We start from the raw sequence: 54,220 nt of genomic DNA, 5'->3' as shown, positions 1-54,220 counted from the left end.
TCGGCACCAGACTGTCGAGCGTCACCATCTCAAGAGCCGTCTGGGTGGGGGCAGGTTTCTTCAACATGTCCCAATGAATCACAAACCCCCAGACGGTGCCAGGGGTTTGTCAGCAATCTGAGGGCGGTCATTTCTGACCGGGCTTTTTGCTGTCTGTGATCGCCGATTAGCGCTTGGAAACCGGCACGTAGTCGCGCTCCGGTTCGCCGACATAAAGCTGGCGCGGGCGACCGATACGCTGCTCTGGATCTTCGATCATCTCGTTCCACTGGGCAATCCAGCCGACCGTACGGGCCAGGGCAAACAGCACGGTGAACATAGTCGTGGGGAAGCCCAGGGCCTTCAGCGTGATGCCGGAGTAGAAGTCGATGTTCGGATAGAGCTTCTTCTCGATGAAGTATTCATCGGTTAGGGCGATGCGCTCGAGTTCCATCGCAACTTCGAGCAACGGATCGTCCTTGACGCCGAGTTCGCCGAGAACCTCATGCGTCGTCTTCTGCATGATCTTGGCGCGCGGATCGTAGTTCTTGTAGACGCGGTGACCGAAGCCCATCAGGCGGAACGGATCGTTCTTGTCCTTGGCGCGGGCGATGTATTCCGGAATGCGGTCAACAGTGCCGATCTCAGTCAGCATGTTCAGCGCTGCTTCGTTGGCGCCGCCGTGTGCCGGGCCCCAGAGGCATGCAATGCCGGCTGCGATGCAGGCAAACGGGTTTGCACCCGACGAGCCGGCGAGGCGGACGGTCGAGGTCGACGCGTTCTGCTCGTGGTCGGCGTGCAGGATGAAGATGCGGTCCATGGCGCGGGCCAGAACCGGATTGACCACATATTCCTCGCAAGGAACTGCAAAGCACATGCGCAGGAAGTTCGACGCGTAGTCGAGATCGTTCTTCGGGTAAACGAAGGGCTGGCCGATGTGATACTTGTAGGCCATGGCGGCCAGCGTTGGCATCTTGGCGATCATACGCAGGCTTGCGACCATGCGCTGATGCGGATCGGTGATGTCGGTGGAGTCGTGGTAGAACGCCGACAGCGCGCCGACGCAACCGCACATGACAGCCATCGGATGTGCATCGCGGCGGAAGCCCGTGAAGAACCGGCTCATCTGCTCATGCACCATCGTGTGATGCGTCACGCGATAGTCGAAGTCCTTCTTCTGGGCTGCGGTCGGCAGTTCTCCGTAGAGAAGCAGGTAGCAGACTTCGAGGAAGTCGCCGTGCTCGGCGAGCTGCTCGATCGGATAGCCGCGATGCAGCAGTACGCCGGCGTCACCGTCGATATAGGTGATTTTCGATTCACAGGACGCGGTCGAGGTGAAACCAGGATCGTACGTGAAGGAAGCCGTGTTCTTGTACAGGGCGCCGATATCGATGACGTCAGGACCGATGGTGCCGCTCTTGACGGCGAGATCGACTGATTTGTCACCGATTTTCAGTGTTGCGCTTTGTTCCGTCATTATGATCCTCCAAACTGGCGGTTGGCGCCATAAAAGCGCCATAGGGTTAAGCGTCGTCGATGATTGCTATATGATCGCGCGCCTAATGCCAAGTTACCGTGACGCCATTTTGTGCATCGCAGTATCAACTTTTGGGCACTTCTGCGATGACCCCTGCGCATAGCAGAAGCTGATGATTATCCTTAGCTTTTCCGGCTTCCGATTTTCCTTCAGATTTCAATCGATTATTCTTGCTTGGAAGCCCGTTAGCTTTCATTCTGGTTGTACGGGCGGCTGTTTTTGGGCGCAATGCATGCCGGGGTTGAGGCCATTGGAGGTGAGGGAAGCCACACCCGGCGCGGACGCGTTTGGGCGCGCGCCACAGCCTTCTTTTCTCGTGCCACGAGTTCCTGCGGAACCTCCGCTAACTTTCCAGACGCAATCCTTCGTGCCGTGGCCGACACGGATAAGGACTGCGTCGGATCGTTGTACCGTGTGGCTTCGTCTCGCCGTGGCAACGGAGATAGAGCATGGGCGGTTCTTCCTGGTTTCGTCCGTCTTCGCTGGGGCGGGCGCGATCCTCTGGTTCGTGCTTGGAAGTGCCCCCGGCCGAGCTCCGGATGTCGTTTGCGGCGACGCTTGCCCTCGTCGCCGGTTTACGCGATCTGGTCAAGAAGGCCGCCGCACGAACATCCCTTGCTGCAGGTCGCCGCAGTAACGCCCGTCGTTTTCATCATATGCTTCTTTGGTGGCATCCTGCTGACCGCGATGATCGGCGGCTTCTCGACCGCGCTTTTCGCCGTCGAGCACTTCCACCGGCTCAGCGCTTATGGTCTGCCGGCAAATCTCATGGCCATGCCGGTGGTCTCTTTCGTGGTGATGCCGATGGGCATGCTCGCTATGCTGCTGACACCTTTTGGCCTCGACGTCATTCCATGGAAAATTGCCGGTTTCGGGCTCGACATCGTGATCGCCATTGCCCAGATGGTCTCGACCTGGGCGGCAATATCGATATCGGCAGATTGCCGGGTTGGTATTTTCCTGTGGCGGTAGCAGGGTTCCTCTTACTTGCCCTTCTGCGCACCAAGATCCGCTACCTCGGCGCTGGCATTGCGGCGCTGGCAACAGTGCTTGTTGTGGTTGCGCCGAGCGAGCCGCCGCCCGACATGGTCATTGCCGAAGACGGCAATCTCGTCGCGATTGTGAGAGGACAAGTCCTTGCACCGAACCGGCCGCATCCGCCTGACTTCATTTTCGACCAATGGCGAATGGCGCTCGCCGCGGAGCTAGATCAACCAACGTAATTGTTGGAGGGTGTCAACGCTATCAGGCGGCGGGACAGTCAAGGCAGATCGGAGAGGTTATCTGCCGTGGAATTGCGCAATGCCCGCGATGCGTTACGTCAGGCTGCGACGAGCGCTGAGAACCGATTTGTATGCCTGAAAGGCGCCCGGTGCACAGCCACGCACGATAGCGGCTACGTCGTGACGATCGTCGAAAATCCCGCTTACTTCGGCGCTGCCTGCGATACGGCCGATATCGTCGTGACACCCGCTCGCCTCCGCACGACGGGGTGCCGGTCGGGCGCACTTTTGTTCACCGGCGAAACCTTGCGTCGCTTTGGTGCCGCTGAGGTAAGGATCGACGATCAAGGTAGCCCCGTCGTCACGACGGCCTATACGAGGCCCGACCGCCCTTGGATCCGCCATCGGGCGTATAATTGGCGAAGCGGCACCTTTGACGGCGAGCCGCTTGCCTTCAATGATAGCGGCGAATGAGGCCGACAAGCTTGCCCTGGACCTTGACACGGTCAGGCCCGAAAATGCGCGTCTCGTAAGCCGGGTTTGCCGCCTCAAGTGCGATGGAGGCGCCTTTCCGGCGGAAGCGCTTGAGCGTCGCTTCCTCATCATCGACAAGCGCAACAACGATGTCGCCGGCATTGGCGGTGCTGCCGTTGCGGATGATTACCGTGTCGCCATCAAAGATGCCGGCCTCGATCATCGAGTCGCCCTTGACCTCAAGCGCATAGTGCTCGCCTGGGCCAAGCATGTCCGCGGGAACCGTGATGTCATGGGTATTGTTCTGAATTGCCGAAATCGGTACGCCGGCAGCAATCCGTCCCATGACCGGTACAGAGGCAGGACCGCCGTTGTCAGCCTGCGGCGCTGGCTTCGGCGCCACAACTGGCTGTGGTTTGCCGAGGCTGCCTTCGATAACGCTCGGCGAAAAACCGCGGCGGGGCTGCAGGCTCGGGTTATATGCCTCGGGCAGTTTGATGACTTCCAGAGCGCGGGCTCGATTCGGCAGTCGGCGAATGAAGCCCCGTTCCTCCAGCGCGGTAATCAGGCGGTGGATGCCTGACTTCGACGCGAGGTCCAAGGCATCCTTCATTTCATCAAAAGAAGGGGGGACACCGGACTCCTTCATTCGCTCGTGAATGAAGAGAAGAAGCTCCTGTTGCTTGCGCGTCAGCATCGAAGTTGAACCCCAGAGTCGTGAAACAAAGCCAGAACAGACACTATATGTTCCATATGTGTTCCGCAAGTACCTAAATTTTCGTAAATCTTGCCTGCAACTTGCTGAGTTTTTGCGTCTCATTTGACCGAAAGCGTAGAAGGGGGTTGCATTGTCCTGTTGCCCGGCGCACATCTTCGCAAATTCCGGAGAAGTTGCCATGAGCGAAGCACATCCGCTGGACCACATCGTGCTGCCGGTTCCAAATATCAGGCTCTCGCGCGAGCGTCTCGGAAAGCTGGGATTCACCGTCGCGCCCGACGCCCGGCACCCGTTTGGGACCGAGAATGCCTGCATATTCTTCGCCGACGAAACTTATCTGGAGCCTCTCGGGGTCGCCAATGCCGAACTGCATGAAGCTTCGGCGCAGAAAGGCAATGTCTTCACCGCGCGGGACCGTGCCTTTCGATTCCGATGTGGAGACGATGGGCTGTCTGCCGTGGTCTTTGCGACGGCGGATGCCGATCGCGACCATGCCCGGTTTCTGTCCGAAAAGATCAATGGCGGCGAGATGCTGCAGTTCGAGCGGCCGATGAAGATGCCCGATGGCTCGGAGGTGACGGCTGCATTTAAGCTCGCCTTTGCAGTTGACCTGCGCGCTCCAGATTTCTTTTTCTTCACATGCCAACGTGTCAACCCGCTGCCAGCCGACCGGAAAGCCCTGCAAGTGCATGCAAATGGGGTGGTTGGGATCGCAGAGATCGTGCTTGGGGCACCCGACCCCAAGGCGTTTGGACCATTCCTGCGCGCCGCCGCCCACAGCTTGGGAACGACCAATGAGGCCTTCGGTGTGAGTGTGACAACTCCGAATGCCAGAGTGAGTGTTCTCTCCCCGGATGGACTGGACGCCTACTTCGACATCCCTGCGCCTTCCGACGATCGCGGTCTGCGTGGTGTTGCCATCGTTTTCAAAGTAGGCGATCTCGCCGTGACAGAAGCGCAATTGGCTGCTAACGGGATGACCTATACGCGCAAGAACAATCGAATTCTGGTGAAGGCCGCGCCCGGACAGGGCGCTCTCTTCGCCTTCGAGGAGAAACGATGAGCCAGACAAATTCCGAAGTCGTGGTCGGCGAAGGCGCCGGCCGCGTCACCTTTTCGAATTCCGGCAAGCTGTCGCTGATTGCCGGGCCTTGTCAGATGGAGAGCCGCGAGCATGCCTTCATGGTCGCCGGTGTGCTGAAGGAACTCTGCGACAAGCTTGGTCTCGGCCTCGTCTACAAGTCCTCCTTTGACAAGGCGAACCGGACGTCGCTGTCAGCGCAGCGCGGTATCGGCCTCGAAACGGCGCTTGAAGTGTTCGCCGATCTCAAGAGGGAATACGGCTTTCCTGTCCTGACCGACATTCATACCGAAGAGCAGTGTGCCGAGGTGTCCACCGTCGTCGACATCCTGCAGATCCCAGCTTTCCTCAGCCGTCAGACCGACCTGCTCGTTGCCGCCGCCAAGACCGGCCGCGTCATCAACGTCAAGAAGGGGCAGTTCCTCGCGCCCTGGGACATGAAGAACGTCCTCAACAAGCTGAATTCGAGCGGAAATCCGAACATCTTGCTTTGCGAACGCGGTGCTTCCTTCGGCTACAATACGCTGGTCTCCGACATGCGATCGCTGCCTATCATGGCGGCGATGGGCGCCCCCGTGGTCTTCGACGCCACGCATTCGGTCCAGCAGCCGGGCGGGCAGGGCGGTTCGAGCGGAGGGCAGCGCGAGTTCGTGGAGACGCTCGCGCGTGCGGCGGTCGCCGTCGGCGTCGCTGGCGTATTCGTGGAAACCCACGAAGATCCTGACAATGCGCCTTCGGATGGTCCCAACATGGTCTATCTGCGGGATATGCCGCGGCTTCTCGAAAAGCTGCTGGCCTTCGATGCGATTGCCAAGGCGGGATAAATGGATGGACGTGCACGCCGTCAACCGGCGAGCGCCAACCTCGTCTTTGTGGGATATGCCGATCCTGCCGTCCTCTCCGTGCCTTCGAGAGCGAAGCGGGAGAGCAGGTGATTGAGGTGTAGCGCCTCGTTGCCAAGCTCGCGGCAGGCTGCGCTGGTTTCCTCCGCCATCGCGGCGTTTTGTTGGGTGACGCTGTCCATGGTGTTGACGGCGGCATTGACCTCGACGAGCGCGGTCGTCTGTTCAGAGGAAGAGCGCACGATCGCCTCGATCAGCGTCGTCACCTTCAGCACCTGCTGATCGATACTGTTCAAGGCTTCGCCGGTGCGGTTCACCAAGGCAACGCCGGTTGACACCTGACTGGACGAAGTCTCGACCAACTGCTTGATTTCCTTCGCCAGCTTGGCAGAGCGGCCGGCGAGGTCGCGCACTTCTTGCGCCACGACGGCAAAACCCTTTCCGGCCTCGCCGGCACGAGCGGCCTCAACACCAGCATTGAGCGCGAGCAAGTTGGTCTGGAAGGCGATCTCGTCGATGACGTTGATGATTTCGCCGATCTGCACGGATGATGCTTCGATCTTCTCCATCGCAGCTACGGCCTCGTGCACGACAGTTGCCGAATAGCTGGCGCTTTCCTTCGTCACCGTCATCATCGCGTTTGCTTCATGGGCGCGTTCCGACGAGTTTTTGACCGTAACCGTGATCTGATCTAGCGCCGAGGCTGCCTGCTCCAGCGATGCGGCCTGATGTTCCGTTCGCCGGGCCAGATCATCCGTGCTTGTTGCGATTTCGCTAGTGCCAGTCCTGACCGTAGTGGTTGCCGTCGCGATATCCCTCATTGTGCCGGAAAGCGTGCGGACGCTCGAATTGAACTGCTCGCGTAGCCTCTCGTAGTCTGGCGCGAACGCTTCGTTGAGCTGGACGGTGAGGTCGCCGCGGGAAAGACGGTCCAGGCCGCGGCTGAGGCTCACGATGATGCGTTCGCGGCCGGCATCCTCATCAGCATTGGAGGCGGCCAGCGCCGCATCGCGCTGGGCTTGGGCCTGGCGCTCCGCATCCTGGTGTTCGCGGATTTTGTTCCGTTCTTGCGCCGATTCGCGAAACACGGTGACGGCGCGTGCCATTTCGCCAATTTCATCGACACGGTGGCTGAAGGGGACTTCCTTGGAATAGTCGCCGCCCGCCAGGATCGCCATGTAGTCGCGCATCGCCGAAAGTGGCACGATGGCGCGCCGGCGGAAGGCGTAGAGGCCGCCAAGAAGCAGGCAAAGCGAGACCGCCGCAGATGCAACCGTGATCGCCGAGAGAATGCTTGTCTGTTCGGCCGCGTCTTTTTCAGCCTTTGCCAGGAAGGCGTTCGCCATATCAACGAGCTCGTTGACCGCCGTTTCGTGGATATGAAAATTGGTCGCAAGCTTCTCGAAGGCTGTCGGGATGACCGCAGAGTCGTGGTTAAGGATGGCGGGCGCGAGTTCGTCCTGCATCACCTTCCAGAACGCATCGCCTTTGATGAAGACGTCGTTCAGAAGTTTTTCCTTGAGGTCTGCGCTGAGCGCGGTTGCCTGCCAATACTTGCGGCGATCCTCATAGGCGGGCTTCAGGACATTTTGAATGCGGTCGATGTTCTTTCCGGCGACCTCCGGGCGCTGCACCGCCTCGAGTGCAAGCATGTAGGATTCAACGACATAGAGGGGCGGCGGCAGAATATCGGCAACGAGATCCTTGCCGTAGACGATTTGCCGGTACATCTCGCCGTTCACGCGTAGCTTATTGAAGGCGTAGTTTTGTATGCCGATCGAAGCAATGAGCCCGGCGGCGACGACCACCGCGAAGATTGCAAGGCTTCGTGCAATATTGAGTTTCATCCTATGCCCCGTAAATAGTAAATAGTGAACGACGTCGTTTCTGAAACCATTGGAAATTTTCGAGCAGCAGCTATGGATCGTGACAGGCGGCTTGGCCACATAAGGAAGCGCATCATGCAATAACGCCTGCCGAAGAAGGTGTTATTTCCTTTCGGCCGTTAACTATAAATATGATTGGTTACTGGTCGATAAATTTACAACCAGCTTGAAAGTCAAAATTTATATTTCCAAAACTTCAGGTTTTGAAAGTTGATAAGCGTTGTCTCTAACCAACGGCCGGGCGTGGCTTCAAAGGCCTGACATATTCACCCGTTAGGGCCGTGGCATGCCATCTGTCGTCAGTGTGGCATTGTAATTTGTGTGCCTTCGATTAAACAGGCTTCCAACGTTATCACCCACCGAGCAGGAAGAACCGATGACTGCAATTACCGACATTATCGCCCGCGAGATTCTCGACAGCCGTGGCAATCCGACCGTCGAAGTCGATGTCTATCTCGAAGACGGCAGCATGGGCCGTGCGGCGGTGCCGTCGGGCGCTTCCACCGGTGCTCACGAAGCTGTTGAAGTTCGCGATGGTGGCAATCGCTATCTCGGCAAGGGTGTTGAAAAGGCTGTCGAAGCCGCCAACACCGAAATCTTTGACGCGATCGGCGGCATTGATGCCGAAAACCAGATCCAGATCGACAACATCATGATCGAACTGGACGGCACGCCGAACAAGTCGCGCCTCGGCGCCAACGCCATCCTCGGCGTATCGCTCGCGGTTGCCAAGGCTGCTGCCCAGGCTGCCGGCCTGCCGCTCTACCGTTATGTCGGTGGCGCCAGCGCCCACCTGCTGCCGGTCCCGATGATGAACATCATCAACGGTGGCGCGCATGCCGACAACCCGATCGACTTCCAGGAGTTCATGATCCTGCCGGTCGGTGCCGATTCCATCCGCGAAGCCGTTCGTATGGGCTCGGAAGTATTCCACGTCCTCAAGAAGGAGCTGTCGGCTCAGGGCCACAACACCAACGTCGGCGATGAGGGTGGTTTCGCGCCGGGCCTGAAGAGCGCCCCTGAAGCCCTCGACTTCATCATGAAGTCGATCGAGAAAGCCGGCTACAAGCCGGGCGAAGACATCTACCTCGGCCTCGACTGCGCTGCGACCGAATTCTTCAAGGACGGCAAGTACGTTCTCGAAGGCGAAGGCCGCACGCTGGAATCGGGTGCCATGGCTGAATACCTTGCCCAGCTCGCCGCCCAGTATCCGATCATCTCCATCGAAGACGGTATGGCTGAAGACGATTGGGACGGCTGGAAGGCACTGACGGATCTGGCCGGCAAGAAGGTCCAGCTGGTCGGTGACGATCTATTCGTCACCAACTCGGCCCGTCTGCGTGATGGTATCCGCATGGGCGTTGCCAACTCGATCCTCGTCAAGGTCAACCAGATCGGCTCGCTGACGGAAACGCTCGACGCCGTCAACACTGCGCATAAGGCTGCCTACACCGCAGTCATGTCGCACCGTTCCGGTGAAACCGAAGATTCGACGATTGCCGATCTGGCGGTCGCCACCAACTGCGGTCAGATCAAGACCGGCTCGCTGTCGCGCTCGGATCGCCTGGCCAAGTACAACCAGCTGATCCGCATCGAAGAGGGCCTCGGCCCGCAGGCCCGCTACGCCGGCCGTTCGATCATCCGCGGCTGATCAATCGCGCCTGAATTGAGCGACTTGGACCCGCGTCTACGAAAGGCGCGGGTTTTTTCGTGCCTGATTTTTCATAGTCAACGGACAGTTAATCTCTGCCCGGTAGACTTCAGCGCATCGAGGTAATGCGTTCGAGCGTGCGTTTATGTGGACAAAGCATCACAAGAAGAAAAAGATCGGTCGTTTCGTGGTTCCCGCGATGACGGTCGCGTTTCTCTCCTACTTCGGCTATCATTGCATTCATGGTGATTACGGTCTGCGGGCAACCGAGGGGTTCGAGCGCCAGCGGATAGCGCGCGAAAGGGAGTTGGCGGTTCTGAAAGGCAAGCGCGAGCATCTTGAAAAGCAGGTCGCGCTGCTGAGCGACGGTTCGATGGACAAGGACATGCTGGACGAGAAAGCGCGTCTTCAGCTTAATGTTTCTCGCGCTGACGAGATCGTCATATTCAATCACTATTCGAATTAACCGAAATTCAGTTAATCGAAATAAAGCGTTATTTATCAGTGATTTACTGATGAATACGAGCCATGCATTTATGGCATTGCTGTGGCTAAATTTCTTCCCTATGGTGTGCGCCACCAAAGAACCGACAAACCCATAGGGAGGGTTGAATGGCGCCGCGAAAAACCGCGACCGTTTCCAGCCGTAAAACTAGCGCAAAGCCGGCAAACAAGGCCTCGAATGGTGGTCCTGTCGCTGATTTCACGCGCGACGAGGAGCTCAAGGCCTACCGCGAAATGCTGCTGATCCGCCGCTTCGAAGAGAAGGCCGGGCAGCTCTACGGCATGGGCTTCATTGGCGGTTTCTGTCACCTTTACATCGGTCAGGAAGCTGTCGTCGTCGGCATGCAGATGGCGCAGAAAGAAGGCGATCAGGTTATCACCGCCTATCGCGATCACGGCCATATGCTGGCGACCGGCATGAGCGCGCGTGGCGTCATGGCCGAACTGACCGGCCGCCGTAGCGGTTATTCGCGCGGCAAGGGCGGCTCGATGCACATGTTCTCGAAAGAGAAGCATTTTTACGGCGGTCACGGCATCGTCGGCGCCCAGGTTTCGCTTGGAACGGGTCTCGCTTTCGCCAATCGCTACCGCGGCAACGACAGCGTTTCCGTCGCTTACTTCGGTGACGGTGCTGCGAACCAGGGCCAGGTCTACGAGAGCTTCAACATGGCTGCTCTCTGGAAGCTCCCGATCATCTACATCGTCGAAAACAACCGTTACGCCATGGGCACCTCGACTGCCCGCGCGACCGCGCAGTCGAACTACTCCCTGCGTGGCTCCGGCTTCGGCATCCCCGGCATCCAGGTCGATGGCATGGATGTCCGCGCCGTAAAGGCCGCAGCCGACGAAGCCCTCGAGCATTGCCGCTCCGGCAAGGGTCCGATCATCCTCGAGATGCTGACTTACCGCTATCGCGGTCACTCGATGTCCGACCCGGCGAAGTACCGCACGAAGGAAGAAGTGCAGAAGATGCGCTCCGAGCAGGATCCGATCGAGCAGGTGCGAGCGCGCCTCCTTGAGAAGGGTTGGGCCTCGGAAGACGATCTGAAGGCGATCGACAAGGATGTCCGCGATGTCGTTGCCGACAGCGCCGACTTCGCCCAGTCCGATCCGGAGCCGGATGCATCCGAGCTCTACACTGACATTCTGCTCTAATCGGGGAGGGACGACCCATGCCAATCGATATTCTCATGCCCGCCCTCTCTCCGACGATGGAAGAAGGCACGCTTTCCAAATGGCTCAAGCAGGAAGGCGACACCGTCAAGTCTGGTGACGTGATCGCCGAAATCGAAACCGACAAGGCAACGATGGAAGTCGAAGCCGTCGATGAAGGCGTCATCGGCAAGCTCCTGGTTCCGGCCGGCACAGAAAATGTGAAGGTCAATGCCAAGATCGCGGTCCTGCTTCAGGACGGTGAATCGGCGTCCGACATCTCTGCCGCACCTGCCGCGCAGCCCGCACCTGCCGCTGCCGCTCCGCAGGCGGAAGAAAAGCCTGCTGCCGCTGCTGCTCCGGTTCCGGCGGAGCCGAAGGCTGCCGTGCCGAACGATCGGGAAATTCCGGCAGGTACGGAAATGGTCTCCATGACTGTTCGCGAAGCGCTTCGCGATGCCATGGCCGAAGAAATGCGCGCCGACGACAGCGTCTTCGTCATGGGCGAAGAAGTTGCCGAATACCAGGGCGCCTACAAGGTCACCCAGGGTCTTCTGCAGGAATTCGGCGCCCGCCGCGTCATCGACACCCCGATCACCGAGCACGGCTTTGCCGGCGTCGGCGTCGGTGCTGCCATGTCCGGTCTGAAGCCGATCGTCGAGTTCATGACCTTCAACTTCGCCATGCAGGCGATCGACCAGATCATCAACTCCGCCGCTAAGACGCTCTACATGTCCGGTGGCCAGATGGGTGCTCCGATCGTCTTCCGCGGCCCGAACGGTGCAGCTGCCCGCGTCGGTGCCCAGCACAGCCAGGACTACTCGGCATGGTACAGCCAGATCCCGGGCCTCAAGGTCGTCATGCCCTACACTGCATCCGACGCAAAGGGTCTGCTCAAGGCTGCCATCCGCGATCCGAACCCTGTTGTCTTCCTCGAGAACGAAATCCTCTACGGTCAGCATTTCGATGTGCCGAAGCTCGATAATTTCGTTCTCCCGATCGGCAAGGCTCGCATCCATCGTCCGGGCAGGGACGTCACGATCGTCTCCTTCGGCATCGGCATGACCTATGCCACCAAGGCCGTCGCCGAACTCGAAAAGATCGGCATCGATGCCGAGCTGATCGATCTGCGCACGCTGCGCCCGATGGACCTTCCGACCGTGATTGAATCGGTCAAGAAGACCGGCCGTCTGGTCACCGTCGAGGAAGGCTATCCGCAGAACTCGGTCGGCACCGAAATCGCTACCCGCGTCATGCAGCAGGCCTTTGACTACCTCGATGCGCCGGTTCTCACGATCGCCGGCAAGGACGTTCCGATGCCCTACGCCGCCAATCTCGAGAAGCTCGCACTGCCAAGCGTCGCCGAGGTCGTCGATGCCGTAAAGGCCGTTTGCTACAAGTAACAAGGGGAGGGTATTTCGATGCCTATCAACATCACGATGCCTGCCCTCTCTCCGACGATGGAAGAAGGCAATCTGGCCAAGTGGCTCGTCAAGGAAGGCGACACGGTCAAGTCGGGCGACATCATTGCGGAAATCGAAACCGACAAGGCAACGATGGAAGTCGAAGCCGTCGATGAGGGCACGGTTGCCAAGATCGTCGTTCCTGCCGGCACGGAAGGCGTCAAGGTCAATGCCTTGATCGCCGTGCTTGCTGCCGATGGCGAAGATGTATCCGCTGCTGCAAGCGGTGCAGGCTCTGCCGCACCGGCGCCGAAGGCTGCTGAAGCCCCGAAGACGGAAGCAGCGCCGGCAGCACCGGCTCCGGCTGCTGCCGCACCGGTTCCGGCAGCGGCACCTGCAGCCGCTCCCGCGGGCGGAAATCGCACCTTCTCCTCGCCGCTTGCGCGTCGACTGGCCAAGGAATCCGGTATCGATCTCTCGGCCATATCAGGCTCCGGCCCTCACGGCCGCGTTGTCAAGAGCGATGTCGAGGCGGCCGTGTCAGGTCGTGGTGCAAAGGCTGCTCCGGCTGCTGCTGCTCCGCAGGCTGCCGCACCGGCTCCTGCTGCAGCCCCGAAGGGCGCATCGGACGAGAGCGTTCTCAAGCTGTTCGAACCGGGCTCTTACGAGCTCGTGCCGCATGATGGCATGCGCAAGGTCATCGCCAAGCGCCTCGTCGAGTCCAAGCAGACTGTGCCCCACTTCTACGTCACCGTGGATTGCGAGCTCGATGCACTGATGTCTCTGCGTGCCCAGCTGAACGATGCCGCTCCCCGCAAGGATGGTGCGCCGTCCTACAAGTTGTCGGTCAACGATATGGTCATCAAGGCTATGGCGCTGGCTCTGCGCGATGTTCCGGATGCGAACGTCTCCTGGACCGAAGCCAACATGGTCAAGCACAAGCACGCCGATGTCGGCGTTGCCGTCTCGATCCCTGGCGGCCTGATCACCCCGATCATCCGCAAGGCCGAGGAGAAGACCCTGTCGGCCATCTCCAACGAGATGCGTGATCTCGGCAAGCGCGCCAAGGATCGCAAGCTGAAGCCCGAAGAATACCAAGGCGGAACCAGCTCGGTCTCCAACATGGGCATGATGGGCGTCAAGCAGTTCGCAGCCGTCATCAACCCGCCGCATGCGACGATCCTCGCAGTCGGCGCAGGCGAGCAGCGCCCCGTCGTCAAGAACGGCCAGCTGGCTGTCGCAACCGTGATGACGGTCACGCTGTCGACCGACCATCGCTGCGTCGACGGCGCGCTTGGTGCGGAGCTGCTGCAGGCGTTCAAGGGCTACATCGAAAATCCGATGGGTATGCTCGTCTGAGACCGGAGCGGAGGCGGAAATGACGAAGACCGTTCTTTGCTATGGTGACTCGCTGACTTGGGGCTATGACGCCGACACGATCGGACGTCATGCCTACAAGGATCGTTGGCCAAGTGCGCTTCAGGCGGCACTCGGCAACGAAGTGCGGATCATCGCCGAAGGATTGAATGGGCGAACCACCGCCTTCGACGACCATCTCGCCGACTGCGACCGGAACGGCGCACGCATCCTTCCGACGATTCTGCAGAGCCATGCGCCGCTTGATCTCGTCATTTTGCTGCTTGGCACCAACGACATGAAGCCTGTCGTGGCGGGTTCGGCCTTTGCCGCCTGCCAGGGCATTGCCCGGCTGGTGCGTCTGATCCGCAATCATGCCTGGCCCTTCGAATTCGATGGGCCGGACATTCTGATCGTCGCGCCGCCGAAGGTGCGTGAGACGGCAAACGTGCCATTTGCGGCGTCGTTCGTCGGCGCCATCGAGGAGTCGGCGAAGCTTCCGACCCTTTATCGTGATCTCGCGGACGAACTCGGCTGCGGCTTCTTTGACGGCAATTCGGTGGCGAAGACGACACCGGTCGATGGCATTCACCTCGATGCGGACAATACCCGCGCTCTTGGGCGCGGCATGGAGTCGACTGTGCGGATGATGCTGGGGCTTTGAGCATGGGATCCTTCGCTTCGCTTCGTCCCGCGACGCGGGAGGATGCGACGGAGCTGGCTTTACTCACGGACATCGCTTCCCATGGTTTCGCCTCCTGGCTCTGGCTGGTGGAGCTTGGAAACGGTGGCGGCGATACGCCGATGGAGCGTGGACGGCAGAAGCTGCGTGGCGACCAGGGGCAAGGCAACTGGAGCGACGCCGTGATTGCCGAAGCCCATGGCGAGATCGCGGGAGCCGCGATCGGCTACGGTCTTGGCGAAGGCATACGGAATATCGAGGCGGATCGCCCGGCGCTGAAGCCGGTCATCGATCTGCAGAAAATGGTGGTGGGAAGCTGGTTTGTCGGAACGCTCGGTGTCTACAACCATCTGCGTGGCATCGGGATCGGTCGAAGGCTTCTCATGGATCAGATTGAGCGTGCGGAAAATGCTCCGGTCAGCCTGATTACCGCAGGTTACAACGAGGCGGCTCTGTCGCTTTACAAGAAGAATGGATTTTCGGAGGCGGCGCGAACGAATGCCGTGGCCTTCTTCGAAAACGGCAGGAAACACGAGTGGGTGCTTCTCACCCGCGACGCCCGATAGCAAAGGCAGGGAAACATGGCTGAGAACTACGACGTCATCATCATCGGCTCCGGACCCGGGGGCTATGTCGCCGCTGTGCGCGCCACCCAGCTCGGTCTCAAGACCGCGATCGTCGAACGCGAGCATCTGGGCGGCATTTGCCTGAACTGGGGCTGCATTCCAACCAAGGCTCTGCTCCGCTCGGCCGAAATTCTCGACCATTCCAACCACCTGAAGGACTACGGTCTCGTGCTGGAAGGCAAGGTCAGCGCCGACGTGAAGGCGGTCGTTGCCCGCTCGCGCGCCGTCTCCGCACGCCTCAACGGAGGCGTCGGCTTCCTGATGAAGAAGAACAAGGTCGACGTGATCTGGGGCGAGGCCAAGATCACCAAGCCGGGTGAGATCGTCGTCGGCAAGTCGTCGAAGCCGGTCGTCGAGCCACAGCATCCCGTGCCGAAGGGCGTCAAGGGCGAGGGCACTTACACCGCCAAGCACATCATCGTTGCAACAGGTGCGCGTCCCCGCGCCCTGCCGGGCATCGAGCCGGACGGTAAGCTGATCTGGACCTACTTCGAAGCGCTGAAGCCGGATGTACTGCCGAAGTCGTTGATCGTCATGGGCTCGGGCGCGATCGGCATCGAATTCGCAAGCTTCTATCTGTCGATGGGCGTGGACGTGACGGTGGTCGAAGTCTTGCCTACCATCATGCCGGTCGAGGATGCGGAAGTTACTGCGATCGCCCGCAAGCAGATGGAAAAGCGCGGCATGAAGATCTTCACGAGCGCAAAGGTCGCGAAGGTCGAAAAATCCGCCAACAGCATCACCGCGCATGTCGAGACGTCGGATGGCAAGATACAGCAGATCACGGCGGATCGCATGATTTCGGCTGTCGGCGTGCAGGGCAACATCGAAAACCTCGGCCTTGAGGCTGTCGGCGTCAAGACGGATCGCGGCTGCGTCGTCATCGACGGTTACGGCAAGACCAACGTTCCTGGCATTTACGCGATCGGTGACGTCGCCGGCCCGCCGATGCTCGCTCACAAGGCGGAGCACGAAGGCGTCGTCTGCGTCGAGAAGATCGCCGGCCTGCCGAACGTTCATGCGACCGACAAGGGCAAGGTCCCGGGCTGCACCTACTGCAACCCGCAGGTTGCCTCCGTCGGTCTCACGGAAGCCAAGACCAAGGAATTGGGCCGCGACATCCGTGTCGGTCGCTTCTCCTTTGCCGCCAACGGCAAGGCGATCGCGCTTGGCGAAGATCAGGGTCTCTGCAAGGTCATCTTCGACAGGAAGACCGGCGAGCTGCTCGGCGCCCACATGGTTGGCGCGGAGGTCACCGAGCTCATCCAGGGCTTTGTCGTCGCAATGAACCTAGAGACCACGGAAGAGGAACTGATGCACACGATCTTCCCGCATCCGACGGTTTCCGAAACGATGAAGGAAGCGGTTCTGGATGCTTATGGTCGTGTCCTGAACGCTTGATCGTTTCTTCCCTATTGTCGAAGGTGGAAAAAGCAAAAGTCGATCATCATGTTTATGGTGTGTCGGCGCCATCATCGTGGTTCTGATCGCAAGGGCGATATCGTAAAGAGGCGAGGGCAGGATGGAAGGCGTAGGCTGGATCGCAGCGATCATCATCGGCGGCTTTGCGGGTTGGCTCGCGGGCAAGCTGATGGAGGTTCGCTACGGAGTATTGCTCAATATCGTGCTCGGCATCGTCGGCTCGGTGGTCGCAACCGCGATTCTGGCGCAATTTCATATAGAGGTGGCCGGCGGCAGGCTCGGTTACTTCGTCACGGGTTTTCTTGGTGCCTGCTTGCTGATATTCGTCGCGCGGCTCGTCCGCCGATAGATAGGGCTTTTGCCGCATGGAGCGGCGGAGATTTGAACTGCCATGGTAACCATTCTCGATACGATCAATCCTGATTCCAAGCGTGTGCGGCATCCCGAAAAGGCCCATCGACCTGACCAGGAGGTCCTGCGCAAGCCGGATTGGATCCGCGTCAAGGCGCCAACCTCCAAGGGATACGCAGAGACGCGCTCGATCGTGAAGGAGCACAAGCTCGTCACCGTCTGCGAAGAGGCTGGTTGCCCCAATATCGGCGAGTGCTGGGACAAGAAGCACGCGACCTTCATGATCATGGGCGAGATCTGTACCCGCGCTTGCGCCTTCTGCAACGTTGCGACCGGCAAGCCGAATGCGCTTGACATGGCCGAGCCGGAGAATGTCGCCAAGGCGGTGAAGGAGATGGGGCTCTCCCACGTCGTCATCACTTCGGTCGACCGCGATGATCTCGAAGACGGCGGCGCCGAGCATTTCGAGAAGGTGATCTGGGCGATCCGTGTTGCCTCGCCGACGACGACCATCGAAATCCTGACGCCCGACTTCCTGAAGAAGCCCGGTGCCCTGGAGCGCGTCGTTGCCGCAAAGCCCGACGTCTTCAATCACAACATGGAAACGGTTGCCGGCAACTACCTGACGGTTCGTCCGGGAGCTCGTTACTTCCACTCCATCCGCCTGCTGCAGCGCGTGAAGGAACTGGACCCCACCATGTTCACCAAATCGGGCATCATGGTCGGTCTCGGCGAGGAACGAAACGAAGTGCTGCAGCTGATGGACGACTTGCGGACCGCAGAGGTCGACTTCCTGACCATCGGCCAGTACCTGCAGCCAACCCGCAAGCACCACGCGGTGATGAGCTTTGTTACGCCTGACGAATTCAAGTCCTACGAGACGGTCGCCTATACCAAGGGCTTCCTGATGGTGGCTTCGAGCCCGCTGACGCGTTCGTCGCACCATGCCGGCGACGACTTCGCACGCCTGAAGGCCGCACGCGAGAAAAAGCTGCTGATCGCAGCGGAATAATCAACGATCGCTTGCATTTTTCAAAAGCGGCGGCGATCTTCCCGCGGCTTTTTGTTTGCGGAGGCGACGAGAATGCCGGCTTATATCGACGATATGCGCAAGGTTGCCGCACTGCTGCGCCAGTCCGAGCGCATCATGGTCATCGGCTGCTCCGGCGGCGGCAAGAGCACCTTGTCGCTAAAACTCAGCAGCAAGCTCGATCTTCCTTATTTTTCCATGGATAAAGAGTTCTTCTGGCTGCCGGGCTGGGTCAAGCGCCCGAAAGAGGAAGAGCGCCATCTGATCGGTAACGTCGTCGCCGGCGAACGGTGGCTCATGGACGGAACCGGCCCATCCACGTTCGATATTCGTGTCGCCCGCACGGAACTGGTCGTCTGGGTACGTATGCCGCGCTGGCTTTGTCTGTGGGGAATCTGCAAACGCGCGTTCCTCCATCTCGGAAGGACTCGGCCAGACATGGCGCCCGGATGCCTGGAGCGAGTGCCGGATCGGGAGTTTCTCACTTACATCTGGACGTTCGAGAAGCGGTTCGCGCCCCTGGTGATTGCTGCGCTCGACAAGCATGGCCCGAATGTTCCGGTTTTTCAGCTGAAAAGCCGGCGGGAGGTGAACCACCTTCTTGATCTTCTCGGCGCTCCTACTTAACTGCCGATCATGCCTCAGTTCGAAACGCATCACTCCGTCCCGCATTCCGCCGATCAGATGTTCGATCTCGTCGCCGACGTCGAGCATTATCCTCAGTTTCTTCCGCTCTGCGAGGCGCTGAGCATTCGCAGCCGCAAGGAGCGTGACGGCAAGGTTCTGCTGATCGCCGATATGACCGTCGGTTACAAGGCGATCCGCGAAACCTTCACGACGCAGGTGCTGTTGAACCGGGCCGAGCGCCTCATCGAGGTCAAGTATATTGATGGACCATTCCGCTATCTCGACAACCGCTGGCGTTTCGAGGAGACGGCAACAGGCTCCAACATCCACTTCTTCATCGACTACGAGTTCAAGAGCCGCATCCTGGGGGCGGTCATGGGGTCGATGTTCGATCGCGCCTTCCGCATGTTCTCGGAAGCCTTCGAAACGCGGGCGACGAAGATTTACGGCTGAGCCAATTCCTGGATCATACCAAGCGCGGTCCTGACCGTCGCAAGCCGCACCTCACCGCGACCGATGTCGCCGTAGAGCATCTTCCGATGAATAAGCCCGCCAGAGCGCGACTTGGCCGCGAGGTGGACGAGGCCGACCGGCTTCTCCACCGATCCGCCGCCTGGCCCGGCAACGCCCGTCACAGCGACGGCAATGGCGGCGCGGGAGCGGAAGAGGGCGCCGTGCACCATCTGCCGCGCCGTCTCCTCGGAGACCGCGCCGAAGCGGATCAGCGTTTCCTCCTGCACGCCAAGCATCTCCATTTTGGCGGTATTGGTGTAGGTGACGAAGCCTCTGTCCACGACAGAGGACGATCCTGAGATTTCCGTGAGCGCGCCAGCGACCAGTCCGCCGGTGCAGGATTCCGCGGTCGAAACCATCAGCCCAGCTGCCGTGAAATCGCGAATGATCGCTTCTGCTTGCACGATGATGTCGTTCGGGAAGGTGCTCATCTCATGTGCTCCGATAGACGACGGTTGCCGTGGCGATCGCGGCGATGCCCTCGCGCCGGCCGACAAAGCCGATCTTCTCGTTGGTCGTCGCCTTGACTGAGCAGCGGTCGATCGAGATGCCCAGGAACTCGGACAGATTGGCGCGCATCTCGTCGCGATGCGGCCCGACTTTCGGTGCTTCGGCGATCAGCGACACGTCGGCGTTCATGATGGCGCCGCCACGCTCGCGCACGATCTTTGCCGCATGTTCGATGAAGATGCGCGACGGCGCGCCCTTCCACTGCGGATCAGATGGCGGAAAATGATCGCCGATGTCGCCCGCTCCACAGGTCGCAAGCAGTGCGTCAGTCAACGCGTGGAGCGCTACGTCCGCGTCGGAGTGACCCTTGAGCTTCTGGTCATGCGGTATGAAGACGCCGCAGAGCGTTACGCCGTCGCCCGGCTCGAGCTGATGGACGTCGTAGCCGTTGCCGGTGCGCACATCGGGGAGCGCCTGTACTGAAAGTCTGCTGTCTGCCATTGCGATGTCCCGTTTGACCGTCAGTTTTCCATTGTCCGCCAGACCCTCGACGATCCGCACCGGAATACCGGCCCATTCGGCAATGGCGGCGTCGTCGGTGAAATCGGTGAGATTTGCCACAACCGCCTTTTCGTGGGCGGCAAGGATGGGCTCGAAGGCGAAAGACTGCGGCGTTTGCGCTGCGTAGAGATGATCGCGGGAAACGGTGTCGAGGACCGTTCCATCATGATCTGCTCGCTTCAGTGTGTCGGCGACGGGCATGGCGGGGAGAATTGCCGGCACGCCCTCCGAGAGCAGGCCAGCGATGCGATCGAGAAGCGCATGATCGAAGAAGGGCCGCACTGCGTCGTGGATCAGAACATGCGAGATATTCTTGCCGCGCAAATGGCGTAGTCCCGCTAAGACGGATTGTTGGCGCGTAGCGCCGCCGTGAGCCGCATCGATCGGCGTGCCGGACTGGACCTGCCCGGCAGCTTTAGCAAACAGCGCCTCGTCGTCGGGGTGAATGACCACGACGATGTGGCGTGCAAGCTCCCAGCTGGCGAACTTCTCCAGTGTGTGAGTGATAACAGGCCTGCCGCCAATCGCCCGATACTGCTTCGGTCCCTCTTCGGAGGCGCCCGCGCGTTCGCCGCGGCCGGCCGCGACGACGACGATACCTATTGCTGGTTGCTTTTGATGCATTTGCGGCATAAATCCTCAAAGCGCGATTTTTACACCGGTGCTTAGCGGCTTGGCGCATCGAATTCCAGCATTTGCTCGAAAAATGTCAATTCGCGCACTGCCCTCTTGGCAAGCCATTCAAACCTGTCTAAAAATAGTGCACGCATTTCGCGTGCCTGAAAGATAATCAATTGTTGAGCTTCGACCTCGCATCACCTTTGCGGATTGGACCTGTGGAAGTCAGGAACCGTGTTGTGCTGGCGCCTATGTCTGGCGTGACGGACATGCCGTTCCGGCAACTGGCGTGGCGTCATGGCGCAGGGCTTGTGGTCACCGAAATGGTAGCAAGCCGCGAACTGGTCAACAGCACTGCCGAATCATGGGCACGCCTCGAAAGCGCGGGGTTTGAGCCCCACATGGTTCAGCTCGCTGGCCGTGAAGCCCATTGGATGGCGGAGGCCGCGAAGATCGCTGCCGACCATGGCGCCGACATCATCGATCTCAACATGGGATGCCCCGCCAAGAAAGTGATTGGCGGTTACTCCGGCTCCGCCTTGATGCGCGATCCCGATCACGCCCTCAGCCTCATCGAGGCGACAGTCAAGGCCGTCAGCGTTCCCGTGACCCTGAAGATGCGGCTCGGTTGGGACGAGAATTCGATCAACGCGCCCGAGATCGCGTGCCGCGCCGAACAGGCTGGCGTTCAGCTTATTACGATCCATGGCCGCACGCGCATGCAGTTTTACGAGGGTCGGGCAGACTGGGATGCGATCCGCGCGGTTCGCGATGCCATTACCGTGCCCTTGGTTGCAAACGGCGATGTCGAAACCGTCGAGGATGCACATGAGATTCTGCGTCGCTCGGGAGCCGATGCCGTCATGATCGGTAGGGGCTGCCAGGGCAGGCCGTGGCACGCCGGCGTATTGGCTGGGCAACCGGCGCCCGAAGTGTGGGAAGTCCCCGACATTGCGACCGAGCACTACAGAATGATGCTCGAATTTTACGGTGAGGCAGTCGCCGTTCGCCATGCAAGGAAGCACCTTGGCTGGTATCTCGACCGTTTTGCGCCTGGTCTTGCAGCGCAGGAAAAGGCCGCGATCATGACGGCGCGGGAGCCCGACGACGTAGCTGCAAGGTTTTATAATGCATTTATGGCTGCGGCATCGAACACGCAGACGCGGGAGGCTGCATGACGAATGACGTGCCATCGTCGATCGACAACGGCGTTAGCGCAGTTGCGATCGCTGTGCTCAACGCGATCCAGAATCCGGTCGTGATGGTCAACGAGGCTGGCCTCGTCGCCTTCGCAAATTGGGAAGCGGAAGCCTTCTTCGGTGCCAGCGCAGCCCACCTCGCGCGGTACAAGATCTCGACCTTTATCCCATTTGGCAGTCCGCTGCTGGCCTTGATCGACCAGGTTCGTGAACGGCGAGCACCGATCAACGAGTATCGCGTCGACTTGAGCTCGCCGCGCCTCGGACAGGACAAGCTTGTCGACTTGTATGTTGCCCCTGTCGTCAGCGATCCAGGCTCCGTCGTGATCGTGTTCCAAGAGCGGTCGATGGCGGACAAGATCGACCGGCAGCTGACGCATCGTGCGGCGGCCCGCTCGGTCACGGGGCTTGCCTCCATGCTGGCGCATGAGATCAAGAATCCGCTTTCCGGTATTCGCGGTGCAGCGCAGCTGCTAGAGCAATCGGTCGTCGACGACGACCGCGCATTGACGCGGCTGATCTGCGACGAAACGGACCGCATCGTCTCGCTCGTGGACCGCATGGAAGTCTTCTCGGACGAACGCCCCGTTGATCGGATGCCGGTCAATATCCACTCCGTTCTCGATCACGTGAAGGCCGTGGCGAAGGCGGGATTTGCGCGGCACCTCCGGATCACCGAGAACTACGACCCGTCGTTGCCGTCGGTCTACGCGAACCGCGATCAGCTTGTTCAGGTGTTCCTCAATCTCGTAAAGAATGCCGCCGAAGCCGTCGGCGATCGCCCGGATGGCGAGATCGTTTTGACGACGGCTTACCGCTCCGGCATTCGTCTGTCGGTCGCCGGCACGCGCGAAAAGATTTCGCTGCCGCTGGAATTTTGTGTTCAGGACAACGGTCCGGGCGTGCCGGCGGACCTTCTGCCGCATCTGTTTGATCCGTTCATTACGACCAAGACGAACGGCAGCGGCCTTGGCCTCGCGCTCGTCGCTAAGATTATTGGGGACCACGGCGGCATTATTGAATGCGACAGCCAGACCAACCGCACGACATTCCGCGTCTTGATGCCGGCCTCCAAGGACGCATCGGTGGACGACGCAACGACCATAACTCCCACAGGACCTACTCGATGACAGCAACGATCCTCGTCGCGGATGATGATGCGGCAATTCGTACCGTGCTTAATCAGGCTCTGAGCCGCGCCGGCTATGACGTGCGAATTACCTCCAACGCCGCCACGCTCTGGCGTTGGGTGTCGGCAGGCGAGGGCGATCTTGTCGTAACCGATGTCGTGATGCCGGATGAAAATGCGTTCGATCTCCTGCCGCGCATCAAGAAGGCCCGCCCGGATCTCCCCGTGCTTGTCATGAGCGCCCAGAACACCTTCATGACGGCGATCAAGGCTTCCGAAAAGGGCGCCTACGATTACCTGCCAAAACCATTCGACTTGACGGAACTGATCGGCATCATCGGCCGTGCGCTGGCCGAGCCGAAGCGCAGGCCAGCCAAGCTTGACGAGGACATGCAGGACGGAATGCCGCTTGTCGGCCGTTCGGCCGCGATGCAGGAAATCTATCGCGTCCTTGCGCGCCTGATGCAGACCGATCTGACGCTGATGATCACCGGCGAGTCCGGTACCGGCAAGGAACTGGTGGCGCGGGCGCTCCATGACTACGGCAAGCGCCGCAACGGGCCGTTTGTCGCGATCAACATGGCGGCGATCCCGCGCGATCTGATCGAATCCGAGCTCTTCGGCCACGAGAAGGGTGCGTTCACCGGCGCCCAGACGCGTTCGACCGGTCGCTTCGAGCAGGCCGAAGGCGGCACGCTTTTCCTCGACGAAATTGGTGATATGCCGATGGATGCCCAGACGCGCCTCCTGCGCGTCCTGCAGCAAGGCGAGTACACCACTGTCGGCGGCCGCACACCGATCCGCACCGACGTTCGGATCGTCGCGGCGACCAACAAGGATCTGAAGCAGGCGATCAATCAGGGACTTTTCCGCGAGGATCTCTACTATCGTCTAAACGTCGTTCCGCTGCGTCTGCCGCCGTTGCGTGATCGTGCGGAGGATATCCCGGATCTTGTGCGCCACTTCGTCCAGCAGGCGGAAAAGGAAGGCCTTGGCTCCAAGCGCTTCGATCAGGAGGCGCTCGATCTGATGAAAGCCTACGCCTGGCCGGGCAACGTGCGCGAGCTCGAGAACCTCATTCGCCGGTTGATGGCACTTTATCCACAGGATGTGATCACCCGCGAAATCATCGAAGCCGAGCTTCGGTCTGATGTGCCGGACAGCCCGATCGACAAGGGGCCGATCCGTAACGGCAACATGACTATCGCCCAGGCTGTCGAAGAAAACATGCGGACATACTTCGCCGGTTTCGGCGACGGCCTGCCGCCACCCGGGCTTTACGATCGTGTATTGACGGAAATGGAGTATCCGCTGATTCTAGCCGCGCTGACGGCGACGCGCGGCAACCAGATCAAGGCGGCTGACCTTTTGGGGTTGAACCGCAATACGCTGCGCAAGAAGATCAGAGAGCTTGGCGTATCGGTGTACAGAAGCTCCCGCACTGCTTGACAATGTGACTGGCGACGTTGCATTTTCGCCACAATGCGTTGCTTAGAAGTCACGCATGGGGTTCGGGTTTTCGGAGCTGTCTAAGAGAGCAGCGGCACTTGCCGTTGCGTTGCGGAGGCAGGCTGGCGGCTTCCGCCCTGGTCCGCGGGAGCGGCGGAGGCGATTGCCTGCTGCCAGGAGAAATAAGCGAATGGAACAGGATGCAATGCCGCCTGCGGCGGAAGGCGAAGCTGTCACGGCCGTGACCGATCGCCGTGCCCTGTTTGCGCTGCCGGGCCTGATCCTTGCCGGTGGTGCGCTTCTCTGTGCCACGCTGACGCTCTTCGTTCTGCTCGGGCTGACCCCGATCGCGCCGACTTACCATGTCGTTGTCACCTCGGTTGTCGTGAACTCGTTTTTCGTGTTGGGTCTGATGGCCCTCATCGCACGCGAGGTCTCCCGCCTGCTCAAGGCGCGGAAACGCGGGCGAGCGGCGGCGCGCCTTCATATCCGCATCGTTGTGCTCTTCTCAATCGTCGCGATCACCCCGGCGATCCTTGTTGCGATTTTCGCCAGTATTACGCTGAATGCCGGCCTCGACCGGTGGTTTGCGCTCCGCACGCAATCGATCGTCAGTTCCTCCCGAAACATCGGGCAGGCCTACATGATGGAGAATGCGAGCTACCTGCAGGGCCAGACTGTCTCGATGGCGAATGACCTCGAGCGCAACAGGGCTCTATTCAATCTCGATCGCACCGGCTTTTCCGATTTGATGACGCGGCAGGCGCGGGGCCGCGGGCTGCTCGGTGCTTTCCTTGTCCAGTCTGACGGCTCGGTGATCACCCAGGCTGATATCAAGACCGAGAAGCCGTTGCCGGCAATTCCCCAGGATGCGTTGAACAAGGCCGCGGCCGGCCAGCCGACCTTGATTCCGCCGGGCATAACCAACCTGGTGGGCGCCATCATCAAGCTCGATGCGATTGACGGCGCGTTCCTCTACACGGTCCGCGCGGTCGATCCCAAGGTCATGGGCGCAATGCGTCTCATGGAGGAGAACGCCACAGAATACAAATCCATGGAGGCAGGGCGTTTCTCGCTGCAGATCGCCTTCGCGGTTCTCTACATCGGCTTTGCCCTTATCGTTTTGCTGGCCGCCATCTGGACGGCAATTGCCGTGGCTGACCGTATCGTGCGTCCGATCCGTCTGCTGATTACGGCGGCGGACAGCGTGGCCTCCGGCAACATGGATATTGTCGTGCCTGTCCATTCCGTGGACGGCGATGTTGCCAACCTCTCGCGGACCTTCAACAAGATGATCTCGGAAATTCGCACGCAGCGCGACGAGATCCTGGAGGCCAAGGATGAGGTGGACGACCGCCGTCGTTTCATTGAAGCGGTTCTATCCGGTGTGACCGCCGCGGTCATCGGTGTCGAGCACGATCGCAGGGTCACCATCGTCAACAGTTCCGCAGAAGCGCTTATGGCATTGCCTGCGTCGGACATGCTCGGCAAGCAACTCTCCGAGATCGCGCCCGAAGTCGACCAGGTCCTGACGGAAGCCGCCTCCCGCTATCGCGGCGATTTCCGCAAGCAGATTGCCCTCGTGCGAGCTGGCACCGTGCGGACGCTGAGCGTCCAGGTGACGCGCGAGGAAGTACGCGACATGAGCGAATCCTATGTCATCACGCTCGACGACATCACCGACCTCGTTATCGCACAGCGCTCGACGGCATGGGGCGACGTCGCCCGCCGCATCGCTCATGAAATCAAGAATCCGTTGACGCCGATTCAGTTGTCGGCAGAACGCATTCAGCGCCGCTACGGCAAACAGATCAACCAGGATGACCGCAGCGTCTTCGACCAGTGCACCGAGACCATCATCCGGCAAGTGGGTGACATTGGCCGCATGGTGGATGAGTTCTCGTCGTTTGCCCGGATGCCGAAGCCGATCAAGGAGCCGAGCGATCTCCGCAAGATCCTGCATGATGCGGTGTTCCTGCGCGAGATGGGCAACAGCCACGTGAGCTTCCAGCAGGAACTGGGCGACCAGCCGCTGGAAGGGCTGTTCGACAGCCGCATGCTCGGTCAGGCATTCGGCAATCTGATCAAGAATTCCGTGGAGGCGATTGAAGCCGTGCCGAGCGGAGAGCGCGACGAGCGCAAGATCCTCGTTCGTGCCTCGCTCGATCCGGCGCGGGATCGCTTCACCGTCGATGTGATCGACAACGGTCGCGGCCTGCCGGTCGAAAACCGCCACAGCATTCTGGAACCCTATACGACGATGCGCGAGAAGGGCACCGGACTTGGCCTGGCGATCGTAAAGAAGATTATTGAGGAACATGGTGGGCAGCTCGAATTGCATGATGCGCCCGCTGATTTCGACCAGGGAAGAGGGGCCATGATCCGCGTGCATCTGCCACGTCTGGAAACTGCGCCTTCTGCTCCGGCCGCAAGTGACAAGGAAAGTGTTTATGGCCTCTGATATTCTGGTCGTCGACGACGAGCACGACATCCGCGAGATCGTCTCCGGTATCCTGTCTGACGAAGGACATGAGACCCGTACGGCACATGACAGCGACAGTGCGCTGGCTGCGATCTCCGATCGTGCGCCGCGGCTGATCTTCCTCGACATCTGGATGCAGGGCAGCAAGCTCGACGGTCTGTCGCTTCTGGACGAGATCAAGACGCGCCACCCGGACATCCCTGTCGTCATGATCTCGGGTCACGGCAACATCGAGACGGCTGTTTCCGCCATCAAGCGGGGCGCGTTCGACTTCATCGAAAAGCCATTTAAGGCCGATCGACTGATCCTGATCGCGGAGCGCGCGCTAGAGAATTCGAAGCTGAAGCGCGAAGTATCCGAACTCAAGCGCAAGGCTGGCGATCCGGTCGAACTTATCGGTACCTCCGTTGCCGTCTCGCAGCTCCGCCAGACGATCGAGAAGGTATCGCCGACCAACAGCCGCATCATGATCTTTGGTTCGTCAGGTTCCGGCAAGGAGCTTGTGGCCCGTATGATCCACAAGAAGTCGACGCGCGCGAATGGTCCCTTCGTGGCACTGAATGCCGCCAATATCACGCCTGATCGCATGGAGATTGCGCTGTTCGGTACGGAAGGGTCGCCTGGCCAGGCGCGCAAGATCGGCGCACTGGAAGAGGCACACCGTGGCATTCTCTACCTCGACGAAGTCGGCGAAATGCCGCGCGAGACGCAGAACAAGATCCTCCGCGTTCTTGTCGATCAGCAGTTCGAGCGCGTGGGGGGCTCCAAGCGGGTGAAGGTCGATGTGCGCATCATCTCGTCGACGGCCTACAATCTCGAGACCCGCATCGCCGAGGGTTGGTTCCGCGAAGATCTCTATCATCGCCTTGCCGTGGTGCCCGTGCGCGTACCGGCACTCGCCGAACGGCGCGAAGACATTCCGTTCCTGGTCGATCAGCTGATGCGGCAGATTTCCGAACAGGCCGGCATCCGTCCCCGCCGCATTGGCGACGACGCGATGGCCGTGCTACAGGCCCATGATTGGCCGGGCAATATCCGCCAACTGCGCAACAACATCGAGCGGCTGATGATCCTTGCCCGTTCCGACGGTCCGGATGCGCCGATCACTGCCGAGATGCTGCCGACTGACCTTGGCGACATGTTGCCAAAGGTTTCGGCCAAGAACGACTATCACATCATGACGCTGCCGCTTCGCGAGGCACGAGAGATGTTCGAGAAGGACTACCTGATCGCGCAGATCAATCGCTTTGGCGGCAATATCTCGCGCACCGCGGAGTTTGTCGGCATGGAGCGCTCGGCGCTTCACCGCAAGTTGAAGTCGCTCGGCGTCTGAGACACGGGCGGCGCTGCGGCGCCGTCCTAATTCTCTCTGCTATAACTCCCGCACAGGTTCACCATGCCCAGAATAGCCTATGTGAACGGCCGCTATGTCACGCACTCGAATGCAATGGTCCATATCGAGGATAGAGGCTATCAGTTCGCGGATGGCGTCTATGAAGTCTGTGAAATCAGGCATGGCTATATCGTTGATCTTACACGCCATCTGAACAGGCTGGACCGATCGCTTGGTGAGTTGCGTATTGCCTGGCCAATGAGCCGCAACGCGCTGACCCGTGTCATTCGCGAAACGCTGCGGCGCAATCGCGTCCGCAACGGTCTCTTTTACCTGCAAATCACCCGTGGGGTTGCACGGCGCGATCATGTGTTTCCCGCAGAAGGAACGCTGCCCTCGCTGGTCATCACCGCCAAGAGCACCGATCCTTCGATCATCGCGAGGAAGAACGCGACAGGCATCAAGGCGATCACCGTGCCCGACAATCGCTGGGACCGTGTCGATATCAAGTCCGTCGGTCTCTTGCCGAACGCCATGGCGCGCCAGCACGCGAAGGAAGCCGGTGCGCAGGAGGCGATCTTTGTGGACGCCGATGGCATGGTGAAAGAGGGAGCTGCGACCAATGTCTGGATCGTCGATCGCGACGGCACTCTCATTACGCGTCCGGCTGAACACGGCATTCTGCGCGGCATTACCCGCACGACGCTGATCGATGTCGGCGCCAAGCTGGGCCTGAAGATCGAGGAGCGGAAATTCTCGGTCGCGGAGATGCTTGCGGCGCGTGAGGTGTTCATCACGGCGGCCACGAGCATCTGCTTTCCGGTTGTGTCGATCGATGGCCAGCCGATCGCAAATGGCCATCCAGGCAGCGTCTCCCAGAAAATTAGGGAGGCCTTTTTCGACGTTGCGGAAAAGATTGCGATTTGATACCAAGACTTTCTGGGCAGATGGGATGAGGGTTGTCGGCTGCCTGCAGGCGAGGTTGATTAGTATTTCACCGGCGGAATGAAGCCGGCAATAAAGAAAGAAGCGGCGCGATGGCGGAACGTTCTCAGAATCTGCAGGACTTATTTCTCAATACTGTACGCAAACAAAAGATTTCACTGACAATCTTCTTGATCAATGGCGTGAAGCTGACCGGAGTTGTCACCTCGTTCGACAATTTTTGCGTTCTGCTTCGCCGTGACGGCCATTCGCAACTCGTGTATAAACACGCAATCTCGACCATCATGCCCGGCCAGCCGATGCAGATGTTCGAAAGCGAAGAAGCTGCTTCCTAACGGGACCTGCAATTATCTCGACACGCGATACCAAAAACGATTCGATCATCCCGGAAGCAGCCAAGCACCGGGATGATATGCGCGCGACCGTCGTCGTGCCCGTGCTCAAGCAGGGGCGCGCCGGACGCAGTGCGGGCGATGCTGCGCCTGTGGTCACCCGCACGCCCGAGAGCCGCCTGGAAGAGGCGACCGGTCTTGCGCAGGCGATCGACCTCGATGTGGTGAATGGCACGATCGTCACCGTCAGCGATCCGCGACCCGCAACATTGATGGGCACGGGCAAGATCGAAGAGATCAAGGCGACGTTGGATGCGAATGATTCCGGTCTCGTGATCGTCGACCATCCGCTGACACCGGTACAGCAGCGCAATCTCGAGAAGGAATGGAACGCCAAGGTCATCGACCGCACCGGCCTCATCCTCGAGATCTTCGGCCGTCGTGCTTCCACCAAGGAAGGCACGCTGCAGGTCGATCTAGCTCATCTGAACTATCAGAAGGGCCGTCTGGTTCGCAGCTGGACCCACCTTGAGCGTCAGCGCGGCGGTGGCGGCTTCATGGGTGGTCCTGGTGAAACCCAGATCGAAGCCGACCGTCGCTTGCTGCAGGACCGCATCGTCAAGCTCGAGCGTGAGCTGGAACAGGTGGTCCGCACCCGCCAGCTGCATCGCGCCAAGCGCAAGAAGGTGCCGCATCCGATCGTGGCGCTCGTCGGCTATACCAACGCCGGCAAGTCGACACTGTTCAACCGGATCACCGGGGCAGGCGTGCTGGCCGAAGATATGCTGTTCGCAACGCTCGATCCGACGCTGCGCCGAATGAAGTTGCCACATGGCCGCACGGTGATCCTCTCCGACACCGTCGGTTTCATCTCGGACCTTCCGACCCACCTCGTCGCCGCTTTCCGCGCTACGCTGGAAGAAGTGCTGGAAGCCGACTTGATCCTTCATGTCCGCGATATGTCCGACGTCGACAATCAGGCGCAGAGTGCCGACGTGCTCCGCATCCTGAAGGACCTCGGCATCGACGAGGAAGAGGGCGACAAGCGCATCATCGAAGTCTGGAACAAGATCGATCGCCTTGAGCCGGAAGCACACGATGCCATTGTCCAGAAGGCGAGTGGTGCCGAGAACGTCGTCGCCCTATCCGCAATCAGCGGCGAGGGTATCGATACGCTGATGGGAGAGATCAGCCGCAGACTGTCAGGCGTGCTGACCGAAGCGACTGTGCGCTTGCCTGTCGACAAGTTGGCGCTGCTGCCTTGGCTCTACGATCATGCGATCGTCGATAACCGCGAGGACAACGAGGATGGGTCGATCACGCTCGATGTACGTCTCTCGGAAACCGAAGCGGTCGAACTGGAGCGCCGCCTGGGCAACGGGCCGAAAGTCGCGAAAGAGGATTGGGAACGCTAGAGCTCCCTGCAGCGGGCTTTGCATTATGCCCGGACTGGGCCTCACGCAAGGTAAGGATGTCGGCTCAGCCCAGTTGCCGCTCGATAGCCTTCGCCGCCTGCCAGATTTCTTCCATCCGCTCCAGACTCGCCGCGTCCAAAGTTTCGCCTTCCGCGTCAAGAACGGCTTCGATATGACTGAAACGTCTACGAAATTTTGTATTCGTTCCGCGCAAGGAATCTTCCGGGTCAGCCTTTACATGCCTGCCGATATTGACCACGGCGAAGATGAGGTCGCCGAGCTCATCACTGACCCTTGCTTGATCGCCTTCCGCTAAGGCGACACGCAACTCGCCGATTTCCTCCTCGATTTTGTCGAGGATCGGTTCGGGCGCTGACCAATCGAAGCCCACCTTTGCAGCGCGTTCCTGCAGCTTCAGCGCCTCTGTCAGGGCAGGGAAGCTCCGCTGGACCGATCCGAGGAACCCCGCCTTGAAATCCTCGCTGACGCCGCGCTTGGCTCGCCGTTCGGCGCGCTCGCGCTTTTCTGCCTGCTTGATGTCGTCCCACTGCTTCTTCACCGCATCGGGCGTGTCGGCATCAGAATGGGCGAAGACATGCGGATGGCGGCGGATCATCTTGCGGGTGATTGCCTCAACGACGTCGCCAAAGGAAAATTCTCCCGCTTCCTCGGCCATGCGCGCATGAAACACGACCTGCAGCAGCAGGTCGCCCAACTCCTCGCAGAGGTCGTCCATGTCATTGCGCTCGATTGCGTCGGAGACTTCATAGGCCTCCTCGATCGTGTAGGGCTTTATCGTCTCGAACGTTTGGACGATGTCCCAGGGGCAGCCGGTTGCCGGATTGCGCAGCGCGGCCATGATCTCGATCAGGCGCGAAATGTCTTTTGAGGCTTCCATGGTCACTCAGTTCAGTGGAATATCGTTGTCGCTCTTCGACGCTTGGTAGCTTTCCGAGAGCGCATCGTACCGCGCCTTGATGCGCGCAGTCTGTGTTTTCAGTTCGGCCTTCAAATGCTCTTCTTCGGTCTCGACGAGATCGGCAATGGCAAAGCTGTTCCAGAATGCATTGCTGCGCCTGTAGCCACCCGGTTCCAGACCGAAAACCTCCTTCAGGATCTTCAGGTCGTGAGGAATGGCGAAGGCGTCGCGCGAATCCTCGTGGCTGAAGAAATAGTAGAAATTGTCGAACCCGGCCCAGGTGATCGCCGACATGCACATGGTGCAGGGTTCGTGCGTCGACAGAAAGATGAGATCCTTGGTGGCTGGCTTCTCGCCCAGTTCGTACAAGCGCTTCAGCGTGTGCACCTCGCCATGCCACAGCGGATTTTCAAGCTCGTTATTGGTCTCGGCGATGACGAGCGAGAGGTCGGACTTGCGCAGGATCGCAGCGCCGAACACCTTGTTGCCGGCAGCGACGCCGCGTTCGGTCATCGGCAGGATGTCCTGTTCCATGACGTTGAGCAGGCGGGCGGCGATGGTCTGGTCGGACATGGCTTTCTCCTTGGTGGCCGCACTCTACCGGTAGCGGCAGGCGAGGCAAATGCCGATTTCGACGGGGAGCGGGATTTGTCACAGCCTTTCTGCTGCGCTGCGGCAGACGCAGGTGTGTCCGCTGCGCCGCACCGGTGACTTTTACTCAAATCATTGAGAGAGCGAGTAAAAGAATACGTGCGCGCGCGGGCATTGGAATTTCTGTTTCTTCATTTGCCTGGGCAGAGAGTGCATATTCCGGCAACTTCGAAATGGATTGATGATGTCTCCCAAGACTGAACAACTGTCGGTATTCCCTGCCTTCTTTCGCGTCGAGGGCAGGATCGCGGCCGTCTTCGGCAATGGCGACGAGGCTTTCGCCAAGGTTCGCTTGCTGCTGAACACGCAGGCACGGGTTGTTGCCTATACCGATCATCCTGAGGCCGATTACCACGCCTATCTGATCGCCAATCGGATTGAGACGGTGCGCGCAGTTTTTGTGGACGAGCAAGTCCGTGGGGCAACACTCGTCTTTGCTGCGACCGGAGACGCGGCGCAGGATCGCGCCATCGTTGAGGCCGCGCGCGCCGAAAAGGTGCCCGCCAACGCCGTCGATCAGTCTGACTACTGCGATTTCTTCACGCCTGCTCTTGTCAATCGCGCGCCGGTCGCTGTCGCTATCGGCACCGAAGGCGCGGGACCGGTGCTCGCACAGATGATCCGTGCACAGGTCGATCAACTTCTTGCACCATCACTTGGGCGGCTGGCCGATCTTGCCATCGGCTATCGAAAGACCGTCGAGCATCTCGTCCCGAAGGGCGCTGCGCGCCGCCTGTTCTGGCGCCGCTTCTTCTCCGGCGCGGTCGCCGATGCTGTCGCCAGCGAGAACCTGCCGCAGGCTCGCCGTGCAGCCAACGGCCTGTTTCGGTCCGCTGAGAAGGTCGAGGGGCACATCTGGCTCGTCGGCGCCGGGCCGGGTGCTGCGGACCTGCTGACGCTGCGCGCCCAGCGCGTGATGATGGAGGCCGATGTCATCGTCTATGATGCCCTCGTGCCGCAGGAAATCGTCGACATGGGCCGCCGCGACGCCGAGCGCCTGTCGGTCGGCAAGCGCAAGGGATGCCATTCGAAGTCGCAGGAAGAGATCAACGATCTGCTCGTATATCTCGGTCGCGAAGGCAAGCGCGTGGTTCGCCTGAAGTCCGGCGATCCGCTGGTCTACGGCCGGGCAGGTGAGGAAATGGCGGCGCTGCGGGCTACGGGCATTTCCTATGAAGTGGTCCCCGGCATCACCTCGGCCTTCGCCGCCGCCGCCGATTTCGAGTTGCCGCTGACGTTGCGTGGCGTGGCATCCTCGCTGGTCTTCACGACCGGCCACGATCTGACGGGTGATGTCCTGCCGGATTGGGCAAGCCTCGCCGTCTCAGGCGCAACGATCGCCGTCTATATGGGGCGCACCGTCGCCGCTTCCGTCGCCGAGCGCCTGATGCAGGCTGGCCTTCCGGCAGAAACCACTGTCGCCGTCATCGAGAATGCCAGCCGTCCCAATCGCCGGCTGCTGCATGGGATTCTGCGGGATCTTCCTGATCTGCAGCACCGTGACGAGTTGACCGGCCCGGTTATGGTCATTATCGGCGATGCTGTAGCAGGCGCCAATTTGGAACTGTCGGAACCGCTCGTGCGCGAACTCGCCCGGTCCGAGGAATTTGCAAGGAGCTGAACATGGTGGACAAGGTCCTGACTGCCAACCGACTGACGGATGGCATCGCCGTCTGGCTGAACGCCAACGGCCAATGGGTGACCTCGCTGCAGGAAGCCCTTGTTGCTCGCCATACAGAAGCCGTCGATGCGCTGGAAGCAATTGGCAAGAAGTCCTATGCCGACAATCAGGTCGTGGACGTAGCCGTCGTCGAGGTTCAGGAGAGCAACGGCGTGCTGTGGCCGCTGCGCTTGCGCGAACGCATTCGTGCCCAGGGCCCAACCATGGAATACGCGCCGGGCTACAAGCCCGCCGACCCCGCATTCATCGCAGTCTGAGGAAGCAGATGTATCGTTACGACGAATTTGACCACGCTTTTGTCGCCGAGCGCGTCGAGCAGTTCCGCGACCAGGTGCAGCGCCGCCTTTCCGGTGAGCTTGCCGAAGACGCGTTCAAGCCGCTGCGCCTGATGAACGGCGTCTATCTGCAGCTTCACGCCTACATGCTGCGTATCGCGATTCCTTACGGGACGCTGAGCTCGCGCCAGGTGCGGATGCTCGCTCATATCGCGCGCAAGTACGACCGCGGCTACGGCCACTTCACGACCCGCCAGAACCTGCAGTTCAACTGGCCGAAGCTCTCCGAAATCCCGGATGCGCTGTCCGAGCTGGCATCCGTTGAGATGCACGCTCTGCAGACGTCGGGAAATTGCATTCGCAATGTTACTGCCGACCATTTTGCAGGTGCAGCCGCCGACGAAATCGCGGATCCGCGCCCCTACGCCGAGATCCTGCGCCAGTGGTCCTCGGTGCATCCGGAATTCTCGTTCCTGCCGCGCAAGTTCAAGATTGCCGTCACCGGTGCAGAACGTGACCGCGCCGCGATCCAGGTCCACGACATCGGCCTGCATCTGAAGAAGAACGAGAAGGGTGAAATCGGCTTTGCCGTATATGTCGGTGGGGGCCAGGGCCGCACGCCGATGATCGCCAAGCTGATCCGCGACTTCCTTCCGGAAGAGGACCTGCTGTCCTATACGACAGCCATCGTGCGCGTTTACAACCTGCATGGCCGTCGCGACAACAAATACAAGGCTCGCATCAAGATCCTCGTGCACGAAACAGGCGCGGAAGAGTTGGCGCGTCAGGTCGAGGGAGAGTTCGCGGAACTCAAGGAATCCGAGCTGAAGTTGCCGGAAGCTGATGTCGAAGCCATCGCCGCCTATTTTGCGCCGCCGGCCCTGCCGGATCGCGCCGAAGGCTGGGAAAATCTCGCTCGCTGGAAGAAGGCCGATCCGGCTTTCTCTCGCTGGGTGCAGCAGAACGTGCAGCCGCACAAGCATCCCGACTACGGCATGGTGACGATCTCCCTGAAGCCGATCGGCGGCATTCCGGGCGATGCTTCGGATAGCCAGATGGATGCCATTGCCGATATCGCTGAGGAATATGCCTTCGACGAAATCCGCGTCAGCCACGAGCAGAACCTGATCCTGCCGCATGTGGCGCTCGCCGATCTCGAAGCGGTCTATCGCGGTCTCGTCGCCATCGGCCTCGCCGAGGCCAATGCCGGTCTGATCACCGATATCATTGCCTGTCCGGGGCTGGACTACTGCGCGCTCGCCAATGCGCGCTCCATTCCTGTTGCGCAGGAAATCTCCCGGCGCTTTGGCGATCCGGATCGGCAGGCTGAGATCGGCGAGCTGAAGATCAAGATCTCCGGCTGCATCAATGCCTGCGGCCATCACCATGTCGGCCATATCGGCCTGCTGGGCGTGGAGAAGAAGGGCGCTGAGCTCTACCAGATCACGCTTGGCGGTTCGGGCGACGAGCATACGTCGATCGGCGAGATCATCGGCCGCGGCTTCGAGCCCGACAAGGTGACCGACGCGATCGAAACGATCGTCAACACCTATCTGACAATCCGCAAGGAGCCGTCTGAGATCTTCCTCGAAACCTATCGCCGCGTTGGTCCTCAGCCGTTCAAGGACGCGCTGTATGGTTCGGCGGCAGAAGCGGCGTAAGGAGGGGACGATGACCAAGATCTGGAGAGAAACCGGCTTCGTAGAGAACGATCCCTGGGTGATCGAGACTGAAGAGGTGAAGGCAGGCGAGGGGCAGAAGCCCCTTCTCGGCCTGGACGAGCTGATCGCCAGGGCCGACGAGAGCAACGAGGTCGGCTTCGGCGTGCTGATCAAGCCGGCGGACGATATTCGCAAGCTCGAGCCCTACCTCTATCGGCTTGAGATCGTCGCTGTCGCCTTCCCGGCGTTCAACGATGGCCGGGCCTTCAGCCATGCATCCCTCCTGCGCGACCGCCTTGGATACACCAACGAACTGCGCGCCGTCGGCGACGTGCTGATCGACCAGATTCCGCTGATGCAGCGGGTCGGCATCGACAGCTTCGCTGTCACCAACGAGACTGCGATAAAGCGCCTCACGGAACATCGCCTGCCGGGAATTCCGCATCATTATCAACCGGCTGTGCGTGACGCGGACGCTGGCAAGGGCTATAGTTGGCGCCGTCAGGCGAAGCCGGCTGCATAAGCACCGGATCGCCGTCAAAGAATTGACGGAACGGTGCAATGAAGACTTTTGAAATCGCGGTGATCGGTGGCGGGCTTGCTGGCATGATCGCCGCCATCGCCTTGGCTCGCGGCGGACGCAACGTGGCTCTCGTTGCCCCGCCATCGCCGAGCCAGGACCGGCGCACGACCGCGCTCATGGATCAATCGATCCGTTTCCTCGACAGGTTGACGTTGTGGGAAAAGTTGCGGCCAGCGGCCGCGCCGCTTTCCACCATGCGCATCATCGACGGCACGAATCGCCTGCTGCGGGCGCCGATCACCACATTCCGTTCGGTCGAACTCGATCTTGAGGCCTTCGGCTACAATTTCCCGAACAAAGCCTTGATGGGGGTGCTGGAGGCCGCGATCGCCGGTGAGGGGAACATCACGCGCTTTACGTCGTTTGCCGACGTGATCGATATCGGCACCGAATCGGTGACGGTCACGCTTGCCGATGGCGAAATCCTGTCGGCGACGTTCGCGGTTGGCGCTGATGGGCGCAAGTCGAAGCTGCGCGAAACCGCCGGCATCGACGTTCGCACCTGGTCTTATCGGCAGTCGGCCATGGTGCTGAACTTCGAACACTCGCTGCCGCATGAGAATATCTCGACGGAGTTCCATACGGAAAGCGGACCCTTCACTCAGGTGCCGCTGCCCGCCAATCGCTCCAGCCTCGTTTGGGTCCAGAACCCATCGGATGCCGTCGCCCGCAATGAACTCTCGCTCGTTGAACTGAGCAATGTCGTCGAGGAGCGCATGCAGTCACTGCTCGGTAAGGTGACCGTCGAGGAAGGTGTGCAGCTCTGGCCTCTATCAGGCATGATGGCCCATCGCTCCGGCAAGGGGCGGATTGCCCTCATTGGCGAGGCATCGCATGTCTTCCCGCCGATCGGCGCGCAGGGGCTGAACCTCAGCCTGCGCGATGTCATGGCGCTTCAGGACATTCTTTGCACGCGACCCGAACTGCCGATCGCGGCTGATGCCGGCGACCGTTTCGATCGGAAGCGTCGCGCCGATATCATGAGCCGCACCGCGAGCGTCGATCTTCTTAATCGCTCGCTATTGTCCGATTTCCTGCCTGTTCAGATGATGCGCGCTGCCGGCCTGCACATTCTGTCGGCACTCCCCCCACTGCGCAGCATTGTCATGCGTGAGGGCATCGAGCCTGGTCGTTCGTTCCGCGATATTCCCGGCGCGATCAAGGAAAAGCTAAGCCGGAAGAAAGCCTGATTTGATCGCAATCAGGAAGAGCGAGACGGTCACGACGGAAAGCGCCGTCGTGATCAGGATCGTTGCCGAAGCGCGTTCCTTCCAGACGCCATATTGCTGCCCGATGACGAAGACGTTGGTTGCCGTCGGCAGGGCGGCAAGCAGTACCGCGGCATATATCCAGACCGGCTCGAAGCCACCGATGGCGGTCAGCGCGAGATAGACGACAATCGGGTGCACGATGAGCTTCGCCAGAACGATATAGCCGATTTCGGCCGGTATGCGCCTCACCGGCCGAAGCGCCAGCGTGACGCCCATGGCAAACAAAGCGCAGGGGGCGGCAGCCTGCGCGAGATAGTCGACGAAATGCTGGAATGCGGCCGGCTGATCGATGTGAAAGCCGGCAGCAACGAAGCCGAACGCCGTCGACAGGATAAAGGGGTGGAAGGCCACTTTCCGAGTAATGTCGATCGCCAGCCGTCCCGCGGAACGCCGGTCATCGCCTGCCGCTGCCATCAGCGCCGGCGCGACGATAAAGTGCAGCGCGTTCTCGAGGCAGACGATCAGCGCGACCGGTATGGCCGCTGCTTGGCCGAGCGCCAGCAGAGCGAGGCCAGGCCCCATATAGCCGATGTTGCCGTAGGCGCCGGCAAACGACTGGATCGTGCAGTCGGCGAGCGAATTACCCCGGATCCAGCGACCGATCGCGAACAGTGCAATGAAGATCGAATAGGTTGCCGCGAGATCGGTGGCGATGAAGTCGATCCTTGTCAGATCTTCGAAGGGCGTGCGTGAGACGAGCTTGAAGAACAACGCCGGCAGCGCTGCATAGATGATGAAGGTGTTCATCCAGCCGAGCGCGTCGGCCGGCTGCTTCGTCACCTTGCCTGCGATATAGCCAATGAGGATCAGGCCGAAGAACGGCAGGAGCAGACTGACAATATCGAACAACGGCTATTCCAAATGCAACTTTCTTCGGGGTGATTTCGGCTTAGCCGATTTTCATCAGGATTGGAAAGGTCTGCTGGAACCAGATTGCGACGTCACTGACGAAACCGAACATGAAGGCGAGGCCGGTCAGGACGAGGAATACGCCCATGACTTTCTCGACCGTTCCGAGATGCCGGCGAAAGCGCGTCAGGAAGTTCATGAAGGCGCCGGAAAAGCCAGCGGCGATCCAGAACGGGATGGCAAGGCCGAGGGAATAGACGGCCAGCAGCCCAGCACCTGAGCCAACCGTCTCCCGCGAGGCCGCAACGCCAAGGATCGCACCGAGTACCGGACCGATGCAGGGTGTCCAGCCAAAAGCGAAAGCCAGGCCCATGATATAGGCACCGGTCAGCGTCGCGGGCTTGCCGCTGCCCTGGAAGCGCGCCTCGCGGGCCAGAATTCCAATCCGGAAGACTCCGAGGAAATTCAAACCCATGACGATGATGATCAGGCCGCCGATCTTTGCCAGGAGATCGAGATGCTGGCGAAGCGCCATGCCGATGCTGGATGCACCAGCGCCGAGCGCCACAAAAACGGTCGCGAAGCCGAGTGTGAAGAAAAGCGCCGAAAACAGCACGCCCCGCCGCGCGTCCGGCGCAACGGCAACGGCGCTGCCACCGCGAAACTGCTCGACGGAAATGCCGGCCATATAGCAGAGATAGGGGGGAACGAGAGGCAGGACGCAGGGCGACAGGAACGACAGCGCGCCGGCAAAAAGGGCGCTCAACAAGGAAATATCGGCAATCGACACTTAGGCACTCCGGCGGCAGGCAATGATGCGCGAAGTCCTATCGCAACCTAACCATCCGGGCCAATCACCTTTTTGCGCTTTCGTTGAAAAAGGAAGGCAGGACGCAGGATGCGGAACCGGTGATCGTGCGCCGCCGGGCGCACCATCATTGCCTTCCGCACTGCATGTTAGCGATCGCGGCAGACCGTCCTGTATTTGGTGATGTAGTGGTGATGGCTCTTTTTCTGGTAGGGCTGGTCCCAGCACACCTGTCGCGCATAACGCGGGCGATAATAATCATCGCCATCATCGTCGTACGCATAGCGCGGGCCGTGCCTATAGTAGCGCGGCGGAGGCGGATCGTCATAATGGCGTGGGCCGGAGCCGAACTCGAAGTATACGCCGTCCGCGAAAGCCGGTGAGGCTACGAGCAGCGTCGCTAGTCCGGCGGCTGCAACAACTAGCTTTCTCATGATCGGTCTCCATCTGTATCTGTCAACGCAACGCCTTCGGAGCGCTGATGGTTGGGCAGATTAGATGTGGCGAATGAATGCGCACTGAAACCGGCGTTCATGTCCCAGTCATGCGGATGATCGCGCCGAATCATGATTCGGTTGAGTTTGGTCGGCGGCAGACGCAGCGAAAGCACCTGGAGTCAGCGGCGCGCCATTTCTGTCGTTGCCGTCACCGCTCAGTGATCCGTATCCGAGATATGGGGAATGTGCAGTACCTGCCCATCGAGCAGGAGCAGAAAATGATCTTCATCGAGTCGATTCACGATCTCGCCTTCCTCGGTCATATAGTCGGTCTTGGGCGAAGGCGCGTTTTGGCCAGAAATCCTGATCTGCTGAATGACGACATAGGTTTTTCCTCTGTCGTCCTGACACCGAAACCGCCTTTCCTCTTTATAGTTCGACATGGCTAGGCCTCCATCGCATCCAGACGAATCTTTGCTTCGATCGATGCGATTTCAAGGCCCGCCGGCTATTTCCGTCGATTAACGCGAAGAGATTGAAACGCTCCTTTCGAACGCGCTCAGGCTGTCCACCAAAAAACGCGTCTCGGCGGGTTTCAGACCGGAAGCATGCAGGGCCCGGTTGTTGGCGGCGAAGCCATCAACGAGATTAGCGGGACGCAGCATTCGCTACACGATTGCCGGCGTTCTGGGTCGCATTGACGGTATTGGCCGTATCGCGCCCAATGCCCTTGATCGTGTTTGCGCAAGAACTCAGTGCCATGAGCATGCATAGGGCGGCGGCAACTTTGGCGGTGATCGTCATTGGGTTGTTTCCTGGTTGCTGACGATAGTTAATGCTCGAGACCGCAAGTTGTTCAAAACGAACGACAATCGAAGGAGAAAAAGCGGGGGAAGGGACCAAGAAAAGCCCGGCGGGATAGAAACCACCGGGCCTTTTTGACGAACCTACATAGGCGATGCTGGTCCGGCAGCGCGGATTTCAAACGCTGCAATCACACAACGAGCGGCGCGGCCAAAGGTTCCAAGAAAAACGCGTATGCCGAGACAGAAAGCTTGCGGCACGCCTTGGAACTTTTGAACGGCCGGGCCGTAGCAGGCGCACGCGATTACACGGTCTGGCCGCGCTCTCTGCCGCCTCGTAGGTTTGCTGTTCAACAGCTTAGGAGAGTTGCAGAAGCCGCTGCGTGACGGCGCGCCCGAGGGCATCGAATTTCACGGTTCTCCTAGATAACGGAACGTCATTTCTTTTGTTCATAAAATTTATAGACAATATTCGGTCTAACAACAAAGGAGAGAGATCTATGTCGCTGCGATTGGTGGGTATTGCCGGTAGCTTTAACCGTCCGTCCAAGACCTATGCCCTGGTCGAGCATATTGCGGGGCTTGCTGCTGAAAACTACGGCTTTTCAAGCAAGATCTACGATCTGAAGGACGTCGGTCCGTCGCTGGGCACTGCGCTCTGGCGTCGCGACCTGGATGAACAGGCCAGCCAGGTTCTTGATGATATCGTCAAGGCGGATGTCCTGGTCATCGGCTCGCCGACCTACAAGGGCTCGTATCCCGGCCTGTTCAAGCACTTGATCGATCTAATCGAGCCGAGCGAACTGCGCTCGAAGCCCATCATCATTTCTGCCACCGGAGGCGGAGACCGCCATGCCCTGATTGTCGAGCATCAGCTGCGGCCGCTGTTCGGATTCTTCATGGCCCACACGTTGCCGACGGCCGTCTATGCCGCTGACCGCGATTTCGTCGACTACAAAATCGCTTCGGAGGCGCTGTCTGGCCGTATCGGTTCTGTCGTCGACGAACTGGCAGCCTTCTCTTTCGTCCCGTCGGCAAGGGCCTCGCTTCAGGCGGCCGAATGAGATTTGGAGGAATGGTGGCATGGACAGTGCGGAGAAACGGGCGATGGGGAGCGAGCTTTGGAGCGTCTTCGACTTTGCGCGTCGCTATCGGCTGACGATGCGCGAGCAAAATCGACTGCTGATGCTGTTCGGCCCCGTCGCCAGCGCCGCGGACCTGCTTTCAAATGCGAGGCGCAACCAGCTGATCTGAGGTGCGGCAAGGAGAAAACGATGATGCAGTCTCTTCTTCTTTGGTTCCGGTCGATGGTCCTCATCGGTCCTTCCCAACCGGCAGCCGCGCCACGGTGCGAGCCGCATGGCGACGGCGAACTGACGGCACGCGACTATGAAATCTACTATTGGAGCTCGTCTCCGGCGCCTTGGTACTGAGGGATCGTCATGGCCGTTTTCGATGCTCGCCATATTGCTCCGCGTAGCCGGCGTGCCGATGCCGCGGCGGATGTGGCCGCTTCCGCGGCGACGGTGTTCGCCTTCGGGTTCCTCTTCGCAATCACCCTCGGCGTTCTCTAGGAACAGATACTCCTTCACACGATGCGGATAAGGATTGATGATGGCGCCAGTACTAATTCTTCCCGGGCTCTTCGGATCAGAAGATGCGCACTGGCAAACCGCATGGCTGCGGGATCATCCCGAAAGTCGCCTCGTCCAGCAGGACAATTGGGATCATCCGCACCTCAGCGTCTGGCGGGTGAGGCTCGAGGCCGTGCTCGAAGATGCCGGTGAAGCCTATATCGTTGCTCACAGTCTTGGATGTCTGCTTGCGGCAAGCCTTGCCGGGCGGCCTTCTGCGGCGCGGGTGAGGGGAGCGCTGCTGGTGGCGCCGTGCGACCTGCTGGTGACCGAGAAGCTGCATCCCGGGCAGATTGCGTTTGGTACGATGCCGACGGCCGAGCTGCCGTTTCCGAGTATCGTCGTCGGCAGTCTGAACGATCACTATATGTCGCTCGATCGCCTGACACTGTTTGCCCGTCTCTGGGGCAGCGAGCTTCGCAATGCCGGTCTGGCCGGGCACGTCAATGTCGCCAGCGGCTATGGCCGGTGGCCGGGGGGCTACCGTGCCTTTGAAACCCTGAAAGCCAGAACGCGGCATCTTGATAAGATACCGCCGAAAAAGCCGTCTCTTGGTAAAGAGGCCTCGTCCGCGTGGTAGTCGATGTCATCGACGATGCCAACTGGTCGGCACGCGATCTTTGCGGCCATTAATCACCGGCATCGTGGCACAAGTGCTTGAACAGCGCCAGAAAACGACTACAGAATCGCCGGTCATTGAACACCAGCGCCATTTCCAACAAGGTCACTACTCATGAGCCTCCGCATCAACGATATTGCCCCTGATTTCACCGCCGACACCACGCAGGGTCCCATTCAGTTCCACGACTGGATTGGTGACGGCTGGGCGGTGCTCTTCTCGCATCCGAAGAACTTCACGCCGGTTTGCACGACCGAGCTTGGGGCGATGGCAGGGCTGGAGCCCGAATTCCGCAGCCGCGGCGCCAAGATCATCGGCATCTCTGTCGATCCGGTGGAAAGCCACAGCAAGTGGAAGAGCGATATCAAGACGGCGACCGGCTTCGATGTCGACTATCCATTGATCGGCGACAAGGACCTGAAGGTTGCCAAGCTCTACGACATGCTGCCGGCTGGAGCCGGAGAAACGTCGGAAGGCCGCACGCCAGCTGACAACGCAACCGTTCGTTCCGTCTTCATCATCGGCCCGGACAAGAAAATCAAGCTGATCCTCACCTACCCGATGACGACGGGGAGAAACTTCAACGAGATCCTCCGCGCGATCGACTCCATTCAGTTGACGGCAAAGCATCAGGTCGCGACGCCGGCGAACTGGCAGCAGGGCGATGACGTCATCATCACGGCTGCCGTCTCCAACGAGGACGCGGTAACGCGCTTCGGATCGTTTGACACGGTGCTGCCGTACCTGCGCAAGACCAAGCAGCCGCAGGCGTAGTCGGCGGGCACGGGCAGGCATAAGGCGGGACGACTTGATGGCACACGAGCGACAATTGCATCTCGGCGCCTTCATGCGCCCCGTCAGTCTGCATACCGGAGCCTGGCGCTATCCCGGCGCCTACCCGGACGCGAACTTCAACTTCAAGCACTTAAAGGAGTTTGCGCAAAGGCTGGAGGCGGCGAAGTTCGATGCCTTCTTCATGGCTGATCATCTGGCCGTGCTCAACATGCCTGTGGAGGCACTGAAGAGGAGCCAGACGGTAACCTCCTTCGAGCCGTTCACACTGCTGTCGGCGCTTGCCGCCGTCACCGATCGGATCGGGCTCGTTGCGACAGCCTCGACGACCTTCGACGAGCCCTATCACGTTGCGCGCCGCTTCGCCTCGCTTGACCATATCAGCGCCGGGCGCGCGGGCTGGAACATTGTGACGACGGCTAATCCCGACGCCGCGCTGAATTTTGGCCTCGATGAACATGTCGAACACGGCGAACGGTATCGCCACGCCCGCGAGTTTTACGACGTCGTCACCGGCCTCTGGGACAGTTTCGCCGACGACGCATTTACGCGCGACGTGGAAAGTGGCCAGTTTTTCGACCCGACCAAAATGCATGTCCTCAATCACAAGGGCGAGGAGCTCAGCGTGCGCGGTCCGCTCAATATTGCCCGCCCGCCTCAGGGATGGCCGGTGATCGTGCAGGCGGGGCAGTCAGAGCCGGGCCGCCAGCTTGCCGCCGAGACAGCCGAAGTCGTCTTCTGCTCGCCTCGCGATCTCCCGGCGGCGCAATCACTCTATGCCGATATCAAGGGGCGGATGGCCGCCGTCGGCCGCGATCCTGATAGCCTCAAGATCCTGCCGGCCGCCTTCATCGTCATTGGCGACAGCATCGAGGAGGCGCGCGCGAAACGGGCGCTGCTCGACAGCCTCGTTCACTATGACAGCGCCGTCGCTTCGCTCTCGATCGCCCTTGGTCATGATGCTTCCGGCTTCGATCCGGACGGGCCGCTGCCTGAGATACCCGAGACGAACGCCAGCAAGACCGGCCGCGCGCAAGTGCTGAAGTTCACCCAGGAAGAGCAGTTGACCGTTCGGCAGCTCGCGCAGCGCTATGGGGGCTACGCGGGCCTTGCGTTCGTAGGAACGCCGGAAACGATCGCCGATGAGATGGCGCAATGGCTGACGGCACGCGGCAGCGACGGTTTCAACATCGTCTTCCCCTACCTTCCCCAAGGTCTCGACGATGTCGTTGATCGGCTTGTACCCGAGCTGCAGCGACGAGGCATTTTCAGGAGGGATTACGAGGGTGCGACGCTACGTGAACACCTTGGCCTATCTCGGCCCGCCAACAGGTTTTTTGCAAGCCGCTGAGTCGCAACAACTGGCGGAGAAGCATCCTCTTACGGCAAGGAGAGGCAAGGGGGGAGGCCGGCCGCCGCGGATCAGATCCGGAAAAGATAAGCACCGAATCGAAGGCCGCGCGTTGGCTTCCCGTGTGCTCACTCACCCAAAGGAAGGGCATTCCAAGCCCGCTTGCACGGCGAGGTTGGTCCTATTAGCTTGAAGAGATAAAGAGCGAAGCGAAGGGAGCCAAACGCCGATGTCGACAGCGGTTGCCATTCTCGGTGGAATTGGGCTCTTTCTCCTCGGCATGACCGTCATGACCGACGGCCTCAAGGCATTGGCGGGATCGGCGTTACGGACCGCCTTGGGCGCGGCAGTCGCCACGCCGCTCTCCGGCGCTTTCTGGGGCGCTGTCGTCACCTTGCTCGTCCAGTCGTCGAGCGCGGTGACGATGACGACGATCGGTCTCGTCAACGCCGGGCTCTTGACCTTCCCGCAGGGGCTTGGGCTCGTTTTCGGCGCCAATGTCGGCACAACGGGAACGGGATGGCTGGTTGCGCTGATCGGCGTGAGAGTCTCGCTCTCAGCCTACGCGCTGCCGATGATATTCATCGGAGCGCTGGCCAAGCTACTGAGCGGCGGGAGGATCGCGGCGGGGGGCAGTGCGCTTGCGGGTTTCGCGCTCATTCTTTACGGGCTGACGACGCTGCAGCAGGGCATGGGGGGGCTGGCGGAGACGTTGCATCCGTCCGATCTGCCCTCGGTGCTTGGTTCTCCGGGAGTTAGCTGGGGTGCGGGTTTGGCTGGCCTCATGATGCTGATCGGCGTTGGCTTGGCGATGACGGCGGTCATGCAGTCCTCGACGGCGGCGATCGCCGTGACCATTTCCGCCTTCTACGCCGGGGCAGTGAGCCTGGAGCAAGGCGCAGCACTGATCATCGGCCAGAATATCGGGACGGCGACGAGTTCCGCCTTAGCCGCGATCGGCGCCAGCACGACGGCCAAGCGCCTCGCCCTGGCCTATGTGCTGTTCAAGATGATCGCGGCGCTTATCGCGATCATCGCCTTTCCGTTCACGACTGTACTGATGAAACGCTTTTCCGCGTCGGTCGACGGGATGACGCAGCTTGCTGCCTATCACACGGCCTATAACGTCGTAGGGGTTGCGGTGCTGCTTCCGGCGACGCAATGGTTTACCCGCGTTGTCGAGCGTATGTTGCCGTCGAGGCAGACAGCCGTTCAGCGCGCGCTTGATCCAAGCGCCCTTGCCAGTCCGGTCATCGCGATCGAGACGGTCAGGCGCGTCCTGGCGGACGTCCTCGCGATGAACACTGCCTCGGTTTCTGCTGCGCTCTCAGGCCCGACGAGGCTTGCGACCGGAGGCGTTTCGACCGGCATTGTGCTGACGGAGATACGGGATTTTCTCTCCGAATTGAAGGAGCCGCCCGAGACTGAGGATGAGCGGTTGCGCATGACGAGCATGCTGCACGCGCTCGATCACGCTTCGCGCCTTGCGGACGTCCTGGAGGAGGGGGAGCTCCCCGGCCGGCCGGTCGAAGCCGTTCTCGAACGCCGCGCGACCGAGCTATGCGCACGTGTGATGATCGCGGCCGAAGCGATTGGTCGCTCGATCACTTCTGAAACCGCCCTCAGCGCGCAGGCCGCGGCTATCGGTTGGAGCGTGTCACCCGAGGTCGCCGCGACGCTTTCGGACGCCGAACGGGCGGCAAAAGAACTCAGCGCGCTGAAGCAGGACCATCGCGCGACAACTCTTGCCTCGGTTGCACTGGGAGAGCTGGTAGCTGCAAGTGCCTTCGCGCGGATCGACGCCGCTCGACGACTCGACCGAATCGCGCATCACACCTGGCGGTTGGCTGCCCATCTTCTCGGGCGCGGCGGGCATTAGCCATCAGGATACCCCTTTGTGGTCGGTCGTTCCGCAAGGCGGTGCAGCTGCTTGTGTAATCCCTTGATTGAGGTGATTAAAATCAATCGGGAACATGCTCCATGATGATTTGCGTGTGCAGCATCGGCGCCTCGGATCCGAAATAGCCTTCCAGCAGCGGCAGAAAATCGTCCGACAGATAGAATGCCGTCAACGCACGGTCGGCCAGCAGGCGGAAGTCGGCGTCGTCGCGACGCAGCGCTATTGCATAGGGTTCATGCGTAAAGAGCCGATCACCGATCTCGAGCGACGATGAATCGCGTGCCCTCTTGGCCAGGCTGATGAGTAGCACCTGATCGGCGATATAGGCGTCGATCTTGTGATCCTCCAGCGCCTTAAGCCCGTCCTCGTGCGTTTCGAAATCGGAAAGCTTCGTCTTCGAGGCTTGGATGGCCAACGCCTCGCGCAGGGTCGTTCCAGTTGTTGTGCTTGCCCGCACCCCGATTACGCGTGTGGAGGGGACACGCTGGCTGACCGGGCGAACAGCGGGCTTCTCGAGAAAAAGAGTCTGCAGATAGTTAGGCGAATCTTTGCGGAGCAGCGCGGTCGCCCCCGTCAGAAAGATTGGCTGTGAGAAGTCAACGATTTCTCGCCTCTTCAAATTGACTGTGATCGCGCCGCAAAGCAGGTCGATCTGTCCGTTTTTCACTGCATCGAAGCCGTTGGCGAGCGTCATTTCAACGTATTCGCGCTTCAGTTGCGGAACCCGATACTCTATTTCGTCGGCGATCTTGCCACACAGGTCGATGGCATATCCCGTCGGATCGGCGCCCGATTTGACGGAGGAAAAGGGCGCCTCGTCGGTAATGTAGCCGATACGCACACTGCCGCGCTGGGTGACCGTATCGAGCGTCGCAGCGCCGGCCGCGATCGCGGAAAGCCACAGGGCAACATTCGCCAGCAGAAATCGTCTCATGCACTTTGCCATGGGCATGAACCTCACCACGAAAAAAACGGCGATCTAAAAGGCGTACGCGCAGATTATGGGCAGTCAGCCATTTGTCAACTCAGGGCACCTCGCTGTCGCGGGACGGAAAAGCCCCATCTTGCACTGCAGGTCGGGCGCCTGGATCAACATGTGAAGCCGTTGACAGCCATTACAGCGGCGCGCGTGACGCCCACGTCGGCAGCCCACACGGTGCTGCTTTATGGATCAACTCCACGGCGCTATTTTGCGACAGGAGAGATCCGGGTTGGCATAGAGCCATTACGCGCGTTATGCCTTGTTGTGTTCCATCGCCAGTTCTGCCTCGAGGCTTTCCGCATCGCGGAAGATCGTGACAACCGCCAGAACGCGTCCGCCGTGCGTGAAGCGCAGGAGGCAGTCTTTCGCAGCAATGTCGCCCTCGATCTCGATCGCGTCCCATCTCTCGGCGTGTCCGACATAATTGATCGGGATGTCGTAATGCTGGCTCCAGAAAAACGGCACATCCGTGAACTCCTTCCGGCGTCCGAGCATGTTCAGCGCAGCGGTAGCACCCTGCCGCTCGGCCACGACCCAATGCTCAACTCTGATGTTCTCGCCGCTGTGGGGGTCGGGCCACCGCGCGATATCGCCGGCCGCATATATCCCCGGCGCGCTGGTCTCCAGATAGGCATCGACCAGGACACCCCGATCGATGGTAAGCCCCGCTCTTTCGGCGAGATCGACCCGCGGGCGCACGCCGATGCCGGCAACGACCAGGTCGGCAGTCAGCGTGCTGCCGCTCGTCAGCAAAACCTCGCTGGCGCCGATGCTCGCAGCGGTATCTTTCAAATGGAAGACAACACCATGTTCATCATGCAGGGCGCGGATGAAGTCGCCCATCTGGGGACCTAGCACCCGTTCCATCGGCCGTTCCTCAGGCGCCACGACATGCACTTCGACACCGCGGGTCCGAAGCGCGGCAGCGACCTCGAGGCCGATGAAGCTGGCGCCCAGCACGACAGCGCGCCGCGCCGCGCCGCTCTGCGCGATGATCGCGCGACTGTCGGCAAGCGAGCGCAGTGTGTGGACATGAGGCTGGTCGGCACCCGGTATGCTGAGGCGCACCGGTTCGGCGCCGGTCGCTAGCAGCAATTTGTCGAAGGCGACCCGGCCGCCATCGGCGAGCACGACCTCTCTGGCGCGGACATCAATGTCGGCAACCTTCGTTCCGAGGCGTACCTCGATGCCGTTCTTGGCATAAAAGCCTTCCGTGCGCAGTGGGATCCAGTCTTCGGGAGCCTTGCCCGCAAGATAGTCCTTCGAGAGGTTGGGGCGGTCGACCGGCAACGCCTCGTCGTCGCTGATCATGACGATGGCGCCCTGATATTGTTCGCGCCGCAGTCTTTCGGCTGCGGCAAAAGCCGCCGCGCCACCGCCGACGATGACGATTCTTTCCGGCAAGACCTCGGCATTGCTATCGCGCGAGGCTTGCGACGATTTCTTGCGTTTATCGCCAACGAAAATCCTATCGCCGCGCTGCTCGACTGACCAGCACGTGAGCGGCGACAGGGCCGGTGCGCGCAGGGCCTCTCCGGTTCGCAGGTCGAAGCAGGCATGATGCCAGGGGCAACGAACACTGTCGTCGACAACCAGGCCGTCGACCAGCGGTCCGCCATAGTGCGAACAGGTGGCGGCAACGGCAAATATCTCTGCTCCACGACGCACGAGAAGCACGGGCTCGCCGTCTTTGTGACCAACCAGCTTGCCTCCATCGGGAAGGTTGTCGAGTGCTATTCCGAGGGCGAGATCGGGTCCCTTCGGATCTGAGCGGCTATCGGTCATTTTCTCCTCCGTCAAAAGGCAGCTGCCGGTATCGCCTGCTGCGAGGAGGTTGCCCAGGCAGCTCCCTTAAATTCTCGGGCTATTCTGCCCTTTAGGTAAGTGAATATGGCTCGAAGTAAACGTCGCCAAATACATCTGGAGTCGCTTTCGCTGTTTCCAATGATGCCGCGTTCGGAACAGGTGGCCCGCTTGTTTCGCACCTTGACCCAGCGCAAGCTTGAGGACCCCAGGGAGGGCAGCGATTATCTACAAAGCTGTCCAGCGCGACATGGCGGTGGAGTTTTCGGACTCGCCATCAAATCGCTGCGCCTTGGGCGCCGCGCCAGTTCGTCGCGCGAGGGTGCAGCGAATTTCCTCGGATTGTGCTTGTCGAGCTTAAAATGAGGTTGTCTGGATAGAACGCAACCGCCTCGGGCAACGCTCTCCTTGTGACAGTCTAGGGGCGTCCAATACGATGCAAGTCACTGCGCTGCAGCGTTGTGCTGCAAAAGCGCGGAGCCTTCCATAATGAGATATCTACAGGAAAAACTGACATCCAAACGAAACGACGGCAATGGCCAATGGCATCGTTAGCATGGCGATGCTTTGCCAGTCGGTTTGATGTCCATAGTCTCGCGCTTCCGAGTTCATTCCAGCTACCCCCTCATGGAAGCAGCCTACCCGACTTAGTGGCCGTGTCGTCTCAAAATAAGTTTCTGGTTGTAATATTCGCGGCAGATCGAGACCGCGTTCGGCGCTCAGCCTAAACCTTTCTGACATCTTGCAATTTGAGGCTTTCAATGACGGGCTTCCGGTCCCTCAAAGGTATTGCCGCGTGCATCGCCGATGCAGATCGGCGTCGAGACACCATATGCGTCTCAGCTAGGGAGAGGCTAGTCATTGAGAGGCACCGTAGCGTTCTGCCTGGGATTGGAGCTCGACAGGGTTAACCCGTGTGCCCACTGCCGACACGTTTCTTGGTGTTATTCGCAGCGCGCGCAAGGCGTTCAGGATGACCGCAACATCGATTGCCTCCTGAAGGAGCGCGCCCTGGACTGGCGTGAGGTAGCCAAGGGCTGCGGCAACCATTCCGGCCATGGAAAGACCGATGCCCGCGAAGACGCTTTCGAGCGCGATCCCGCGTGATCGCTTAGCCACTTCTAGCCCCGAAACGAGCCGACCGAGGTCGTCAACCAGCAGAACAACGCTAGCAGCCTCGGCGGAGGCGGCCGCCCCCCGTGCTCCCATTGCTACGCCGATATCGGCGGCCGCCAATGCGGGAGCGTCGTTGACGCCGTCGCCCACCATCATCACCGGCCCGTTCTTGCGTTCGGTCAGCACCAGAAGAACTTTCTGGTCGGGCGTCAGGTCGGCGCGGACGGCATCAAGCCCGAGCCCTTCAGTAACGGCCTCGGCGACGGCGTGACGGTCGCCTGTGGCAAGCACAATCCGTCTAATGCCACTGCGGCGGATGCCGGAAAGGAAGCCTGCCGTTTCCCGGCGCAACGGGTCGGACAGGACCAGATTTCCCGCGAGCTGGCCGTCCACCGCGACCGCGACCAGCACAGAGCCCGCTTCGGATTCCTGATCCGGAGCCCGCGATCTGCCAATCTTGCTGATCACGAAATCTGTCCCGCCCACGACGACGGATCGGCCGTCCACCTGAGCCGCGACCCCGTCTCCTGGAACTTCCTCGATATGCGTCGGTATTGGCAGGGGCATGCCCTGCGCGCGTGCCGAGGCAACGATCGCCTGTGCCATGGGGTGCTTCGATGCCTGATCGGCTGCCGCAGCCAAGCGAAGCACTTCACCCGGCTGCAAGTCGGCATAAGTGTCGACCGACACAATCTGCGGACGGCCGTCCGTCAGTGTGCCGGTCTTGTCGAGGATCAATGTTTGGGCCTGCGTGAGTGCCTCGAGGGCCCTCGCGCCCTTGATCAGCACGCCAAAGTGCGTTGCCCTCGATAGGCCCGCGACCAGCGCGACCGGCACCGCAAGGATCAGAGGGCAGGGTGTGGCTACGACCAGCACGGCTACGGCCCGGATTGGGTCATCGGTCATCCACCACGCGGCAGCGGCAAGCGTGGCCGTAACGACGAGGAACAGGATCGAATAGCGATCTGCCAGTCGAGACATCGGCGCCTTCGACCGCTGCGCCTCCTCGACCAGACGGACGATTCCTGCATAGGTGCTCTCCGCAGCGCGGCGGCTTGCGCGCAGATCGAAGGCATCACCCACATTGGTCGAGCCGCTCATCGCCTCTTGCCCGTGCATCAGTCTCACAGGCATCGATTCACCTGTCATGGCTGACTGGTCGACGACCGCGCGCGCGCTCTCGACAGTTCCGTCGACAGGCGCGACGTCCCCTTGCCGAATGAGGAGAAGGTCGCCGGGTGCGATTTGGTTGAGCAACACCTCTTCCAACGCGCCGTCGCGGTATCGGGCGGCGGTGCGTGGAATACGTGAGAGGAGGTCTTGCATGTTACGGCGGGCACGGCCTTCGGCAAAGCTCTCGAGGAATGTGCCTCCAGTGTACATCAGCGCGACGACGGCCGCGGCGAGCGTCTCACCGAAGACAAGCGCGGCCGACATGGACAGAGCCGCCACGATGTCGAGGCCGACCTCGCCTCTCCAGAGGCTTCGGACAATCTCGATGATTAGGACGGCAAGGACAGGAACGACCCCCGCGACCCAGACCATCTCGGCGAGATCAACATTTCCGGCAAGCCTCAGGCTGGCCCCAACCGTAAGGCCGGTAAGGGCAACAGCCAGAATGGCAATCTTGAACCTGTCCCTGCCTTGCCCGCTCATCTCGCCTTCGGTTCACTGGTCTATGTTACCCCGACTCAGGGCGCCCGGAATTGTGCCCGAGCGTTTGTCGCAGTTCTCATCGCCGTTGATGAGGAGTGCGTCCAGGCCGACTTTAGGGGGCATTGAGGCGCCCTCCAAGTGTTCTTGACCACCAGCACACTCACTCGTCCAAGCATCATCCAGCCTGCTGTCACCACGGTCATGCCGACGAGGCATTCAGCGGCCGCGACGCGCCGAGGAGGCCATCTGTATGCGAGAGCCCCCAGATCGACAGTCGCCGGAGGTCACATAGCGGCTTCGACGTGCAGCCAAATGACACGCGGATGTAACCGAACTACAGAGGCTTCAAGCACATGTCGATCGCGGGTCGGGAGCAGCCGAAATCGAAGCCCTCCTGAAAATGCCGAGGCCGCGGCTATTGTCGCGGCCTGGCTGTAGAACAGAGAAGCGCAAGGCTCGACGGGGTTCTGAGGGGCCCTGAGTTAACCCTGCTCACAGAGGGACTGCGAACAAGTTTCAGAATAACCTATTGGGGCGAAGGGCAGGATGCCTCCGTTTGAGGGGGAGGGCTAGTCATTCGGTGGGAGGCGCAAAGGACGAGGCCCGCAGGGGTGTGCACGGACCTCGGAACACTATCACAGGAAGTGGCCGCATTTTCTGGCCGGGGTCATAAAAGCACAGCCGACCATCGATCGCACGTACGCCAATGTTGGTAACTGGCGCTACAGCTGGTAGGAACTGTTTCGAGAGTTCTGAGAGGCGTAGGCGTTGCGGCCGAGTTCACCCCTTGGGTGTCTCCCGATCAGGCAAGATCTTCGTCTGACAAGACTAGAAAGTGGTTTCCTGCACCAACCACCAGACAGGAAGAAATGCCAACGCGATCGCTGCCAGCCAGACCGAGGCGAACTTGATCAGGTACTGCCGTCTCGCTTTGGCTTCGTTCCACTCGTAGTACATCGCCAACTCCCAACTTTAGCCTGTTGTTACTGGAGCATTGCTTTAACGGCGAGTCGAGTGCGGAACTGCAACACTCGTGATCTCGCTTGGGGGGCGGTTTCCAAAATCGGGTCCGTGAACCCTATTCCTGACGCCGCGAGGTGGTTCGTCGCGCCTGGCGGCTACGGAATTTGCAGCAGTGGCGAACATCGCCCAGATGTCGTCTGAGAAGTCTCAATTACTCGCCAATCGCAGCGCCGCTCGCGCCTGGCAACTCGTAGCCATAGACGGACGAAAGGAATGCAGGCTTGTCTTTCCGAGTCACAGGCGGCAAAGGACGCATCGCATTCGAATTTTGTCCGAACGTTGCGAAATGACTCCCATCGGCGGGGCGGTGCCAAAATCAGTTGGGTACGATGTCCCATTTTTCGTCAGGGTTGAAGCGCGTCATTTTCGCGACCGCCGCGGCGGTGTTGGTGCCGAGATCGCGTTCGTAGACGACGCCCTTCTCGCTCACCAGGAA

The 54,220-nt window shown here is 60.3% G+C and carries 54 protein-coding genes; 38 read left to right on the top strand and 16 right to left on the bottom strand.

Going from position 1 to position 54,220, the window contains the following annotated elements; all coding sequences use genetic code 11:
• Positions 1 to 166: 166 nt before the first annotated feature.
• Positions 167 to 1,456, bottom strand: coding sequence for a citrate synthase (gene gltA, locus IB248_RS27910; RefSeq protein WP_018858813.1), 1,290 nt, complete (start codon positions 1,454 to 1,456; stop codon positions 167 to 169).
• A gap of 675 nt (positions 1,457 to 2,131) precedes the next feature.
• Here gltA and IB248_RS27905 point away from each other — a divergent pair.
• From IB248_RS27905 to IB248_RS27895, 3 genes are all read left to right on the top strand, one after another.
• Positions 2,132 to 2,488, top strand: coding sequence for a ComEC/Rec2 family competence protein (locus IB248_RS27905; RefSeq protein WP_192241963.1), 357 nt, complete (start codon positions 2,132 to 2,134; stop codon positions 2,486 to 2,488).
• Positions 2,479 to 2,739 (top strand): hypothetical protein, encoded by a 261-nt coding sequence (locus IB248_RS27900; protein ID WP_192241962.1) that lies wholly within the window; start codon positions 2,479 to 2,481, stop codon positions 2,737 to 2,739. Before IB248_RS27905 ends, IB248_RS27900 begins: the two co-directional genes overlap by 10 nt.
• A 66-nt stretch (positions 2,740 to 2,805) precedes the next feature.
• Entirely contained in the window at positions 2,806 to 3,213 is a 408-nt protein-coding gene (locus tag IB248_RS27895; RefSeq protein WP_192241961.1) for a hypothetical protein, read from the top strand.
• On the opposite strand, the gene lexA is transcribed toward IB248_RS27895, so the two are convergent.
• On the bottom strand, positions 3,194 to 3,910 hold the full coding sequence (gene lexA, locus IB248_RS27890) for a transcriptional repressor LexA (protein ID WP_018858812.1): 717 nt from the start codon (positions 3,908 to 3,910) through the stop codon (positions 3,194 to 3,196). The two genes, IB248_RS27895 and lexA, sit on opposite strands and share 20 nt — an antisense overlap.
• A gap of 199 nt (positions 3,911 to 4,109) precedes the next feature.
• Between lexA and IB248_RS27885 the strand changes: the two genes are divergently transcribed.
• Entirely contained in the window at positions 4,110 to 4,994 is an 885-nt protein-coding gene (locus tag IB248_RS27885) for a VOC family protein (RefSeq protein WP_018858811.1), read from the top strand.
• The gene (gene kdsA, locus IB248_RS27880) at positions 4,991 to 5,836 is read left to right on the top strand and encodes a 3-deoxy-8-phosphooctulonate synthase (protein WP_169683859.1); all 846 of its coding nucleotides are present in this window, start codon (positions 4,991 to 4,993) and stop codon (positions 5,834 to 5,836) included. Before IB248_RS27885 ends, kdsA begins: the two co-directional genes overlap by 4 nt.
• 20 nt (positions 5,837 to 5,856) lie before the next feature.
• On the opposite strand, the gene IB248_RS27875 is transcribed toward kdsA, so the two are convergent.
• Positions 5,857 to 7,701 carry a HAMP domain-containing methyl-accepting chemotaxis protein gene (locus tag IB248_RS27875; RefSeq protein ID WP_192241960.1) on the bottom strand — a complete coding sequence of 615 codons (1,845 nt, stop codon included), beginning with the start codon at positions 7,699 to 7,701 and terminating at the stop codon, positions 5,857 to 5,859.
• Positions 7,702 to 8,116: 415 nt separating this feature from the next.
• Here IB248_RS27875 and eno point away from each other — a divergent pair, with 415 nt between their 5' ends.
• The 12 genes from eno (at position 8,117) to IB248_RS27815 (ending at position 18,997) form a co-directional block, all read left to right on the top strand.
• Positions 8,117 to 9,391: a phosphopyruvate hydratase gene (gene eno / locus IB248_RS27870; protein ID WP_112659422.1), complete on the top strand. Its 1,275-nt coding sequence runs from the start codon at positions 8,117 to 8,119 to the stop codon at positions 9,389 to 9,391.
• Between the two features lie 145 nt (positions 9,392 to 9,536).
• Complete coding sequence (locus IB248_RS27865) at positions 9,537 to 9,857, top strand: septum formation initiator family protein (protein ID WP_007532419.1); 321 nt, start codon at positions 9,537 to 9,539, stop codon at positions 9,855 to 9,857.
• 146 nt (positions 9,858 to 10,003) lie between these two features.
• Positions 10,004 to 11,050, top strand: coding sequence for a pyruvate dehydrogenase (acetyl-transferring) E1 component subunit alpha (gene pdhA, locus IB248_RS27860; RefSeq protein ID WP_018858807.1), 1,047 nt, complete (start codon positions 10,004 to 10,006; stop codon positions 11,048 to 11,050).
• Positions 11,051 to 11,067: 17 nt separating this feature from the next.
• Complete coding sequence (locus tag IB248_RS27855; RefSeq protein WP_192241959.1) at positions 11,068 to 12,450, top strand: pyruvate dehydrogenase complex E1 component subunit beta; 1,383 nt, start codon at positions 11,068 to 11,070, stop codon at positions 12,448 to 12,450.
• 18 nt (positions 12,451 to 12,468) lie between these two features.
• Entirely contained in the window at positions 12,469 to 13,809 is a 1,341-nt protein-coding gene (locus IB248_RS27850; RefSeq protein WP_192241958.1) for a pyruvate dehydrogenase complex dihydrolipoamide acetyltransferase, read from the top strand.
• A gap of 19 nt (positions 13,810 to 13,828) precedes the next feature.
• On the top strand, positions 13,829 to 14,470 hold the full coding sequence (locus tag IB248_RS27845) for an SGNH/GDSL hydrolase family protein (protein WP_018858804.1): 642 nt from the start codon (positions 13,829 to 13,831) through the stop codon (positions 14,468 to 14,470).
• Between the two features lie 2 nt (positions 14,471 to 14,472).
• Complete coding sequence (locus IB248_RS27840; protein WP_192241957.1) at positions 14,473 to 15,054, top strand: GNAT family N-acetyltransferase; 582 nt, start codon at positions 14,473 to 14,475, stop codon at positions 15,052 to 15,054.
• Positions 15,055 to 15,069: 15 nt separating this feature from the next.
• Positions 15,070 to 16,515, top strand: a complete 1,446-nt coding sequence (gene lpdA, locus IB248_RS27835) for a dihydrolipoyl dehydrogenase (RefSeq protein WP_018858802.1) — start codon at positions 15,070 to 15,072, stop codon at positions 16,513 to 16,515.
• A gap of 121 nt (positions 16,516 to 16,636) precedes the next feature.
• Positions 16,637 to 16,885, top strand: a complete 249-nt coding sequence (locus IB248_RS27830) for a GlsB/YeaQ/YmgE family stress response membrane protein (protein ID WP_018858801.1) — start codon at positions 16,637 to 16,639, stop codon at positions 16,883 to 16,885.
• Between the two features lie 42 nt (positions 16,886 to 16,927).
• Positions 16,928 to 17,899 carry a lipoyl synthase gene (gene lipA, locus IB248_RS27825; protein WP_192241956.1) on the top strand — a complete coding sequence of 324 codons (972 nt, stop codon included), beginning with the start codon at positions 16,928 to 16,930 and terminating at the stop codon, positions 17,897 to 17,899.
• A 72-nt stretch (positions 17,900 to 17,971) separates the two neighbouring features.
• Positions 17,972 to 18,544 carry an ATPase AAA gene (locus IB248_RS27820; protein ID WP_026371999.1) on the top strand — a complete coding sequence of 191 codons (573 nt, stop codon included), beginning with the start codon at positions 17,972 to 17,974 and terminating at the stop codon, positions 18,542 to 18,544.
• Positions 18,545 to 18,553: 9 nt separating this feature from the next.
• On the top strand, positions 18,554 to 18,997 hold the full coding sequence (locus IB248_RS27815; RefSeq protein ID WP_007790436.1) for a type II toxin-antitoxin system RatA family toxin: 444 nt from the start codon (positions 18,554 to 18,556) through the stop codon (positions 18,995 to 18,997).
• Here IB248_RS27815 and IB248_RS27810 read toward each other — a convergent pair.
• Together IB248_RS27810 and IB248_RS27805 are read right to left on the bottom strand one after the other, a co-directional pair.
• The gene (locus tag IB248_RS27810) at positions 18,988 to 19,488 is read right to left on the bottom strand and encodes a CinA family protein (protein WP_169683865.1); all 501 of its coding nucleotides are present in this window, start codon (positions 19,486 to 19,488) and stop codon (positions 18,988 to 18,990) included. The genes IB248_RS27815 and IB248_RS27810 overlap by 10 nt on opposite strands.
• 1 nt (position 19,489) lies before the next feature.
• Complete coding sequence (locus tag IB248_RS27805) at positions 19,490 to 20,701, bottom strand: bifunctional 2-C-methyl-D-erythritol 4-phosphate cytidylyltransferase/2-C-methyl-D-erythritol 2,4-cyclodiphosphate synthase (RefSeq protein ID WP_192241955.1); 1,212 nt, start codon at positions 20,699 to 20,701, stop codon at positions 19,490 to 19,492.
• A gap of 146 nt (positions 20,702 to 20,847) precedes the next feature.
• Here IB248_RS27805 and dusB point away from each other — a divergent pair, with 146 nt between their 5' ends.
• The 8 genes from dusB to hflX all read left to right on the top strand — a co-directional run bounded on the left by dusB (position 20,848) and on the right by hflX (position 30,970).
• On the top strand, positions 20,848 to 21,864 hold the full coding sequence (gene dusB, locus IB248_RS27800; RefSeq protein WP_192241965.1) for a tRNA dihydrouridine synthase DusB: 1,017 nt from the start codon (positions 20,848 to 20,850) through the stop codon (positions 21,862 to 21,864).
• The gene (locus IB248_RS27795; RefSeq protein WP_169683867.1) at positions 21,861 to 23,015 is read left to right on the top strand and encodes a nitrogen regulation protein NR(II); all 1,155 of its coding nucleotides are present in this window, start codon (positions 21,861 to 21,863) and stop codon (positions 23,013 to 23,015) included. Before dusB ends, IB248_RS27795 begins: the two co-directional genes overlap by 4 nt.
• The gene (gene ntrC / locus IB248_RS27790; RefSeq protein ID WP_018858794.1) at positions 23,012 to 24,463 is read left to right on the top strand and encodes a nitrogen regulation protein NR(I); all 1,452 of its coding nucleotides are present in this window, start codon (positions 23,012 to 23,014) and stop codon (positions 24,461 to 24,463) included. The genes IB248_RS27795 and ntrC overlap by 4 nt, the downstream gene beginning before the upstream one ends.
• 190 nt (positions 24,464 to 24,653) lie before the next feature.
• Positions 24,654 to 26,924: a PAS domain-containing sensor histidine kinase gene (locus IB248_RS27785; protein ID WP_018858793.1), complete on the top strand. Its 2,271-nt coding sequence runs from the start codon at positions 24,654 to 24,656 to the stop codon at positions 26,922 to 26,924.
• Complete coding sequence (locus tag IB248_RS27780) at positions 26,914 to 28,278, top strand: sigma-54 dependent transcriptional regulator (RefSeq protein WP_062375417.1); 1,365 nt, start codon at positions 26,914 to 26,916, stop codon at positions 28,276 to 28,278. Before IB248_RS27785 ends, IB248_RS27780 begins: the two co-directional genes overlap by 11 nt.
• 63 nt (positions 28,279 to 28,341) lie before the next feature.
• Positions 28,342 to 29,205 carry a D-amino-acid transaminase gene (locus tag IB248_RS27775; RefSeq protein WP_025659011.1) on the top strand — a complete coding sequence of 288 codons (864 nt, stop codon included), beginning with the start codon at positions 28,342 to 28,344 and terminating at the stop codon, positions 29,203 to 29,205.
• 110 nt (positions 29,206 to 29,315) lie between these two features.
• The gene (gene hfq, locus IB248_RS27770) at positions 29,316 to 29,558 is read left to right on the top strand and encodes an RNA chaperone Hfq (protein ID WP_003539403.1); all 243 of its coding nucleotides are present in this window, start codon (positions 29,316 to 29,318) and stop codon (positions 29,556 to 29,558) included.
• A 77-nt stretch (positions 29,559 to 29,635) separates the two neighbouring features.
• A complete protein-coding gene (gene hflX / locus IB248_RS27765; protein WP_169683870.1) occupies positions 29,636 to 30,970 on the top strand; it encodes a GTPase HflX in 1,335 nt (444 codons plus the stop codon).
• 64 nt (positions 30,971 to 31,034) lie between these two features.
• Here the strand turns inward: hflX and mazG are convergent, their stop codons facing one another.
• Positions 31,035 to 31,868, bottom strand: a complete 834-nt coding sequence (mazG, locus tag IB248_RS27760; RefSeq protein ID WP_192241954.1) for a nucleoside triphosphate pyrophosphohydrolase — start codon at positions 31,866 to 31,868, stop codon at positions 31,035 to 31,037.
• A gap of 6 nt (positions 31,869 to 31,874) precedes the next feature.
• On the bottom strand, positions 31,875 to 32,462 hold the full coding sequence (locus tag IB248_RS27755) for a nucleoside deaminase (protein WP_018858788.1): 588 nt from the start codon (positions 32,460 to 32,462) through the stop codon (positions 31,875 to 31,877).
• 262 nt (positions 32,463 to 32,724) lie between these two features.
• On the opposite strand from IB248_RS27755, the gene cysG reads away from it, so the two are divergent.
• The 5 genes from cysG to IB248_RS27730 are packed head-to-tail and all read left to right on the top strand — an operon-like array spanning position 32,725 to position 37,930.
• Entirely contained in the window at positions 32,725 to 34,161 is a 1,437-nt protein-coding gene (gene cysG, locus IB248_RS27750) for a siroheme synthase CysG (RefSeq protein ID WP_192241964.1), read from the top strand.
• 2 nt (positions 34,162 to 34,163) lie between these two features.
• Positions 34,164 to 34,478, top strand: a complete 315-nt coding sequence (locus IB248_RS27745; protein ID WP_018858786.1) for a DUF2849 domain-containing protein — start codon at positions 34,164 to 34,166, stop codon at positions 34,476 to 34,478.
• A gap of 8 nt (positions 34,479 to 34,486) precedes the next feature.
• Complete coding sequence (locus IB248_RS27740) at positions 34,487 to 36,157, top strand: nitrite/sulfite reductase (protein WP_169683872.1); 1,671 nt, start codon at positions 34,487 to 34,489, stop codon at positions 36,155 to 36,157.
• 10 nt (positions 36,158 to 36,167) lie between these two features.
• Complete coding sequence (locus tag IB248_RS27735) at positions 36,168 to 36,680, top strand: DUF934 domain-containing protein (RefSeq protein WP_018858784.1); 513 nt, start codon at positions 36,168 to 36,170, stop codon at positions 36,678 to 36,680.
• 38 nt (positions 36,681 to 36,718) lie between these two features.
• Positions 36,719 to 37,930: a UbiH/UbiF family hydroxylase gene (locus IB248_RS27730; RefSeq protein ID WP_169683873.1), complete on the top strand. Its 1,212-nt coding sequence runs from the start codon at positions 36,719 to 36,721 to the stop codon at positions 37,928 to 37,930.
• Here IB248_RS27730 and IB248_RS27725 read toward each other — a convergent pair.
• The 5 genes from IB248_RS27725 to IB248_RS27705 all read right to left on the bottom strand — a co-directional run bounded on the left by IB248_RS27725 (position 37,910) and on the right by IB248_RS27705 (position 40,909).
• Complete coding sequence (locus IB248_RS27725) at positions 37,910 to 38,860, bottom strand: AEC family transporter (protein WP_018858782.1); 951 nt, start codon at positions 38,858 to 38,860, stop codon at positions 37,910 to 37,912. The genes IB248_RS27730 and IB248_RS27725 overlap by 21 nt on opposite strands.
• A 40-nt stretch (positions 38,861 to 38,900) precedes the next feature.
• On the bottom strand, positions 38,901 to 39,650 hold the full coding sequence (locus tag IB248_RS27720) for a cytochrome c biogenesis CcdA family protein (protein WP_112666929.1): 750 nt from the start codon (positions 39,648 to 39,650) through the stop codon (positions 38,901 to 38,903).
• A gap of 167 nt (positions 39,651 to 39,817) precedes the next feature.
• Entirely contained in the window at positions 39,818 to 40,102 is a 285-nt protein-coding gene (locus IB248_RS27715; RefSeq protein WP_169683876.1) for a hypothetical protein, read from the bottom strand.
• Between the two features lie 218 nt (positions 40,103 to 40,320).
• Positions 40,321 to 40,548: a hypothetical protein gene (locus IB248_RS27710; RefSeq protein ID WP_018858778.1), complete on the bottom strand. Its 228-nt coding sequence runs from the start codon at positions 40,546 to 40,548 to the stop codon at positions 40,321 to 40,323.
• A 205-nt stretch (positions 40,549 to 40,753) separates the two neighbouring features.
• Complete coding sequence (locus IB248_RS27705) at positions 40,754 to 40,909, bottom strand: hypothetical protein (RefSeq protein ID WP_018858777.1); 156 nt, start codon at positions 40,907 to 40,909, stop codon at positions 40,754 to 40,756.
• Between the two features lie 499 nt (positions 40,910 to 41,408).
• Here IB248_RS27705 and msuE point away from each other — a divergent pair, with 499 nt between their 5' ends.
• The 8 genes from msuE (at position 41,409) to IB248_RS27670 (ending at position 47,183) form a co-directional block, all read left to right on the top strand.
• Positions 41,409 to 41,972 carry an FMN reductase gene (gene msuE, locus IB248_RS27700; RefSeq protein WP_112659451.1) on the top strand — a complete coding sequence of 188 codons (564 nt, stop codon included), beginning with the start codon at positions 41,409 to 41,411 and terminating at the stop codon, positions 41,970 to 41,972.
• Positions 41,973 to 41,991: 19 nt separating this feature from the next.
• Positions 41,992 to 42,162: a hypothetical protein gene (locus tag IB248_RS27695; RefSeq protein WP_018858775.1), complete on the top strand. Its 171-nt coding sequence runs from the start codon at positions 41,992 to 41,994 to the stop codon at positions 42,160 to 42,162.
• 20 nt (positions 42,163 to 42,182) lie between these two features.
• Positions 42,183 to 42,341 (top strand): hypothetical protein, encoded by a 159-nt coding sequence (locus IB248_RS27690; RefSeq protein ID WP_169683877.1) that lies wholly within the window; start codon positions 42,183 to 42,185, stop codon positions 42,339 to 42,341.
• 9 nt (positions 42,342 to 42,350) lie between these two features.
• Positions 42,351 to 42,482, top strand: a complete 132-nt coding sequence (locus IB248_RS32245) for a hypothetical protein (protein WP_018858773.1) — start codon at positions 42,351 to 42,353, stop codon at positions 42,480 to 42,482.
• Positions 42,483 to 42,522: 40 nt separating this feature from the next.
• Positions 42,523 to 43,122: an alpha/beta hydrolase gene (locus IB248_RS27685; RefSeq protein ID WP_026371995.1), complete on the top strand. Its 600-nt coding sequence runs from the start codon at positions 42,523 to 42,525 to the stop codon at positions 43,120 to 43,122.
• A 153-nt stretch (positions 43,123 to 43,275) separates the two neighbouring features.
• Positions 43,276 to 43,935 carry a peroxiredoxin gene (locus IB248_RS27680; protein WP_018858771.1) on the top strand — a complete coding sequence of 220 codons (660 nt, stop codon included), beginning with the start codon at positions 43,276 to 43,278 and terminating at the stop codon, positions 43,933 to 43,935.
• A 37-nt stretch (positions 43,936 to 43,972) separates the two neighbouring features.
• Entirely contained in the window at positions 43,973 to 45,304 is a 1,332-nt protein-coding gene (locus IB248_RS27675; RefSeq protein WP_169683878.1) for an LLM class flavin-dependent oxidoreductase, read from the top strand.
• A gap of 229 nt (positions 45,305 to 45,533) precedes the next feature.
• On the top strand, positions 45,534 to 47,183 hold the full coding sequence (locus tag IB248_RS27670; RefSeq protein ID WP_192241953.1) for a Na/Pi symporter: 1,650 nt from the start codon (positions 45,534 to 45,536) through the stop codon (positions 47,181 to 47,183).
• Between the two features lie 82 nt (positions 47,184 to 47,265).
• Here IB248_RS27670 and IB248_RS27665 read toward each other — a convergent pair whose 3' ends face one another.
• The 4 genes from IB248_RS27665 to IB248_RS32240 form a co-directional block, all read right to left on the bottom strand.
• Complete coding sequence (locus IB248_RS27665; protein ID WP_026371994.1) at positions 47,266 to 48,150, bottom strand: amino acid ABC transporter substrate-binding protein; 885 nt, start codon at positions 48,148 to 48,150, stop codon at positions 47,266 to 47,268.
• 288 nt (positions 48,151 to 48,438) lie between these two features.
• Positions 48,439 to 49,971 carry an FAD-dependent oxidoreductase gene (locus IB248_RS27660; protein WP_192241952.1) on the bottom strand — a complete coding sequence of 511 codons (1,533 nt, stop codon included), beginning with the start codon at positions 49,969 to 49,971 and terminating at the stop codon, positions 48,439 to 48,441.
• 876 nt (positions 49,972 to 50,847) lie between these two features.
• Positions 50,848 to 52,761 carry a heavy metal translocating P-type ATPase gene (locus tag IB248_RS27655; RefSeq protein WP_169683881.1) on the bottom strand — a complete coding sequence of 638 codons (1,914 nt, stop codon included), beginning with the start codon at positions 52,759 to 52,761 and terminating at the stop codon, positions 50,848 to 50,850.
• A gap of 828 nt (positions 52,762 to 53,589) precedes the next feature.
• The gene (locus IB248_RS32240; protein ID WP_018858765.1) at positions 53,590 to 53,718 is read right to left on the bottom strand and encodes a hypothetical protein; all 129 of its coding nucleotides are present in this window, start codon (positions 53,716 to 53,718) and stop codon (positions 53,590 to 53,592) included.
• Positions 53,719 to 54,220 lie beyond the last annotated feature (502 nt).

The sequence above is a fragment of the Rhizobium sp. RHZ01 genome (genome assembly GCF_014851595.1).
Lineage (GTDB): Bacteria > Pseudomonadota > Alphaproteobacteria > Rhizobiales > Rhizobiaceae > Rhizobium > Rhizobium altiplani.
This window is presented reverse-complemented; position numbering and strand designations above follow the sequence as displayed.

Bases quoted from the DNA above. Each gene is read 5' to 3' on its own strand.
- gltA (WP_018858813.1), bottom strand. From the start codon at position 1,456: ATGACGGAACAAAGCGCAACACTGAAAATCGGTGACAAATCAGTCGAT.
- lexA (WP_018858812.1), bottom strand. From the start codon at position 3,910: ATGCTGACGCGCAAGCAACAGGAGCTTCTTCTCTTCATTCACGAGCGA.
- IB248_RS27885 (WP_018858811.1), top strand. From the start codon at position 4,110: ATGAGCGAAGCACATCCGCTGGACCACATCGTGCTGCCGGTTCCAAAT.
- kdsA (WP_169683859.1), top strand. From the start codon at position 4,991: ATGAGCCAGACAAATTCCGAAGTCGTGGTCGGCGAAGGCGCCGGCCGC.
- IB248_RS27875 (WP_192241960.1), bottom strand. From the start codon at position 7,701: ATGAAACTCAATATTGCACGAAGCCTTGCAATCTTCGCGGTGGTCGTC.
- eno (WP_112659422.1), top strand. From the start codon at position 8,117: ATGACTGCAATTACCGACATTATCGCCCGCGAGATTCTCGACAGCCGT.
- IB248_RS27865 (WP_007532419.1), top strand. From the start codon at position 9,537: ATGTGGACAAAGCATCACAAGAAGAAAAAGATCGGTCGTTTCGTGGTT.
- pdhA (WP_018858807.1), top strand. From the start codon at position 10,004: ATGGCGCCGCGAAAAACCGCGACCGTTTCCAGCCGTAAAACTAGCGCA.
- IB248_RS27855 (WP_192241959.1), top strand. From the start codon at position 11,068: ATGCCAATCGATATTCTCATGCCCGCCCTCTCTCCGACGATGGAAGAA.
- IB248_RS27850 (WP_192241958.1), top strand. From the start codon at position 12,469: ATGCCTATCAACATCACGATGCCTGCCCTCTCTCCGACGATGGAAGAA.
- IB248_RS27845 (WP_018858804.1), top strand. From the start codon at position 13,829: ATGACGAAGACCGTTCTTTGCTATGGTGACTCGCTGACTTGGGGCTAT.
- IB248_RS27840 (WP_192241957.1), top strand. From the start codon at position 14,473: ATGGGATCCTTCGCTTCGCTTCGTCCCGCGACGCGGGAGGATGCGACG.
- lpdA (WP_018858802.1), top strand. From the start codon at position 15,070: ATGGCTGAGAACTACGACGTCATCATCATCGGCTCCGGACCCGGGGGC.
- IB248_RS27830 (WP_018858801.1), top strand. From the start codon at position 16,637: ATGGAAGGCGTAGGCTGGATCGCAGCGATCATCATCGGCGGCTTTGCG.
- lipA (WP_192241956.1), top strand. From the start codon at position 16,928: ATGGTAACCATTCTCGATACGATCAATCCTGATTCCAAGCGTGTGCGG.
- IB248_RS27820 (WP_026371999.1), top strand. From the start codon at position 17,972: ATGCCGGCTTATATCGACGATATGCGCAAGGTTGCCGCACTGCTGCGC.
- IB248_RS27815 (WP_007790436.1), top strand. From the start codon at position 18,554: ATGCCTCAGTTCGAAACGCATCACTCCGTCCCGCATTCCGCCGATCAG.
- IB248_RS27810 (WP_169683865.1), bottom strand. From the start codon at position 19,488: ATGAGCACCTTCCCGAACGACATCATCGTGCAAGCAGAAGCGATCATT.
- IB248_RS27805 (WP_192241955.1), bottom strand. From the start codon at position 20,701: ATGCCGCAAATGCATCAAAAGCAACCAGCAATAGGTATCGTCGTCGTC.
- IB248_RS27795 (WP_169683867.1), top strand. From the start codon at position 21,861: ATGACGAATGACGTGCCATCGTCGATCGACAACGGCGTTAGCGCAGTT.
- ntrC (WP_018858794.1), top strand. From the start codon at position 23,012: ATGACAGCAACGATCCTCGTCGCGGATGATGATGCGGCAATTCGTACC.
- IB248_RS27785 (WP_018858793.1), top strand. From the start codon at position 24,654: ATGGAACAGGATGCAATGCCGCCTGCGGCGGAAGGCGAAGCTGTCACG.
- IB248_RS27780 (WP_062375417.1), top strand. From the start codon at position 26,914: ATGGCCTCTGATATTCTGGTCGTCGACGACGAGCACGACATCCGCGAG.
- IB248_RS27775 (WP_025659011.1), top strand. From the start codon at position 28,342: ATGCCCAGAATAGCCTATGTGAACGGCCGCTATGTCACGCACTCGAAT.
- hfq (WP_003539403.1), top strand. From the start codon at position 29,316: ATGGCGGAACGTTCTCAGAATCTGCAGGACTTATTTCTCAATACTGTA.
- hflX (WP_169683870.1), top strand. From the start codon at position 29,636: ATGCGCGCGACCGTCGTCGTGCCCGTGCTCAAGCAGGGGCGCGCCGGA.
- mazG (WP_192241954.1), bottom strand. From the start codon at position 31,868: ATGGAAGCCTCAAAAGACATTTCGCGCCTGATCGAGATCATGGCCGCG.
- IB248_RS27755 (WP_018858788.1), bottom strand. From the start codon at position 32,462: ATGTCCGACCAGACCATCGCCGCCCGCCTGCTCAACGTCATGGAACAG.
- cysG (WP_192241964.1), top strand. From the start codon at position 32,725: ATGTCTCCCAAGACTGAACAACTGTCGGTATTCCCTGCCTTCTTTCGC.
- IB248_RS27745 (WP_018858786.1), top strand. From the start codon at position 34,164: ATGGTGGACAAGGTCCTGACTGCCAACCGACTGACGGATGGCATCGCC.
- IB248_RS27740 (WP_169683872.1), top strand. From the start codon at position 34,487: ATGTATCGTTACGACGAATTTGACCACGCTTTTGTCGCCGAGCGCGTC.
- IB248_RS27735 (WP_018858784.1), top strand. From the start codon at position 36,168: ATGACCAAGATCTGGAGAGAAACCGGCTTCGTAGAGAACGATCCCTGG.
- IB248_RS27730 (WP_169683873.1), top strand. From the start codon at position 36,719: ATGAAGACTTTTGAAATCGCGGTGATCGGTGGCGGGCTTGCTGGCATG.
- IB248_RS27715 (WP_169683876.1), bottom strand. From the start codon at position 40,102: ATGAGAAAGCTAGTTGTTGCAGCCGCCGGACTAGCGACGCTGCTCGTA.
- IB248_RS27710 (WP_018858778.1), bottom strand. From the start codon at position 40,548: ATGTCGAACTATAAAGAGGAAAGGCGGTTTCGGTGTCAGGACGACAGA.
- IB248_RS27705 (WP_018858777.1), bottom strand. From the start codon at position 40,909: ATGACGATCACCGCCAAAGTTGCCGCCGCCCTATGCATGCTCATGGCA.
- msuE (WP_112659451.1), top strand. From the start codon at position 41,409: ATGTCGCTGCGATTGGTGGGTATTGCCGGTAGCTTTAACCGTCCGTCC.
- IB248_RS27695 (WP_018858775.1), top strand. From the start codon at position 41,992: ATGGACAGTGCGGAGAAACGGGCGATGGGGAGCGAGCTTTGGAGCGTC.
- IB248_RS27690 (WP_169683877.1), top strand. From the start codon at position 42,183: ATGATGCAGTCTCTTCTTCTTTGGTTCCGGTCGATGGTCCTCATCGGT.
- IB248_RS32245 (WP_018858773.1), top strand. From the start codon at position 42,351: ATGGCCGTTTTCGATGCTCGCCATATTGCTCCGCGTAGCCGGCGTGCC.
- IB248_RS27685 (WP_026371995.1), top strand. From the start codon at position 42,523: ATGGCGCCAGTACTAATTCTTCCCGGGCTCTTCGGATCAGAAGATGCG.
- IB248_RS27680 (WP_018858771.1), top strand. From the start codon at position 43,276: ATGAGCCTCCGCATCAACGATATTGCCCCTGATTTCACCGCCGACACC.
- IB248_RS27675 (WP_169683878.1), top strand. From the start codon at position 43,973: ATGGCACACGAGCGACAATTGCATCTCGGCGCCTTCATGCGCCCCGTC.
- IB248_RS27670 (WP_192241953.1), top strand. From the start codon at position 45,534: ATGTCGACAGCGGTTGCCATTCTCGGTGGAATTGGGCTCTTTCTCCTC.
- IB248_RS27665 (WP_026371994.1), bottom strand. From the start codon at position 48,150: ATGGCAAAGTGCATGAGACGATTTCTGCTGGCGAATGTTGCCCTGTGG.
- IB248_RS27660 (WP_192241952.1), bottom strand. From the start codon at position 49,971: ATGACCGATAGCCGCTCAGATCCGAAGGGACCCGATCTCGCCCTCGGA.
- IB248_RS27655 (WP_169683881.1), bottom strand. From the start codon at position 52,761: ATGAGCGGGCAAGGCAGGGACAGGTTCAAGATTGCCATTCTGGCTGTT.
- IB248_RS32240 (WP_018858765.1), bottom strand. From the start codon at position 53,718: ATGTACTACGAGTGGAACGAAGCCAAAGCGAGACGGCAGTACCTGATC.